This is a genomic window from Photobacterium sagamiensis, assembly GCF_050337085.1.
Lineage (GTDB): Bacteria > Pseudomonadota > Gammaproteobacteria > Enterobacterales > Vibrionaceae > Photobacterium > Photobacterium sagamiensis.
Genome location: NZ_JAKJSP010000018.1, coordinates 1 through 57,671 on the forward strand (window position 1 = coordinate 1; position 57,671 = coordinate 57,671).

The following is a 57,671-nucleotide window of genomic DNA, read 5'->3' on the forward strand; positions in this document are numbered from 1 at the left end:
GTTATGCGGTAGTTATGCGGTATTAGCTATCGTTTCCAATAGTTATCCCCCACATCAAGGCATATTCCCAGGCATTACTCACCCGTCCGCCGCTCGTCAGCAAAGAAGCAAGCTTCTTCCTGTTACCGCTCGACTTGCATGTGTTAGGCCTGCCGCCAGCGTTCAATCTGAGCCATGATCAAACTCTTCAATTAAAGTTTTGTTGCATCTTTCGATACGGCTCAATGATTTTTACTGATTTTCTTGTTTCGTTACTTCTAAAAGAAGTAATGAAGCATAAATTGACTGTGTCATCTTGCGATGATTAAGGTCACTCAGTTCATTGATAAATCTTTCGACGAATCATTTCACGAGTGCCCACACAGATTGCATGGTCAAATTGTTAAAGAACATACTGACTGGTTACCGGCTTAAGTTGCCGTGCTCCGTGTCAGTGAGGCGGCATTATAGAGACTTCGATCACATTGGCAATAGGTATTTAGAATTAAATTCAAATAAATCACCCGACCGAACAAACAACAAACAATAAGAGTCGATACGCTTAAAAAAAGCACACCATACTTGTTTTTATAAGTTCGCCAGCTCATTAATACGTATGACTAAGTCAATCACAACCTTGCTCTGACTGTGATTGTGCCAATTCCAGCTCCCGCATTCGAAATTTTTGCAATTTACCCGTCACTGTCATCGGGAACGTATCAACAAAGCGAATGTATTTGGGGATCTTGAAGTGAGTAATTTGCCCTTGGCAATATTCTCGAATGTCATTTTCAGTAACCGTTTCACCGGCATGCAACTGGATCCAGGCCACCAGCTCTTCACCATAATACTCATCAGCAATACCAAAGACCGCAACCTGCTGGATCTTAGGGTGAGAAAATAAAAACTCTTCGATTTCTCTGGGGTAGATGTTTTCACCGCCGCGGATGATCATCTCTTTTATTCGTCCGGTAATTTTCACATAGCCTTCATTATCCATTGTTCCCAGATCGCCGGAATGTAACCAACCATGCTCGTCTATCGCTTCCTTGGTGCCTTTCGTATTGCCATAGTAACCTTGCATCAAGTGATAACCTCGGAAACAAATTTCACCAATCTCACCTAACGGCACGGTTTCTCCACTTTGAATACTCACCACCTTCACTTCCTGATGGGCTAAATTTTTACCGACCGTTTCTGTCCGGCGCTCAAGGCTGTCATCCCGTGTGGTTAAATGGGTAAGTGGCGAGGCTTCGGTTTCACCATAGCCAATCAGTATTTCACGACAATGCATATCTTCCATTACCCGCACCATGAGAGGCGGCGGACAGGGTGCTCCGGCCATGATCCCGGTACGCAAGCTACTCATATCATAGCGGTGAAAGTCAGCGTGTTCTAATTCGGCAATAAACATGGTCGGCACCCCATGTACCGCCGTGCATTTTTCACTATCAATAGCATGCAATACTGCAGTGGGATCAAAGTGCTCAGATGGAATAACAATACAAGCACCAACCGAAAAACATAACAGATTAGCCAGTACCATGCCGAAGCAATGATAAAAAGGCACCGGAACACATAACTTGTCCTGTTCGCTAAAGTGCATGGCTTTCGCGGAAAAATACGCATTATTGAGAATGTTATGATGGCTCAATATCACGGCTTTCGGAAAGCCGGTGGTACCCGAGGTATATTGAATATTGATCGGGTCATCACGGTCCAGACTTTCAGTAATGCTGTCAATGTCATTATCCGACATCATTTGACCACCAGCCAAAACCTCCGGCCAGATTTTAAACCCGGCTGCTGGACGCTCGCTCTGTTGCGGGTTCTCGGGATCAAATACAATCACCGCACGCAGGAACGGAAATGCCTTGCAATTTAGCTGAGGCGATGGTGTTTTCAGCTCAGGAATAAGCTCCAGCAACATTGAGAGGTAATCACTATCACGAAAGGCAGGGATCACAAACAACCCCTGCACTTCAGAGCATTGCAACGCGTAAGCCAATTCCTTTTTTCGGTAAGCCGGGTTGATGTTGACTAAGACCATACCAAGACGTGCCGTCGCCATTTGCAACAGTAACCACTCAAGATTATCAGTAGACCAGACACCAATCCGATCGCCTTTGTGAAAACCAGAACCTAACAGTCCTTTAGCCAGTAAATCTATTTCAGCGGATAATGCTTTATACGTTAATCGCTGATTTTGGGCTAATGAGACAACCGCTTCCCTTTGTGGGTATTGCCGGGCAACATTAATAAAATGCTCAGGAATGGTATTACCGAGCAACGATTGGTTACCACCACGATGAAAATAACTCTTTGGTGCCATTTCCATAATGCTTACCTCATGTCAGCAAACGAAGGCTCAAAGAAAATGAGGGGCCGTCGAAAACAGGGAATAGCGACGATAAGACATCGCTTTGTTTAACCGTTTTTTGGCTAATGCTACGGCGGCATCGCGAGGCAGCATGGATTGCTCATTGACCCGCTTGAGCACCTGCTCGGTATTGCGTCGCACTTTTTCTTCGATTGCCTGAAAGGCTGCCGCCTGAGTTGCGCCACGGTATTCCATCGCCGCACAGATCACCCCGCCCGCATTGGCGATAAAATCAGGAATACATAGCACACCATGCTGATGGAGATATTTCTCAGCCTCTAGCGTGCAGGGAATATTGGCACCCTGCACCATGACCTTGGTGTTCATATGCTGAACATTACCCTCATGGATCACATCCGGCCTGGCTGCCGGGATCCACACATCACATTCAATACCAACCAGATTTTCACCCGTGATTTGGGTCGCGTCATCGTACTCAGTAACAGATTTGCCTTCGGTTTTCAGGGTTAACAGTTGCCCTACATCCAGGCCATTTTGATTACAGATTGCGCCACGGGAATCAGACACCCCCACCAACAACGCCCCCTTATCAACGAGGAACCGACTTACATGCTTACCCACCGCGCCAAAACCCTGCACGACAAACCGCGATCCTTTCACCTTAAACCCGCATTCTTTCGCCACAACATCAACAACTTGAGTTAATCCCCAGCCAGTCGCCCCCAACTTGTCGAGAGGGATCCCCCCGAATACATGGGGCAGCCCTACCACCCGGCCAACTTCATCCCGGATCCAGGCCATGCACTCTTCATCCACTCCCATATCCGGCGCGAAAATATAGGTCTCTTCATTACGCAGGCCTTGGGCAAAAGCACGAATCAATGCCTCTTTATCTTGTTTATTCATTTTAGGATCAGCGCAGATTACGGCTTTACCGCCCCCATGGGGCAGTCCCGCTGCGGCATTTTTAAATGTCATAGCCCGGGCAAGCCTGACACACTCCTCCGTTGTGACATCAGCAGCCATACGAATACCGCCTATTGACGGCCCCATCGCCACATTATCCACCACCAGCACCGCTTTTAAGTTCACAGAGGGTTCATACAAATGAATGATTTTAAATGGCCCGAGTTCATCGGAATATTGAAATATCTCGTCCATATTATATCTTTCGCCAATGACTATTTGTTGTATATAAACCATAGTCACAATTAGCCAAAAAAGGGGGGAATAACTGGAATTCCATGATGTTAAAGTAAAAAGACAGTAAGATTACCGGAACTCGGCACACCACAAGACATGCGTATGTTGGGTGGTGATTTTACACGAACAGGACAGTTCAAGATTTACTTGAATTGCTTTGCGCACAGATTCTGCACGTGAAAGTTCAGGAAATTGACGGGTTCGAAAAAATGAAGAGGCTTAAACTCGCTTTTCACTGATTGATGACAAGAAGAAAAGCGAACCTAAGTTTTTGATCGGTCTAGAAACAACAAAGCCCCAACCGAAGTTGAGGCTTTATCATTTTATCTGGTGCCCGAGGCCGGACTTGAACCGGCACGTCTTGCGACAACGGATTTTGAATCCGTCGTGTATACCAATTTCACCACTCGGGCAGATGCGGCTCATTATACGTATACAAGATTGATGCGCAAGCATTTCTTTCATCCAAACCCTCACCTGCTGCATTTTCAGTCAAGGTGATAGCTTATCGCTCAGACGTGCCACTTTTTCATTGTTCAAGCCGCTACAGTATGTGGTTACACTTGCGACAACGCCATAATAAAGGTCTCGTTAACTCGGTACAGGGGCTACACAAATCTCTCGCCATTGCGGATCCGTAGTTCTGGCTCAAAACGACGATTAACGCTAATGCTTTCTTGTTTTATTTGGCTTTTCAGCACTTCAACGGCGACACGAGCCATATCACTGATAGGGAAGTGCACCGCAGATACAGTAGGATAAAAGCTTGCACACAAGTCGACACTATCAAAGCTAATTAGCGAAATTTGTTTGGGTACTTCGATATTATGATCATGAAGAAACTGTAAAGCTCCCCCCATCATCTCCTCACTACAAGAAAATAATGCGGTCATATCAGGGTGAGCTTGATAAAGTTGTTGTGCCGCAACGTAGCCACTTTCCCGGCCATAGTCGCCTTTAACACTTAGAGTCGGCTCAATGGCAATATCAGCCTCTTTTAGTGCATTAATATAACCTTGGTAGCGTTGCCTGCTATTGGTATGATTGAGAGAACCTGATATACAAGCAATTTTCCTGTGTCCTAGCTTAACCAGATGACTGACAGCCATTCGCCCAGCATGCATATGGTCAAACGTAATACACCGAGATTCCAAACCTTCGACTAAACGATCTAACAGAACAAAAGGTGTCGGTTCCAGAGCCAGTTGTCGCAATTCATCGTCGCTAAGATAACGACTATAAAGAACCGCCCCTTCACAACGAAGATCATGAAATCGACGAATAGCTTCCCGTTCACCATCTGCACAGTGATGCCCCTGGGCGGTAATAAGAAATTTCTTATGCAAATCAAGTTCAGCCTGAACTTGATCCATCATTTCACCAAAAAAACCACCTGTATAGTTAGTGACCAATAAACCTATCATATTGGATGAGGCAGTTGCGAGAGAGCGCGCTATTGCACTGGGACGATAATTCAACTCTGCCATAGCTTGTTCGACTTTTCTTTTAGTATCGGCTCGGAATTTACCTTCACCATTTATTATTCTTGATACCGTCGAACGGTTAACACCAGCTAAAAGAGCAACGTCTTTGATTCTTGCCATAACCTTTGCGTCTTACCTCTGATGATTAATTGAGAGGCATTATGAGCGCCCCGTTAGCCAGCCCTCGACTATAGAGGAAACCAACATCTGCCGAAAGGCATCGACGGCGTAATTTTGAATAAACACCCTATTTATAGCAAGCTGCCAGTTATTCGCAATGGTGAATCAGGTGGGAATTGCGTAACTGACAGCTGCTATTCTGTTATCAGAAGCTAAATTAACGTTTTTAGCCTCTGATAATATGTTAGATGAAAATCCCCATTGAAATAACTAATTTATCTTAGCCAGTATAAATCACTATTAGAGTATGAAATTTTTGAGGCTAGACTTTATTAAAAAGCCATTCAATTCGATAATATAGAGAAACCAGAGACTTCAACACCTTGCTTATCTAATCTTTCATGTAAGCTTCCATCTGTTAATATAGCCAACTCTTTTGCTCTTAACACATTGTAACTGCTAATATCTAATAAAGGCTGATCAATAAAAGCAGGATGACACATGATTTCTAATACATCACAGCGATTTTGATGCTTTTTTATAATCCCCAATAGTTTATCGACACCAATGTCATCACCGTAAAAATCATCACTGAAGATATATCGACAACCGTTCGATGTCATACCATATTCACCACATTCTCTTAATGGTACTTTGTAATAACGAGCTAGCTCTTGTACCACTGGTAATATTTGAGGGTGAGTATGAGCGTGGTGGTGGCTATCAATGTGGCTTAAGCTTAACCCTGAAGCAAGAAAATGCTCAATTTGCGCAGTCACTTCATCAGCGATCTGTTGTTCAACAAAATCTTTTTTCTGACAATAATTTCGTTTTTTGAGAAATTGGCCATTTTCGCTTGTCAAGGAATGGGCTGCAGTGAGCGGCGCACCAGCCGTAAACCGCAAATGCAACCCCACGTTGAGTGAAGGCGTTAAAGAAGCCAGATCAATTGCATGTTTGTCAGCCTCCATACCCACCATGAGAGTTGTTGAACGTACCACCCCTGACTGACTGGCAGCAACGATCCCCAAATTAACGCCGGGAGTCAAACCAAAATCATCCGCATTAAAAATTACATGCATAGCATCACCTAAAATTATAATCGTCGTCGGCTTCCTTGCCGCTCAAGATTTCCTATCAACTGTAATTATTACTTATTGAATTGTGGTAAGTAGTCATGATTAATTCGCAATATGTCATCCAATATTGCTTTGGCTCGTTTAATATCTGGCACCAGGGGATTATTCGCCAACGCCATTAAGCCTTTGTCATAATCACCATGCACTGCAGCCTCAACCGTCAATTGTTCATAGGCTTTGACCTGATGAATCAAACCGCTCACCGCTGGACTTAAATGTCCGACAGCTAAAGGCTTAGCTCCCCAGCTGCCGACAACAGCACTGCATTCGATCACGGCATCATCAGGCAAGGTGGCAATAGTGCCGTTGTTACGTACATTTACAACGTTAATCGTATTAAGATTATTGTAGATGGCGTCAACCAAGTTAAGTGATGCATCTGAGTAATGGGCGCCGCCGCGTTTCTCAAGCTGCTCAGGTTTACGATCAAGGCTGGTATCCTGATATAACTCAAAAAGCTCTCGTTCGGTTTCCATTACTTGTTCCGCTCGCGTCCCCCCACTTTGTGCAGCTTCCTTTTCTTCAGCGAGCATAGCGGTTGTTTGATAAAAATAGCGGTGATATGGGCATGGAATCGCACCTAAGGCTTTAAGAAAAGCAGGATCCCACGGTTCTTCAAAGATATTTTTCATGCTGAAGTTTGCCCCATCACCCACTTTTTTCAGCACTTCCGCAGTAATATCCTTGCCATCAAGCCAAGCGCGATGAGTCCACACCAAATGGTTCAACCCAGCACATTCCAAAGATAAATCATCAGGTGAGCAATTCATCATCTCTGCAATCATCATCTTCATCGAAACGGGCACATTGCAAAGACCAATGGTTTTAACCTTGCTGTATTTTTGCACTGCTTCTGTCACCAGACCGGCAGGATTGGTAAAATTAAGCAGCCAGGCATTTGGAGCCAGCTCTTCAATATCTTTGCAAATATCAAGGATCACAGGGATCGTACGAAGTGCTTTTGCAAAACCACCAGGACCTGTCGTCTCTTGCCCTATCACGTCATACTTGAGTGGTATACGCTCATCATTTGCACGAGCTTGCAATCCGCCGACACGGAACTGAGTCATAACAAAATCAGCATCTTTTATCGCTGCACGGCGATCTAACGAAGCCTTAATGGTAATTTCGGCACCAACCTTTTCAACCATACGCCGCGCCAACGCTTCGATAATATCCAGCTTTTTCTGACCCGGTTCGATATCAACAAAATGAATTTCTTTTACAGGCAAGCGGTCAAGTCTTTTCAATACACCTTCCACCAGTTCGGGAGTGTAGCTACTTCCCCCCCCGATAATGGCCAGTTTTAATGGTGATTTAGTCATAATCCAATCCTTTTTACTTATTTCCTGACATTTGTAATGCAGAGCAATCATTTCTGTTGCGAACTCATGGACACGAATGGACGTCAGCAAGTGCTCTTGCGTATGCGCCAACTGGTGCCATCTGCACCTTACTTTCTCATTATTCAGCTTATTGAAGCTGAATCTGGGTTATCGCGGAACGCAATAACCCACTGATTATTGCTATGCTGTTGCGGGAGCTGGTGCCGCTTCAGATGCTTGTTCTTTGCTCGCCGACTTACCTTCTTCCTCTAATAGCTGCTTCTCAAACATTTTGAAGAAAGGCAGGTAGATGAATAAATCCATCACGAGTAACGCGATAACAAGTAAGACCGGAGACAGGGTCCAACCTGATCCCCAAGAAGCACCAAGAAGGGCTGGAGCCGTCCATGCTGTCTGTGAGACACCCATTCCGACTATGCCCATATGTACTGCGGTATAAGCAACAACTGCATTTAAAACGGGTGCAAAAACAAACGGGATAAACATGGTTGGGTTTAATACGAGAGGGCTACCGAAGATCACGGGTTCATTGATCTGAAAGAAACCAGGAACAAAGCTCATACGGCCAAGACTACGAAGGTGAACCGAACGGCTGAACATCATCAGGATAACTAACGCCAACGTGGCACCTGAACCACCGATAAAGATGTAGAAATCCCAGAAAGGTTGAGTAAAGACATTGGGGATTGGCTCACCCGCGACATACGCGGCTTGGTTGGCACTGATATTAGTTAAGAAAATAGGCGAAAGCAGACCAACGACAATCGCGGCGCCATGGATACCAGCAAACCACAATAGCTGACACACTAGCAGCGCACCAATGATGGCTGGCAATGAATTTGATGCACTGACCAAAGGCCTGAACATCTCCAACACCAAATCTGGGATCAGCATGTCATATTGAGCTTGTACAAAGAGACTCAAAGGGAAAAGGGTCAAGAAGACGACAATCACAGGGATCAGCAATTCAAAAGAACGGGCAATCGCCGGTGGCACTTGCTCAGGCAGCCTGATGGTAACATTGTACTTTTTCAATATACGGATCAATTCAACAGAAAAGAACGCACTGATAACGGCTGTAAAAATACCCGTGCCAGACATGTGACCCATTGATAACGTGTCGTTTGTCGCAGGTGCCGATGCAACTAAAAAGGACATTAGCGATAGTGAGGCACTGGTAATTCCATCCATTTTATAAGCACGTGCCAGGCTGTATCCAATCCCCATTGACACAAAGACGGCCATTATTCCCATCGTCATTTGAAAGGGCATCATAATGTTGTCAAAGTTTGCCGCCGCAAAATCAAGCCAAGCACGACCGAAAGAATTTTGCGTATCTGCATCAAAAGGTGGAAAGGCAAAAACCAAGGCAAAACTACCAACAATAATAAATGGCATCGCAACAATAAAACCATCACGCATTGCACGAACATGTTTTTGATTACCAACTTTAACTGCGAGCGGTGCAATATGCCTTTCAACAGTATTAATTATTGCATCATAGAGCTTCATAGAACTAATCCTTTTGTTTATGATAAAACATCACACTCCACACCCATGATGTAGAGATATACAATATTATTTATCGCAAATGTTAACCAAACAGATACAGGTTAATTAATGTTTAACTCAATATAAAATAAGAGATAAGGCTTATTCCAATACTTCACTTCCTTTCATCGTGCCGAACGCAAGAAGAGAAATAGCAACGACCTGCTTACCATATAAACTGGCTACTTTCGGTCATTCAGCTAACTAAGAACAAACCCAATGGTCTAAAAAACAGAGATTAAAGCCTTGTCTTGCATCTTCAAACGCATTTAGGGCTAGCGCTTCAATCTTACAATCCATACCTCTTTCTACCACTACAACTTCCTTATCAACATACTGGTTGACATCCTGACACTGCAGCACAATAAAACCTTCTTTGTTTCACTATCCTGCTTTTATTTGATCACTATATATAACGATATAAAAATTGTAACCAAACAAAGCCAAAACAAAAAGCGCAACCGGTTGCATTTCACGTGAACAAGCTCTCACTTTAATAAACAAAAAACTACAAAACAGTTTCATTGCTTCTTTTGGAAGAGATGTGGTAAATAAGAATTAAAACTTTTGCCTGCTTTTATAAGGCGAATAGAACAACAAAGCATCTCTAACCGTTTTCACCTTAATGTCATAGCGCACATTATTGACCTGGTAATATGCTGTGCTTGCATGATTTCTTTGCGACTAACACCAACACAAACCAAACATTCACGTTAAAACAAATAATGTTAAACTGCTCACTGGTGTCGATTTTTTGCAGATCCCGCAGATACATACCCAAGTGACCTCAAGATGCAGGATTCAGAGTGAGCTCAGCGAGTTCAATTCAAGGAAAATGAGCATAGGAATGGTTGTCCCTTTCAAGCTCATTTGACGCAGAAGTGGGCACGCTGAGTCACTCCCAGAGGGCGAGTTTTATTGACTGCTATGCTGCGTTGCTGATTTTTGACGTAGAACAACTATGTCATCAAATCAGCGCCTTACCTAGAAGCCAATAAATTCTCGCTGAAACGAGCATCTTGAGGTCACTTGGGTATAATATCGGCGAACAAATACAGTCGCCATAGACCTTTTCATTGATCGGGCAGGCAAACTTACTTGGTGTAAAGATGAGAAAGAAAAAACAACAGGACGTTAAACTGGCGAAACAATACCCAGGCTTATTTCGCCGTCTAGGGGCTTGGGTTTACGACTCTCTGGTGGTAGCCGCTGTACTTATGCTCGCAGGGGGTGCCGCAATGGCCATTATGGCCGCCTTACTCCATTTCGGTATTCTTGAACTTGGTGATCATGAAGATGTCAGCGCCTACCTGAGCACACACCCTGTGGCCGGGATCATTTATCCCGCTTATCTCGCTGCCGTAATGATTGGATTCTATGCTTACTTCTGGTGTAAAGGTGGACAAACACTCGGTATGCGTGCCTGGAAGTTGCGCATCCAAAATGCAGATGGTTCAAATATTCGTTTGACTCAAGCTTTCATCCGTATGGGAACGTCTGCCTTTGGGTTAGGAAATCTATTAGCCCCGTTTCACAGTAAAAAACAATCCTTCCAGGACTTAATGGCTGAGTGTGAAATGATTGTCACCGCCGTAAAATAATCGTGAGAGTGTGGAACAGGTATAAAAAGAAGAAGGAGCCATATGGCTCCTTCTTCTTTTTTTATAACTTACGCCGCAGCAAATAAAACGTAATCACCAGGAAGACCATACTTGGCCCCAAAGCACCAATAACAGGGTGTAAGCGATACACCAGACTCATCGGGCCAAATACTTCATTCGAAATATAGAACGCAAAACCAAAAATGACCCCAGACAGGACGCGTGCGCCCATTGTCACGGAACGCAGCGGTCCGAAGACAAATGACAGAGCTAACAGCATCATGACCGCAATCGAGACTGGCTGCAGCATCTTGCGCCAGAAGGCCAGCTCATAACGAGAGGCATCTTGCTTTGACTCTTTCAGGTACGATACATATTCATAGACACCTGAGAGTGATAGCTCCTCAGGTTTTACCGTGACGACAGCTAATTTTTCAGGTGTTAATGAGGTTTTCCAGGCTAAGGTGTCATATTCCGTGTTGGTCTGCTTAACATCTGAAATAGCAGTAACCGTCACATCAGCAAGCTGCCAGCCTTGCTGTTCATCATAGGATGCTGACTTTGAAAACACCATTTGGTTAAGCTGATCTTGTTCATCAAACTGCCAGATATTAACAGCGACTAGATGACTCTTCTCATGGACACGGCCGATATAAATGAAGTCATTATCATCTTTTGCCCAAACGCCACGCTGAACTGACAGCATATTTCCCCCAGACGTCCACAAAGCACGAAGTTCGCGCGCTGCTTTTTGTGCTTCAGGAGCCCCCCACTGGCCTAGCGCCATCACGATAAGCATCAGAGGAACCGCGGTTTTTAGTGCTGACAAACCGATATCAAGTTTAGAGAAGCCTGCCGCCTGCATAACGACCAGCTCAGAGCTGGATGCCAGTGTGCCTAAGCCGATCAATGCCCCCAGCAATACCGCCATCGGAAAGAACATTTCGATATCACGAGGAACACTCAGCAATACATACATGAGCGCTTTCCATAAGTCGTAGGTTCCATCGCCCACTTTACGAAGCTGCTCAACATATTTGATGATGGCGGATAACCCAACCAGCGTAGATAACGTTAAGGCGGTCGTCGCAATAATCGTTCGGCCAATGTACCAGTCTAAAATCTTAAACATTAGCCGCGTCTCCGTAATTTATCTCTCAGCACCCTCAATGGCATGGTATCCCAGGCATTTAAGGCTATTGCAACTAACAACATCACGCCATTGATTGCCCACAAACCGATCGATGAAGGCAACCCGCCATCTTCCACGGATGATTTAGCGGCGCTAATTGCCAGGAAGTACGCCAAGTATATTAATACCGCAGGAAACAGCTTGGCGAACCGTCCCTGGCGCGGATTAACGGCCGACAGCGGCACAACGACCATAGTTAAAAGAGGAATACATAAGAATAATGAGACACGCCATTGAAACTCCGCTTTCGCTGCCAGTTCCGGGTTTTTCATTAGCTCTAGAGTCGGTAATGCATCCCAGTCACGAGTTTTTTCGCGAACAGCACGCTGGCCGATTAACGCTTGATACTCATCAAATTCAGTGATGGAATAATCAAGCCGGGTCGGGAATCCTTCATAACGGGTGCCATCTTTCAGATCCAGAACCTGGCGACCATCGTTCAGCTCACTGACATAACCACGATCGGCCACCATGACACTTGGACGTAATGTATCGCGAGCAATCGGCTGTGCCACAAATACCTTATGCAACTTAGAACCACTGTCAGTGATGTCATTAACAAAGACGACCCCCCTGCCATTGGGGGCGGCCTGAAACTGACCTTTCACTAACAACTCCAGGCCAGAGTCCGCTTCCACAGCCTCCATGACCCGTGTTTCCTGCTCGGCACTCCAGGGGGCAAGCCACAAGGAGTTAAAAGCGGCAACAGAGCCCGTAAGCACCGCTAACAACAGCGCGGCCTGGATCAGAAACTTATTGCCAATCCCCGTTGCGTTCATGACAGTGATTTCACTTTCGCCATACAAACGGCCAAAAGTCAGCAAAATGCCAATATATAGACTGAGAGGCAGCATCAACAATGTCATTGACGGCATATACAGCCCCATCAATGTCAAAATCAGATCACCAGGAATTGACCCCTCTGTTGCAGAGGCCAGAATACGAATAAATTTTTGACTAATAAATACAAGAAAAAGCACAAAAAGAACTGAAAATTGGCTTTTTAATGTCTCACGTGTCAAATACCGAACAATAATCACGCTTTATATACCCATAGAAAACTTGTTTTTTTACTGGAATCACTATAGTTTTTCGGTAAATCAGTTATTTTTTAATCTTTCGGCTAATTGTTAGCCTGCACTTTAATCCTATACCGATAGAGCGGTCCAGCAAGTAAGTGCGGTATTATCTAACATTTAGCATTAATTGTCTTTAGTAGGATGTAGGAGTACGCATGGAGTTCAGTGTAAAAAGTGGCAGCCCCGAGAAACAGCGAAGTGCCTGTATTGTCGTCGGCGTCTTTGAACCACGTCGCCTCTCTCCAATAGCGGAACAACTTGATAAAATCAGTGATGGCTATATCAGCTCATTACTGCGTCGCGGCGACTTAGAAGGTAAGCCGGGCCAGATGCTGTTACTTCACCATGTACCAAACGTATTATCTGAGCGTGTACTACTGGTAGGGTGTGGTAAAGAGCGTGAACTTGATGAACGCCAATATAAGCAAATCATCAAGAAAACCATCAGTACCCTGAATGAAACAGGTTCAATGGAAGCGGTATGCTTCCTGACCGAGCTACATGTAAAAGGCCGCGATACTTACTGGAAAGTTCGCCAGGCAGTTGAAACAACCAAAGACAGCCTGTACACCTTTGATCAATTTAAGAGCAACAAGCCAGAAACCCGCCGTCCACTGCGCAAGCTGGTCTTTAATGTACCAACTCGCCGCGAACTGTCGTTAGGCGAGCGTGCTATTTCGCACGGTTTAGCTGTCGCTTCGGGTGTGAAAGCAAGTAAAGATCTGGGTAATATGCCGCCAAACGTAGCAAACCCGGCTTACCTCGCTTCACAAGCTCGTCGTCTAGCCGATGATTATGACACTGTATCGACCAAAATCATTGGTGAGCAGGAAATGAAAGAGCTAGGCATGACATCTTACCTGGCGGTTGGTCAGGGCTCGAAAAACGAAGCCATGATGTCAGTGATCAAATATATAGGTAACCCGGATTCAACAGCCAAACCGATTGTGCTGGTGGGTAAAGGCCTGACATTCGATTCCGGTGGTATTTCCATCAAGCCATCCGCTCAGATGGATGAAATGAAGTATGACATGTGTGGTGCGGCATCTGTCTTTGGCGCAATGAAATCACTGGCGAAGCTGAACCTGCCAATCAATGTTGTCGGTATTCTGGCTGGCTGTGAAAATATGCCAGGCGGCAGCGCTTACCGCCCGGGTGACATCATCACCACGATGTCTGGCAAAACGGTAGAGGTACTGAATACCGATGCTGAAGGCCGTTTGGTGCTTTGTGATGCGCTAACTTATGTTGAGCGCTTTGAACCAGAATGCGTTATTGATGTTGCGACCCTGACAGGCGCCTGTGTTGTCGCGCTGGGTAACCACATCAGCGGCTTGCTAGGTAACCACAATCCATTAGCTCATGAGCTGATCAATGCGTCGGAACAAGCCGGTGATCGTGCATGGCGCCTGCCAATGTCCGATGAGTACCAAGAACAACTAACGAGCCCATTTGCTGACATGGCAAACCTGGGTAGCCCTGGTGCAGGTACCATTACTGCAGGCTGCTTCTTGTCTCGTTTCACTAAAAAATATAACTGGGCACACCTGGATATCGCAGGTACAGCGTGGGTTGGCGGTAAAGCCAAAGGTTCAACAGGGCGCCCGGTTCCATTACTGGTCCAATTCCTGTTAAATCGTGCCGGCCTCGAAAACGCCGAATAGGACAGAATACCAACCCGCATTATGATCTGAGTTGGTATAACGGGGCCGGATGGCCCCTTTCTTGTTGAGATAAAACACCATGACTCATGCTACTTTTTATATAATTGATGACAAACACCTCGAAGCTGATAGTGACTACCAGCTTCATTTTGCTTGTCACCAGGCAGCATTGAGTTACCAGCAAGGCAACAAAGTTTATCTGCTCGCTGAAAGTCAAAAACAGGCAGAACAGCTTGATGAGTACTTATGGCAACAGGAACCCGATAACTTCGTCCCTCACAATTTAATTGGTGAAGGGCCAAGGGGCGGTTCGCCTGTTGAGATTGGCTGGCCCGGTTTACGTTATAGCGGACGCCGTAGCTTGCTAATAAATTTGGGTCAAGATGCACCAAATTTTGCCGTAACCTTCCCACAAGTGATAGACTTCGTCCCTTGCGATGAAAAGCTCAAGCAGTTGGCTCGCGAACGCTATAAGGCATACCGCCTTGCTGGCATTCAATTGCAGACCGCCGCTGCCCCTGAGACGCCCTAATTCCCACATCGATCCTTCTAAGAGCGCTATGGAAAAGACATACAACCCACAATCAATTGAACAAGCGCTATATCAGCGCTGGGAAGAGGCTGGTTACTTCAAGCCTCACGGTGATACATCTAAAGATGCTTACAGCATCATGATCCCACCGCCAAACGTCACTGGTAGTTTGCACATGGGCCACGCGTTCCAGGATACCATTATGGATACCCTGATCCGCTGTGAGCGCATGAAAGGCAAAAACACCCTATGGCAAGTCGGTACTGACCACGCAGGTATCGCAACCCAGATGGTTGTGGAGCGTAAAATTGCTGCCGAAGAAGGCAAGACTAAGCACGACTACGGCCGTGATGCGTTCATCGATAAGATCTGGGAGTGGAAAGCTGAATCTGGTGGCACCATCACCAAGCAGCTTCGCCGCCTGGGTGCATCTGTCGACTGGGATCGTGAACGATTCACAATGGATGACGGCCTGTCTAACGCGACTCAAGAAGCCTTCGTTCGTTTATACGAAGACGATCTTATCTACCGTGGTAAGCGCCTGGTTAACTGGGATCCTAAGCTACACACGGCGATCTCCGATCTGGAAGTTGAAAACAAAGATAAAAAAGGCTTCATGTGGCACTTCCGCTACCCGCTGGCGGATGGCGTAAAAACAGCGGATGGCAAAGATTACATCGTTGTCGCCACCACGCGCCCGGAAACCATGCTGGGTGATACCGGTGTGGCCGTAAACCCTGAAGATCCACGTTACAAAGATCTGATTGGTAAAGAGATCCTGCTTCCTGTCATTGACCGTCGTATCCCTATCGTGGGCGATGAACATGCTGACATGGAAAAAGGCACCGGTTGTGTGAAGATCACCCCAGCCCATGACTTTAACGATTACGAGGTTGGCAAACGTCATAGCCTGCCAATGATCAACATCCTGACCTTCAATGCTGACATCCGTGACAGCGCTGAAGTCTTCACCACCAACGGTGAAGCAAGTGATGTATACAGCACTGATCTACCAGAAAAATACCATGGCATGGAACGCTTTGCGGCACGTAAAGCGATCGTGGCAGAATTTGATGAGCTTGGTCTTCTAGAAGAAGTTAAAGATCACGACCTGACTGTCCCTTACGGTGACCGTGGCGGCGTGGTTATTGAACCAATGCTGACTGACCAATGGTACGTACGAACTGCACCACTGGCAGAGCCTGCTGTGAAAGCGGTTGAAAATGGCGAAATTCAATTCGTACCTAAGCAATACGAAAATATGTACTTTGCTTGGATGCGCGATGTTCAAGACTGGTGTATTTCACGTCAGCTTTGGTGGGGACACCGTATCCCGGCTTGGTATGACAACGAAGGTAAAGTGTATGTGGGCCGTACTGAAGAAGAAGTACGTGCAAACAACAACCTTGCACCGGTTGTTGTTCTTCGCCAAGACAATGACGTACTGGATACCTGGTTCTCTTCTGCACTGTGGACGTTCGGTACCCAGGGCTGGCCTGAAGATACTGAAGCACTGAAAACATTCCACCCATCAGAAGTATTAGTATCGGGCTTCGATATTATCTTCTTCTGGGTTGCCCGTATGATCATGATGACCATGCACTTCGTGAAAGACGAAGACGGCAAACCGCAGGTTCCATTCAAAACCGTTTACATGACAGGCCTTATCCGTGATGAAAACGGCGACAAGATGTCGAAATCTAAAGGTAACGTACTTGATCCAATCGATATGATTGACGGTATTGGCCTTGAAGAGCTGGTTGAAAAGCGCTGTGGCAACATGATGCAGCCAAAACTGGCCGCGAAGATTGAAAAGCAAACTCGTAAAACTTTCGAGAACGGTATCGAACCATATGGTACTGATGCCCTGCGCTTTACCCTTGCAGCAATGGCATCAACAGGCCGTGATATCAACTGGGATATGAAGCGCCTGGAAGGTTACCGTAACTTCTGTAACAAGCTATGGAACGCAAGCCGTTACGTACTGATGAATACCGAAGATCAAGACTGCGGTATGGCTGAAGGTGCTGAGCTTGAGTACTCTCTGGCTGACAAGTGGATCGAGTCTCAGTTTGAATTAACAGCAAAAGACTTCAATGCCCATATCGAAAACTACCGTTTAGATATGGCAGCGAATACACTGTACGAATTCATCTGGAACCAATTCTGTGACTGGTACCTGGAACTGACTAAACCGGTTCTTTGGAAAGGCTCTGAAGCGCAGCAACGTGCGACTCGCCATACCCTTATCACGGTTCTGGAGAAGACTCTGCGTCTTGCTCACCCAGTGCTTCCGTACATCACTGAATCTATCTGGCAGAGCGTGAAACCGCTGGTAGACGGTGTTGAAGGCGAAACCATTATGACTCAGGCTTTGCCTCAGTTTGATGAAACGAACGTCAACGAAGCCGCGATTGCTGACATCGAGTGGGTGAAAGCCTTTATCACCAGCATCCGTAACCTACGTGCCGAGTACGACATTGCGCCAAGCAAAGGCCTGGATGTGATGCTGAAAGTCGCTGACGACAAAGATGCCGCACGCATTGCCGCAAATGAAACCGTATTAGCTTCTCTGGCGAAACTAGACAGCATCAAAGTATTGTCTGACGATGAACAGACTCCTGCTTGTGCAACGTCATTAGTTGGTAAATCTACTCTGATGATCCCAATGGCGGGTCTGATCGACAAAGATGAAGAGCTAGCGCGTCTAGATAAAGAATCGGCAAGGATTCAAGGCGAAATCAAGCGCATCGAAGGCAAACTAGGTAATGCCGGTTTTGTTGCGAAAGCACCAGAAGCCGTTGTTGCCAAAGAGCGCGAGAAGCTTGACGGCTACAAAGAAACGCTGGTTAAGCTGGAAGAGCAGAAAGCGACTATCGCTGCGCTGTAAGTACCAGTAGTAACGAGTTTCTAGTTTCTAGAATCGAGTACATCAGAGGGCTGACAAGAAATTGTCAGCCCTTTTTTTATTTTTAGGGCAAACTTCAAAAGCCACTCCCTCATGTCAAGCTTTTGCTTTTCCTAGTTTCTAGTTACGCGTTTCTAGGAACTCGCAACGAGATCTCCATAGAACCTCAGGACCATAGGTCCGCCCTTCCCGCTCTTCCTAGCCACTCGCATCTAGGAACTCGAAACTCGCCCCTCACTTACTAGCCAACAAAACTAACCATTGACTTTGTTGCGAACCACAATTAAATTTAGTTGCACACCACAACAAAGAAGAAGTCACAATGCAACCACAGCAACTGCGTCAACTTTCTCGCCAGCTCGTACGTCAGCTTGGTTTATTCAATAGCCATTGTGGCAGCATGAAGCTGACACCCGTTCAAGCACATACCTTGATTGAGTTAGAACAAGCGCCCTGCACTGTGAATCAAATGGCTGAAAGATTAAAAGTCGATAAATCAAATGCCAGCCGCACCTTAGCGATACTGCTCAATTTAGATTTAGTCACCACCACACCAAACCCTGATGATAAACGAAGCCAATTATCTCAACTCACTGAAAGTGGCAGAGAAACACTCACAGCGCTTCACACCCAGTTAAACTCTCATGTACAGACCATTCTTGATCAGATGGACGTTGATGAGGTTGCTCAACTTAAACAGAGCCTTACCCGTTACACCAAAGCAATTCATGCCGTCGAGAAACAATACGATCACCACATTCGCCCTATCCAACCTCTTGATAACGCATCGGTTGCAGCCGTCGTTCGACGCGTTTCAGCGGAGTATGGGCTTACTGCCGACAAAGGCTATGGTGTTGCAGATCCAACATTAGACAGCATGAATGATGCCTATAAAGCGGCTAACTGCCAATATTGGGTGATCGAAAAAAATAACCGTATTTTAGGGGGCGGTGGTATCAGCCCTCTAGCAGGATCAGATAACTTGTGTGAGTTGCAAAAAATGTATTTCTTAACCGAATTACGCGGTAAAGGGTTAGCACGGGCCCTTGCAGTTAAAGCGCTGAAATTTGCAAGGCTACAAGGCTATAAAGGCTGCTACCTTGAAACAACGGCCAATCTTATCGAAGCAATTGCTTTGTACGAATCATTGGGGTTTGTGCATATTCCACACGCCATGGGCAATACAGGCCATGATGCCTGCGAAGTGCGCATGCTAAAGAGTTTTTAGCATGCGTATTAGGGGCTGTTTTATGCCTGATAACTTTGGTAAAGATGATAGATGGTTAAACCCGCCACCAGCTCATCGTAGGTTGCCGGCCCCAGGTATTTCACCTGCTTTTGATGTTCCGGTACCAAGGTAAAGCTGGAATCTTCAAATCGGCCATCACCAGCATATTCCAGGTGGACAAAAAATGCGGGCTTGCTACAAGTGATCATGACAAACAGCTGGCCGTGGATCTCAGCCACTTCATAGCGTAGCTCCGGTTCGGCCAGCTCACACTGTTTCGGCCTTAGCGGCAAGTAAGTATTTTCAATCACTTCCTGACCACATGTCAGATGGACATGGAAAAATCCATCAGCTTCATGCCCCTCAAGATCTTCCGTCAGCCACTGCCAGGTAACGACGTTTTCATCAGGCTCTAGATAGGTATTCACCGGCTCCCGATAGAGGATTTCGCCCTGCCAGCTTTGCCATATCACTTCCCCTTTCAGTTCAGCACTCTTGCGGCTGTCATTAATCAGGTGAAGGTCGATCCCCTCATCATTCGGGACAAAGGTCGCCAGCTGAGGCGCAAAGAAACGTCTGGCATGATAATGAAGCTGTTTCCAGCGACCACTGTATTCCAGCGATGACCACGAGCTGACTGGCCAGCAATCATTGAGCTGCCAGTATAAGATCCCTCTATTCACCGGCTTTTGTGCCCGCCAGAATTCACTGGCCGTTTTTATCGCCAGTGCCTGCTGTACCTGGCTTAAATACAACATATTGGCAAAGCCGATCGGAAAACGGAAATAACGGGTAAACATCTCAGTAATGATCGAGTTACCGCGGCTATTCTTTTGATGCGATTCAAAACTAGGGGAGGTGATGTTCCAGTCTTTTTCTGGCACAAATGTCCGCACTGACGGCAATGATGGCCACGATTGAAAACCAAACTCGGAGCAGAAACGGGGTTTAACCTTCCGATAGGCGTCCAGATCTTTACCGGAATGCCACACATCCCAGTAATGCATATCACCGCGGTGGTCATCATGCCAGGCATCACCGAAGTCAAGTTCGCCATTACACGGAGAGCTTGCCCAGAAACGGCGATCAGGATCTTCAATGTTCACCACCTCAGCCAGTGCCCGGTTCAAGCGATCATAATTGACCACATATTTTTCACGGTTCTGACGTGATTCCGGGTACCAGCCAATCGCACCGATCACTTCATTATCACCACACCACAATGCCAATGACGGATGATCTTTCAATCGCCTTACCTGCCACTGTACTTCTTCTTTTACTTCAGCAATAAAATCAGGGGTGGCAGGGTAAAGTGCACACGCAAACATCAGATCTTGCCAGACCAGCAACCCAAGTTCGTCACAGAGTTGATAGAAGATATCTTTTTCATACATGCCACCGCCCCAGACGCGGAGCATATTCATATTAGCGGCAACGGCATCTTCAAGTAACTGGCGGTAACGTTGATTGTTCATTCGGCTTGGCAGAGCATCCATCGGGATCCAGTTAGCCCCTTTGGCACTGATCGGCACATCATTGACCTTAAACACCATGCCCTGCCCGATGTCATCGTCATCGGTACACAACTCTAATTTACGCAACCCGATTTTTTTATGGATTTGATGGCCATCGGCTAATACTTCCAGCTCATATAAACGCTGCTTGCCATAGCCTGCCGGCCACCAGCGTTTAGGACGATCAATCCGAAACAGCACTGTCGCCTGCTTCGCTTTACGATCTAAGGTTAAGTGATAAGTTTGCTCATCGAAGGTAACGGAGGCTGAAGCCAGCCCTGAGTTTGCCACGGCTTCATAGTGCAGGGTAACCTCAACCTCACAACGCCACTCCTGCCACTTTTGCCTGGTACTGACGTGGCTGATCCGTACATGCTGGATTGGTTGCAGTTCAATATCACCATATACGCCCATCACCGACAGACAAATCCCCCAGTCCCAGCCTGTATGGCACTGGGTTTTACGGATCGTATTCATATGCGGGATTTGGTTATTTCCTTCCGCCCACGGCACAGGAAACGGTAATTTTTCGGCTCGTGACTGAGCCGCCAGATCGGCCCGATGCAACACAATTTCAATTCGGTTAGCACCCACACGCAAATAAGACAAAATATCGACTTTATGGCGCATGAACATGTTGCTGAAATCGGCAATGGTATGGCCATTGATCCGGATTTCGGCAACGGTATCAAGGTTATCCAGCACCAAGTCCATTGCATTGCAGGCTAGCTCATCAGCCGTCAGTTCAAAGCTTCGGCAGACAATCCAGTCACACTGGCTAACCCATTGCACTTTCGCTTCATTAACTGCCCAGTAAGGATCGGAGATAATTCCAGCGTTAAGCAGGGCTGAATGCACATCACCGGGCAAGGAAACAGGTATATCAGAAATTGAAGAACGCTGTACACAGGTCAGTAACCACTGACCATTGAGTGAGATCGCCATCGCTAGCTCCAGGAATTAATACCAATATCATTAAGTAATTACGGCGATATATTAAGGCGGAAAAAAGCTGCTGTAGCGGCTAAGCGCAAGATATTACGCAATAAAATGTTTCAATTGTATCTCTGTGATCGAATTAAAACTTTTCTCTATTCTTTATTGGCAAAAACAAAAAAAGCCGGCCTCTGCCGACTTTTTTAAATTACCGATTAGGCTTATTCTTCTTCAGGCTCATCTTCGTCATCTTCATCATCTTCGCCAGATTCGAAGTAAGTACCCCAGCCGTCGTAATCAATGCTGTGCTTTTCTGCCAATGCAATCAGCTTTTCAGCCTGCTCATCAATTAACTCGGCGTTAAGTGCTGATTCCATAACGGCATCAAAACACACAACTTTACCGCCACCATCTTCAGGGGCCAGCTCCAGCTCTTCTGCTTCCAGCACTTCAAAACCCATTTTGAATGCTTCTACCGCGGCGCCTTCCAGCTCAGCAAAAGTGTCTGCTGAGAAGTGGTGCTCAATGGTATAAAGAGCTTCAGACTCGCTGCCATCTTCCAGCAAAGCTGCAATAATATCGCGGGTTTCTTCCTTTTGCTCTTCAATCAGTTCTGCATAAGACATGGGGTAACTCCACCTATGGAATAAATTTTCACGCAAATATCGCATGGTTTGGCTGTAATTACCATATGTTAGTCTCATGGCCAGAGAAAATTGACCTTTATCAAAGTTGAGTGTGATTTTCACTGCTGAACAACAACACACTCACTCATAAACTGAGTGAATAATATTCCCGCGTATGCAGTTTCACCGTATTTCCCAGGTGCGGGTTTTACAGCAATAAACGCATAAGCACGCGGTTTAGACACTTTCTAATTGGTGATAAGCCAAGTTATCCTCAAGGGTTAGTCATTCATGCTAATTATTACTAATGCATAATACCGATTACTTTTCAGCACCCCATAAAAACATATTCACCCAGTTATTGGCGAAAAATACCCTCAAGGCCGAAATCCAGTGATTCTTTAGGGGGATGACGGCCCTGAAAAGTGTGAACAACGCCAAGGTTATGTAGCCACTAGCAGTCTAAAATCGTGGCGTAAAACAACAACAGACTCGGCAGCAATGACTACTGAGCAAGAGATAAAAAATTAAGAGAGATACGATCATGAATACATTCTATGCCGAATCGAAGGCAGAGCAGCTACGCTGCATCACCGAGCCCATAGGGTACAACAAACCCTAACCACCTTTACATCCAAGAACACTTTTACTGAGCCCATGGCTTAGCAAACCCTTTTACGCCAAATTCCAAACCTGGCGTGCTGGATCACACCTGAATGCAGAAATTAAGCATAGGGTGCAAGGAGACAATTATGACGACTCAAACGGTAACCAAGGAAGCAAAAGGTGGCTTTTTTGCCAACTTCAAATTCCCTTCCGCCTACACCATTTTATTTGCTCTCATCGCCGTCGTGGCGTTACTTACCTGGATAGTTCCCGCCGGTCAATACGACCGGGTGATGAATGAAGAGCTAGGTAGAGAAGTACCTGTTACGGGAACTTATCAATCCGTCGAAAACAACCCTCAGGGCGTAGTCGACATTCTGCTGGCACCGATTGACGGCTTCTATGATCATAACTCGTATGAAGCAGCAGCCATCGACGTATCACTATTCATCCTAGTGATTGGTGGTTTCCTCGGTTTAGTTACCAAGACAGGGGCAATCGATGCCGGTATCGAGCGCGTTACGGCTCGCCTGCAAGGTCGCGAAGAGTTAATGATCCCGATCCTGATGGCACTGTTTGCCGCAGGCGGTACTATCTATGGTATGGCAGAGGAATCGCTACCTTTCTACACCTTGCTTGTTCCGGTGATGCTGGCAGCACGCTTTGATCCGGTTGTCGCCGCGGCAACTATTCTACTGGGTGCTGGTATCGGCACGCTTGGCTCAACCATCAACCCATTTGCAACGGTTATTGCGGCTAACGCGGCAGGTATTCCATTCACTGACGGGATCTTACTGCGTGTTGGTATGCTGGCTATCGGTTGGTTGATCTGTGTCGGTTACGTGATGCGTTATGCAAAAATGGTCCGTGCTGACAAGACCAAATCCATCGTTTATGACAAGTACGAAGAAAACCAGTCACACTTCCTGGGTAACCGCTCAGGTGAAATGCTGGAATTCACTACGACTCGTAAAATCATCCTGGCTATTTTCGCCGCTTCTTTTGGCATCATGATCTACGGTGTTGCGATTGCAGGATGGTGGATGGCTGAAATCTCAGGCATGTTCCTGGCATCGGCTATCATCATCGGCTTAATTGCACGAATGAGTGAGGAAGAGCTAACATCCAGCTTCATCGACGGTGCCCGCGACCTATTAGGTGTGGCACTGATCATCGGTATTGCTCGTGGTATCGTGGTTATCATGGACCGCGGTATGATCACCGATTCCATCCTCTTCGCTGCCGAACAAGCTGTCACCGGTCTGTCATCAATCGTATTCATCAACGTGATGTACTGGCTTGAAATTGTGCTGTCATTCCTGGTTCCTTCATCTTCAGGTTTAGCGGTACTGACTATGCCAATTATGGCACCGCTAGCTGACTTTGCAGGTGTTGGACGCGACTTGGTTGTCACTGCATACCAGTCTGCTTCAGGTATCGTAAACCTAGTGACCCCAACCTCAGCAGTCGTTATGGGTGGCCTCGCTATCGCACGCGTTCCTTATGTACGCTGGGTGAAATGGGTAGCGCCACTACTTGGTATTCTGACTGTACTGATCATGGCAATGCTAAGTGTGGGTGCAATGATCTAACCTTCGGCTAGATTTCCCCCTCTAACAAAACCGCCGGCAGGCGGTTTTGTTATTTCTTAACTCCCTGTATTTCCAAAATAGATCGCTAAACTCTCCTTTCTCCTAGCCTGCCCTCAGCCAGATCAGTTCTCTATTTTATCCCGAACCACTGTTTACCTTTTTTTGTACGCCACCCTATCCCCAAACCACCTCAAGATGCAGAGTTCAGCGATAATTCATTGGCTTTTAGTCAAGGCTGCCATTTGAGTGAATAATGATTCTATCTTGAGGTGGTTTGGGGATATCAGTAGTCAGTATTTACCTCTGGTTGTCGTTCTGCTCGAATTTATGCTTTTCTAAAGCCGCGCAAAACTAATTTCAATTTCATGGTAATGACAATCTTCTTCATTGCACAATTAAAATAATTGTTAACTCCTTCATTGTTTTCATGTCAATGTTATTTAAGCCATTACCAAAAACAACTTAACAATATAAAACCCAAACCACGAAAATATTAATAACACCTAAAAAACTCATGTATTAAAAGTACAAAACCAATCAAATAAAAAATAAAAAGAAAAAGTTTCGTTACTATTCCATTAACAACTACTGTTTATTTAGATAGACAACCAGTTAAATTGCATAAGATTGATTTTAGCGTAAATGAACAACCTGAATATTTTTGAATAAAATTTCAACAAACAAACAAGATCCCTTTAAAATCAGCAGCTTAATAACACCAAAATAACTTTAAAGGTAATGGGTATACATAAAAACCCATTCGTGAAAATCACCTACGAATGCATGAATAATGTTAATAAAACCGACGCTTTAGGTTGTCACATTAATAAGTAAAGTGTGACAAAGATCTTAGACTACAATTAGCTTAAGAGTAGAATTAACCCCAGAAACGAAGCGAAGAATTAAATAAATACTTTGATATCTTCGGGACAAAATAAATAAAGCTAACGATATTACGTTGGCATAAAAATAGAGAGATACGATCATGAGTAAGTTCTATGTAGGTTCTGAAGTAGGTCAATTACGCCGCGTTCTTATCCACCGTCCAGAGCGTGCGCTAACTCACCTAACACCTTCTAACTGCCACGAGTTATTATTTGATGATGTATTAGCAGTTGAACGTGCTGGCGAAGAACATGATGTATTCGCAAATACACTTCGCGAGCAAGGTGTAGAAGTATTCCTACTACACGATATGTTAGCTGACACTCTTACTGTAAAAGAAGCAAAAGAATGGTTGCTAACGTCACAAGTTTCTGACTACCGTTTAGGTTCAGCTTTCGCAAATGATGTACGTTGCTTCCTAGCTGACCTTCCAAACCAAGAACTCGCTTCAATCCTACTTGGCGGTCTAAGCTATGCTGAGCTACCTGTTCAGTCATCTTCAATGATGCAGGGTATACACGAGTCAACAGATTTCGTTATCGAACCATTACCAAACCACCTGTTTACCCGTGATACCTCTTGCTGGGTTTACGGCGGTGTCTCTATCAACCCAATGGCTAAAGCTGCTCGTCAGCGTGAAACAAACCACCTACGTGCAATCTACCGTTGGCACCCAATCTTCGCTGGCGAAGACTTCATCAAGTACTTTGGTGATGAAGAGAAGAGCTATGACAACTCGACTATCGAAGGCGGCGACGTACTGGTTATCGGTAAGGGCGCGGTACTTATCGGTATGTCTGAGCGTACAACCCCACAAGGTGTTGAGCAGCTGGCATCTAGCCTATTCAAACACGGTGAAGCGAAGCAAGTTATTGCTATGCAGCTTCCTAAGCACCGCTCTTGCATGCACTTAGATACTGTAATGACACACATGCGTGAAGATACTTTCTCTGTTTACCCAGAAGTTGTACGTAAAGACGTTCAATGCTGGAGCCTAACAGGTGATGAGTCTGGCGCAGTAAATGTTAAAGAAGAAGGTTACTTCGTTACTGCAATCGAAAAAGCACTGGGTGTAGGTCAATTGAACCTTATCACTACTGGTGGTGACAGCTTCGAAGCAGAACGTGAGCAGTGGAACGATGCGAACAACGTTCTGACTGTGAAACCTGGTGTTGTAATTGGTTACGAACGTAACACTTACACCAACGAGAAATACGACAAAGCAGGCATCACAGTTCTACCTATCCCAGGTGACGAACTAGGCCGTGGTCGTGGTGGTGCTCGCTGCATGAGCTGCCCAATCGAACGTGATGGTATCTAAGTCTAACGACTAATACCTGACACCACACAATATGGCCGGTATCAATAAATATCGGCCAATAAGAAATAAAACCAAGAGAGACGATCCCCATGACCAAGCAAACTGTTGTTGTTGCACTTGGTGGTAATGCCCTACTACGTCGCGGCGAGCCATTAGAAGCAGATATCCAGCGTCAGAACATTGCTACGGCAGCAAAATCTATCGCAGAAATTGCAAAAGAATATAACGTAGTGTTGGTACACGGTAATGGCCCACAAGTTGGCTTACTGGCACTGCAAGGTTTGGAATACAAAAAAGTAAGTCCATACCCACTTGATGTACTGGGTTCACAAACCCAAGGCATGATCGGTTACATCTTAATGCAAGAACTGAAAAACCTTCTGCCAGAGCAGAATGTATCTTGCATGCTTACGCAAATGAGTGTTGATCCAAACGATCCAGCATTTGCTGACCCAACWAAGCCTATCGGCCCTGTTTACAATGAAGCAGAAGCACGCGAATTGGCAGAGAAATACCACTGGACAGTAAAACCAGATGGTGAGTACTTCCGTCGTGTCGTACCAAGCCCACAACCAACTGGCATTATTGAAGATGACGCTATCACAGCCTTAATTAACCAACAGCACTTAGTGATCTGTACAGGCGGCGGCGGTATCCCGGTGAAGAAAGAAAACGGTAAATTAGTTGGCGTAGAAGCGGTAATTGACAAAGACATGTCAGCAGCTTTCTTAGCAAAACAGCTTAATGCCGACGCACTGTTAATCCTTACCGATGCAGATGCAGTGTTCCTCGATTGGGGTAAACCAACGCAGAAAGCACTGCGTAACACGACCCCAGGCGAATTAGCGCAATACGCTTTTGATGCGGGCTCTATGGGTCCAAAAATTGATGCCTCTTGCGAGTTCATCAACCAAGGCGGCAAATTAGTTGGTATTGGCTCACTGGAAGCGGGTATACGCATCCTTAAAGGTGAAGCTGGCACAAATATTATCGCGGAATAACAGAATAGTTATTCACAARGACCCGATAATACGATAAACAATACATAATACAGGCCGACACCTCGCATCGTCATAACAGAGACAGCGCGTCGGCCAGTGATACCGATTCTTAAGAGGAAAACATCATGGCTTTTAACCTTCGCAACCGTAACTTCCTAAAATTACTAGACTTCACTCCACGTGAAATTCAGCACATGCTAGAACTAGCAGCTGAGTTGAAAAAAGCGAAGTACAACGGTTACGAGCAGCCTCGCCTAACGGGTAAGAACATTGCGCTTATCTTTGAAAAAGCGTCAACTCGTACTCGTTGTGCATTTGAAGTTGCTGCATATGACCAAGGCGCTAACGTAACTTACTTGGGCCCAKCTGGTTCTCAAATCGGTTACAAAGAGTCAATGAAAGATACTGCACGCGTTCTTGGCCGTATGTACGATGGCATTGAATACCGTGGCTTCGGTCAAGAAATCGTTGAAGATCTTGGCGCTTACGCTGGTGTTCCAGTATGGAATGGCCTRACTGACGAGTTCCACCCAACTCAAATTCTTGCTGACTTCCTAACTATGCAAGAGCACGGCCGTGGCAAGCAACTGCATGAAATGACTTTCGCTTACCTAGGTGATGCACGCAACAACATGGGTAACTCTCTAATGGTTGGTGCTGCGAAAATGGGTATGGACATCCGYCTRGTTGCTCCTAAAGCATTTTGGCCWGAAGAAGAGCTAGTTGCTCAATGTCGCGCTATCGCTGAAGAAACTGGCGCGAAAATCACAGTAACTGAAGACGTTCAAGAAGGCGTTCAAGGTTGTGATTTCCTATACACTGACGTATGGGTATCAATGGGTGAAGCGAAAGAAGCATGGGCTGAGCGTATCAACCTAATGATGCCTTACCAAGTAAACATGGAAATGCTAAAAGCAACTGGCAACCCACATGTTAAATTCATGCACTGCCTACCTGCATTCCACGGTGAAGACACTGTTGTTGGTAAAGAGCTTGCTCAAGAATACCCAGAACTAAAAGACGGCGTTGAAGTAACAAACGAAGTGATTGAGTCTAAGCACTCTGTCGTATTCGATGAAGCTGAAAACCGTCTGCACACTATCAAAGCAATCATGGTAGCAACATTAGGTCAGTAATCGACTCTCTTGAGTTTTAAAGATTCGACGTAGAAACCCTTTAAGCTCTTATAATTAATGCCATCCTCCGGGGTGGCATTTGCATTTCTACCGATTAGCACCAAACAAATAAAAACCAAAAAAACTTATTTTTCAGCAAGTTATTACCACCACAGCGACAAGAGCACCCCCACCCTAACTGCATAAAATCCCACAAAATGAATAGTTCACGCAAACGCTTGCGCTCACAGGAAATGGGCGTATAATCCTTCGCAATTTGTCAAAACAGAGATAAAAAATGAACCAGGCAGTTAAGCACAACTTGACTCACTATCGTCGAAAATCGGCGGTGGTTTTATTTTTCTGTTTTTTCAATTTTTTTAAAAAGAGCCTCCTTTTTTAAGGGGGCTTTTTTTTGTCTGCTTTTTGCGTGAGAGCCGACAACTTTAAACGTTTATCTGGCAGACATTACATTCAATGAATACATTGAATGAAAGCGCACCAGAAAAGGTTTAAAAACATTTCTATCAGTTATCTATTATAGGGAAGAGAAGCCATGGCGAACTCGTTGTTTCAAAAACACATCATCTCCATTCCGGAATTAAACCGAAGTGAACTTGAACTTATTGTTGAAACTGCTGGAAAGTTAAAAGCAGAGCCAAATCCAGAACTACTTAAAAATAAAGTCGTGGCGAGCTGTTTCTTTGAGCCATCAACACGTACTCGCCTTTCTTTCGAAACAGCAGTACAACGCCTGGGCGGCACTGTTATTGGGTTTGATAACGGCGGTAACACATCCCTGGCGAAGAAAGGGGAAACACTGGCTGACTCAGTGCAGGTGATTTCTTCTTACGTTGATGCTTTTGTCATGCGTCACCCGCAAGAAGGCGCCGCACGTCTGGCCTCCGAATTCTCTAACGGTGTCCCGATTGTCAACGGCGGCGACGGTGCAAACCAACACCCAACTCAAACGCTGTTAGATCTGTTCTCTATCTTCGAAACTCAAGGGCGATTAGATAACCTGAATGTCGCTTTCGTGGGAGATCTGAAGTATGGCCGTACAGTACATTCACTGACCCAAGCGCTATCGAAGTTTAGCAACATCAACTTCTTCTTTGTTGCACCTGAAATCTTGGCAATGCCTGATTACATTTGCGAAGAATTAGACCAAGCCGGCATCAACTACAGCCTTCATGCCACTATGGAAGAGGTGCTCCCTCAGCTGGATGTCCTGTACATGACTCGCGTTCAGAAAGAACGTTTTGACGAATCAGAGTACGCGCACATGAAGGCCGCTTACATCCTGACGGCACCCATGCTGGCTGAAGCTCGTGACAACCTGAAGGTATTGCACCCATTGCCTCGTGTAGATGAAATTACCGTCGACGTAGATAAAACCAAGCACGCTTACTACTTCCAGCAAGCAGAAAACGGTGTTTACGCGCGTGAAGCACTACTGGCACTTGTACTGAACGAACAACTTTAAGCAGGAGATGACAGCAATGACTAAGGAAACTCAACAGGTTGAAGCAATTAAAAATGGTTCTGTTATCGATCATATTCCCGCAAATGTGGGTATCAAAGTGCTTAAACTGTTCCAGATGCACAAAACCAACCAGCGTGTGACTGTCGGGCTTAACCTGCCATCTTCAGCATTGGGTGCTAAAGATCTGATCAAGATTGAAAACATCTTCATCAGTGAAGATCAGGCTAACCAGCTTGCCTTGTATGCGCCTAACGCAACCGTCAATCAAATTGAAGATTATGAGGTTGTTAAAAAGCTGACGCTGTCGCTACCAGAGAAAATCAATGCGATTTTCAAATGCCCGAATAGCAACTGCATTACGCATAATGAGCCAGTTGACAGTAGTTTTACTGTTACCGCTAAGAAAGAGGATGTACAGCTGAAGTGTAAATACTGCGAGAAAGTCTTCTCACGTGAAATCGTCACTGAGCGAAACTAAGACCCGTAACGTCGTACTGCACATATGCCTTAACACCGGGTTTTACCGCGTTAATAATAAGAAAGCCTGCTCAGTAATGAGCAGGCTTTCTTTTCTCATACCTAAGACACTCTTTATCCGAAAGCTACTTCTACCTTTAAATTATCACTTCTAAAAATACCTGATTCAGCCCCTATCACAACGAACGCTGAACCAAGTCTTTTCAAAGGACTGTGGCATGAAGTTATTTATTCGCTTTCCCATCTCTTTGTCTTGGTGCGGTCTTTTCTCCTGGTATAAATGGGCCTGCAATACACTAACCGCACGCATGCTGGCTACCGTATGCATTGCCGCTACCGTTACCGGATGTATCATGAGCAATGGCCAGATCAGCCAGACGCCATCGAATAATGCCAATCAATTAGTGGTCATTGGGGTGCCCTTATTGCTGGGCGGGTTTGGCTCATCTGTACCCGTCAACAATCGCTACCACATTACCGCCAAGCACGTTGCCCGCTTGTCATGGGATCTCGATGTTATTCACCACCCGTATTGTGATCTGTCCTTAATACGCACCTCTTCCAGGCATGTGCCTCGCTGGGGGCTAATCTTTCCCGATCAGAAGGTCACCCACGAAGGCCACTCTTTACTGGGTAGCAGCATCAAAGGAGAGGGGAAATACCTGCAGGATATCATCGATACCAATACCGACTGTCTGTATTCATTAAGCGATGCACCAGTGATGTCAGGAATGAGTGGCGGGCCCATATTCAATGAGGCTGGCGAGATCGTCGGCATTACCGTTGCGATTGTGCATAACCCGGAAGATCTCAGCAACTTGCGTCCTGCCGAGCGTTATAGCCAATTCATTCCTGCCACCTTAATTTTTGACTGGCTCAAACAGCTTGGTATCGATACCTCTTATGCCACCCCTGAGCTGGCTGACGTAAAAGTCTCCCCTTATGTCAGTCAGTTAAACCAGCAAAAAACTTGTTCGCCAGAGCCCCAAGTGGCTCAGGCAATACCGTCTCAGTCCAGTATAAGGCCCGATAAAACCAACAATAAATATCTCACAAATGAAATGGGATATAATCCTTCTTATTGGTAATTTCACCAGGTTATTATTTGGTGACAGGGGTCAAATTACCCCATTTGAGTTACTGTTATTATTCTTATGCAGAATTATGCAACGCTTGCATAATTACTGTGCCATAAAACAATAACGATACGATCTTTATACCCAATAATAAGGAGTTGCCCGTGAATGGATACGATATGCACGGTGCGATAGATGCGGCGGCAGTTCTAGATGAAAGCATCATGACTGCATGTAAACGCCTACTGCAACAGCAAAGCTTTACCACCCAAGATGATATTCGCCACCAGCTCATTGCGCTCGGTTACGACGATGTCAGCCAGTCAACGGTATCTCGCCTGCTCTCTCGCCTTGGGGTTGCGAAGGTTCCTAATGCCTATGGCAAAAAAGTATATTGCCTGACTGTTGAAAATGAACCCGTACAGGTTGGCTCATCCATTGCGTCACAAATTGAATTCATTACCCATAACCAACTGGTTGTCGTGGTAAAAACCCATCCTGGTGGCGCACAGCTAGTCGCCCGCCTTATCGATATCCAGCCCCATGATGAGATTTTAGGGACTGTCGGTGGCAACGATACGGTAATGGTTGCCCCTAAAGATATCAACCGGATTGAAGAGTGCGAGAAGGTCGTCAAGGCACGACTGGGGATACCCTTTTAATCGGGTATCAGCAAGTTCTGGACATCACACTTTTCTCTTTGAAATGTGCCATGACACTGCGGCATCAAAACCTTTGACCTGCAAGGCGTTGCGCTGCAAACTAGGACGCCAGCATTGATGACTGGCATGACTACTCACGTTGTGAATGACTTAGTAAGGATAATCAATGACTCAAGTTCTACATACTGATCAGGCTCCAGCCGCTATCGGCCCTTATGTTCAAGGCGTTGATCTCGGCAACATGGTTTTGACTTCCGGCCAGATCCCAGTGAACCCGGTTACAGGGGAAGTCGCTGAAGCTATCGCAGAACAAGCTCGTCAGTCACTGGACAATGTAAAAGCGGTTGTTGAGTCTTCAGGCCTAAAAGTTGCTGACATCGTTAAAATGACCGTCTTTGTAAAAGATCTCAATGACTTTGCCACCGTAAATGAAGTGTATGGTAAGTTCTTCGATGAGCACAACGCCCCTTACCCGGCACGTTCATGTGTTGAAGTCGCACGTCTGCCTAAAGATGTAAAAATCGAAATCGAAGCCATTGCGGTACGCAAGTAATCCGGTTTCAGGTTCAAAAAAAGCTGCCTCTGGCAGCTTTTTTTATCAGCCTGAACCCATCAATGATGAATAACATGCTTTAGCACCTGCGGAAACCAGGCCGTAAATCGCTGAGGATCCGTCGCTAATGCTTGCTCTAATTCTGTTTGTGACCACCAGCGATAAGCCATCACTTCGTTCAGATTTGGCGCTATCTCTATTGTTTTAATATTGGCGACCAATACATGATCCAGTTCGTGTTCAGTCAGCTGGTTATCCAACTCGGCATGATAAACAAAGCTTGCAATATCATGTAACTGAGTAATACCGGTAATACCCATTTCTTCTTCTAAACGTCGTAACCCAGCTTGCTCTAGTGTTTCACTAAGCCTTGGGTGTGAACAGCACGTATTGGTCCACAAGCCACCACTGTGATATTTACCCAACGCTCGCTGGTGCATTAGAAACTCTCTTCCTTCTGCCGTTTCACGATACAACAAAACAGAAAAAGCCAAATGCAGTGCACCTTCACGATGCGCTTGCATTTTTTCCTGCACGCCTTGCACCTGACCTTGCGGATCGACTAATACAACCAGCTCTTCAATCATTGCTTATCTATCTTCTACACAATATAAAAAATAAAAAGGACATGTGTTTAACATGTCCTTATTTAATAGTGGCACTTTATAGCAATGGTTCAATGCATAGTGCTCGCTAGTTCGTTTTATTTTAACGATGTAAGCTGGTTTTATGCTGAACGCTTTGCCACTTCGGCATTCAATTGGGCAAGTTTATCTTCCATCATAGTACGACATTTATTCGACAGCTCGCGCACGTCTTCTTTCGATAGGCCTTCGGTGGATACTGGCGGCATCACTTCAACGATCACCACGCCATTATCCCAACGGTTCATTTTTACATTTTCTGTCGAGCTACAAACAATCGGCACGACAGGCACACCGGCACCAATCGCGGCATGAAAGGCACCGGTTTTAAATGGCAGCAAACCGCGGCCACGTGAACGGGTACCTTCAGGAAACATCCATACCGAGACCTGAAGTTGCTTGATCTTCTCTACGATCTGACCGATTGTTCCCACAGATCTACTACGGCTCGCACGGTCAATCAAAATATTGCCCGTGATCCAGTAAAGCTGTCCAAACAGCGGCATCCAAATCAAGCTTTTTTTACCTACCGTTACAGTACGGGGCATGATGGCACCAGAGACCGTAAACAGATCATAGGAATTCTGATGGTTAGCAACATAGATGCTGGCTCCTACATCTTCAGCCCCTTCGGCAAAACGAAATTCCAGTTTCATTCCCAAGATGCGTGACATCTTGCAAAAAAGACGGCCAACGGTATAAACGTTTTTCGGGTTGCGCGGGCTTAATAAGCAGTAGCCGCAACCAAAGACAAACATGAATACAGCAAAAATTGCGACAGCTACAACGCGCAATAAAAATATCATGGAGCTCTCCTCAGCGTACAAGCGTTCGCTAGTATACTCAGGCAAAGAGAAATTACATCAATTATGTGTATATATTGAACGTAAACTTCGTCGCTCTCACAATCCTAAAGCGATTATACCAATCGGCAGAAACAACAAACCCTCCGTATAGGAGGGCCTGTAAAATACGCATACTTTCAGAACGATCGCTTATACCAATCGGAACAACTATCCTGAGTAGAATTATTCAGTATCACCTGACGGTTGCGCATTTGATGTCACTTCGAGTCGGGTCACGCGCTGAAGACCACGCGGCAACATCGTACCCCGGCGCCCACGCTCGCCACGGAAGTTATCAAGATCGGTCTGTTTCAAGCCAAGCTTGCGCTTACCGGCATGTAACGTCACTTGGCATCCTTGTGGCAATACGACTAATTGCGACAAGAACTCTTCACGAGATTTAGAGCGAGCCGCTGGAATGTTGATAATTTTATTGCCCTTGCCTTTACCTAACTGGGGTAAATCTTTAATTGCGAACAACAACATTCGCCCTTCATTGGTGATAGCCAAAATTTCATCATTATTTAAATCAAATATTGGCTGGGGTGGCATCACCGCAGAGTTCTCAGGTACCGTTAACAGCGCTTTACCGCTCTTATTTTTCGATACCATATCAGTGCTCTTACAAATGAAGCCGTACCCCGCATCAGAGCCCATTAACCACATCTGCTCATCTTCAGCCATTAACACCTGACGCATATTCGTACCTGGTGTTAAGTTCAGGCGCCCTGTCACAGGCTCCCCCTGGCTCCGCGCAGAAGGCAAGCTGTGAGATTCAAGCGCATAGCTTCGACCATCCGAACCAATCAAAATAGCCGGCAGGTTACTCTTACCACGCGCATGGGCGAGATAATTATCACCGGATTTATAACTCAAGCTGCTTGGATCAACATCATGACCTTTAGCATGACGGATCCAGCCTTTTTCAGACAACACAACCGTAATCGCTTCACTTGGGATCAAGTCACGTTCGGTCAGGGCTTTTGCTTCTGCACGCTCAACGAGTGGCGAACGACGATCATCGCCATACTTCTCGGCATCCGCTTGAATTTCTTTCTTAATCAACGTGCTTAAACGGCGCTCAGAGCCTAATAGCTTCTCTAGATGATCTCGCTCTTTAGCCAGTTCATCTTGCTCGCCACGGATCTTGATCTCTTCCAGTTTTGCTAACTGGCGAAGTTTGATCTCTAAAATGGCATCAGCCTGGATCACACTCAATTCAAAGCGCGACATCAGCTCGGCTTTCGGATCGTCTTCATTGCGGATGATTTCAATCACTTCATCGATATTGAGATAAGCCGCAAGCAGACCTTCAAGAATATGTATACGCGCAGTCACTTTATCCAAACGGTACTGCAAACGGCGACGTACCGTTGAACGGCGGAATACCAGCCATTCATTGATAATTTGCAGCAACCCTTTTACTCGCGGACGGCCATCAAGCCCCAACATATTCAGGTTAACCCGAAAACTCTTTTCCAAATCCGTTGAGGCAAACAGGTGGTTCATCAACTGCTCGCAATCAATACGGTTAGAGCGTGGTACGATAACAATACGGGTTGGATTTTCGTGATCGGATTCATCACGCAGATCTTCAACCATCGGCAGCTTCTTCGCCCGCATCTGGTTGGCAATTTGTTCCAATAACTTGGCACCAGAGACTTGATGTGGCAAAGCCGTAATAACGATATCGCAATTCTCTTTGTGCCATATCGCACGCATCCGAATGCTGCCACGACCGCTTTGGTATATTTTCTTCAGATCATGACTCGGCGTGATGATCTCAGCTTCCGTCGGATAATCCGGACCTTTGACAAATTCCATCACGTCGTCAAGATCCGCTTTCGGATTTTCAAGCAAATGCACCGCAGCACTTGCCACTTCCCGCGCATTATGCGGCGGAATATCCGTTGCCATACCCACCGCAATACCGGTGATCCCGTTCAACAGGATATGCGGCAGACGCGCCGGCAGCATTTTCGGCTCATTCATGGTGCCATCAAAGTTTGGCACCCAGTCAGCGGTTCCCTGGCCTAATTCACTCAGCAGGACTTCAGAGAAACGTGACAAACGAGATTCGGTATAACGCATGGCCGCAAATGATTTAGGATCATCGGGCGCCCCCCAGTTGCCTTGACCATCAACCAGCGGATAACGGTATGAAAATGGCTGAGCCATCAAGACCATGGCTTCATAACACGCTGAATCACCATGCGGGTGGAACTTACCCAATACGTCACCAACAGTACGTGCTGATTTCTTGTATTTTGCCGTTGCCGATAAACCCAGCTCTGACATCGCGTAAATAATACGGCGCTGTACCGGCTTAAGGCCATCACCAATAAAAGGTAAGGCACGATCCATGATTACGTACATGGAGTAATTCAAATAAGCGTCTTCGGTAAACTTCCGTAACGGAAGCTGTTCAACGCCATCCATTGAGACATCAGTCATCGTGGGGTAATCCGTTTAATATTTTTCGTTGTTAATAGCTGTTCGCTCAGGCAAACAGCCATCAAACTCAATCTTGTGCATATTCTGTATATAGCAGATACGTAATTCGTAAATCGCCTAATTGAATTAGACTTCAGCCATATCGCCTTTATCTTGCAACCAGTGACGACGGTCTTCGGCGCGCTTCTTACCGAGTAACATGTCCATCATTTCATTAGTCTGCTGATCATCATCAATGGTCAACTGAACCAGACGGCGTGTGTTGGGATCCATTGTGGTTTCACGTAGCTGCAATGGGTTCATCTCACCCAGTCCTTTGAATCGCTGGACGTTCACTTTGCCACGCTTGCTACTGAGGCGATCCAAGATGCCGTTCTTTTCAGCTTCATCTAGCGCGTAGTAAACTTCTTTGGCTAAATCGATACGATACAATGGGGGCATGGCAATATAGACATGGCCAGCACGAACCAGCGCTTCAAAATGCTTCATGAACAACGCGCATAGAAGCGTTGCGATATGCAGACCATCGGAGTCCGCATCGGCTAAGACACAGATTTTACCGTAACGTAAACCACTTAAATCATCACAATCAGGGTCGATCCCCAATGCCACGGAAATATCGTGAACTTCTTGCGATGCCAGTACCTGATCGGCAGACACTTCCCAGGTATTTAGGATCTTGCCGCGCAATGGCATAATCGCTTGATACATACGATCGCGAGCCTGTTTGGCTGAACCGCCAGCCGAGTCACCTTCGACTAAGAAAAGCTCCGTGCGGTTAAGATCCTGCTGCGAGCAGTCCGCTAACTTACCCGGCAAGGCCGGGCCGGATGCAATTTTTTTACGGACCACTTTCTTACTGGCACGCATTCGGCGATGCGCATTGGCAATACAGACTTCGGCCAGCTGCTCTGCAAGTTGCGGCCGTTCATTCAGCCACAGGCTGAAAGCATCTTTAATGACGCCAGACACAAAAGCCGCACACTGGCGGGACGACAAGCGCTCTTTGGTCTGGCCGGCAAATTGCGGATCCTGCATTTTGACTGATAACACATAGGCACAACGGTCCCAGATATCATCGGCAGTCAGCTTCACCCCTCGCGGCAGCAAGTTGCGGAATTCACAGAACTCGCGCATTGCATCTAATAAGCCCTGACGCAGGCCATTAACGTGGGTACCGCCTTGAACGGTTGGGATCAGGTTAACGTAGCTTTCAGCGATCAGTTCACCACCTTCGGGTAACCACAACAATGCCCAGTCGGCCGCTTCTGTCTGGCCGCGGAAGGCACCGGTAAACGGTTCTTCCGGCAGCAAGGTGTAACCTTTAACCCCTTCGGCCAGGTAATCGTTCAAGCCATCTTCGTAACACCAGCGAATGGTTTCACTGTTCACTTTATCGGTAAAGACGATCTCAAGCCCCGGACAGAGTACCGCCTTCGCCTTAAGAACGCTTTTCAAACGGGTAACCGAAAATTTAGCGCTATCGAAGTATTTAGCATCCGGCCAGAAATGAACACGGGTCCCTTTGGCGCGGCGGCCACAGGTGCCGACCACTTCCAGCTCGGAGACTTTATCGCCATTTTCAAAAGCGATATCGTAAATCTGACCATCACGTTTTACTGACACTTCAACGCGAGTAGACAGGGCGTTAACCACTGAAATACCTACCCCGTGCAAGCCACCAGAAAACTGATAGTTATCACCCGAAAACTTACCGCCGGCATGCAGCTTACATAAGATAAGCTCTACCCCAGACACCCCTTCGACAGGGTGGATATCTACGGGCATACCACGGCCATCATCGATCACTTCCAACGACTGATCAGCATGAAGGATGACTTCTACTTTACGGGCGTGGCCAGCCAGTGCCTCATCGACACTGTTATCAATTACTTCTTGGCCCAGGTGGTTTGGTCGCACCGTATCGGTGTACATCCCGGGACGGCGTTGTACTGGCTCAAGGCCATTCAGAACCTCAATGGCTCCGGCGTTATAGCTTTTCTCTGTCATATCACGGAAGGTTACTAGAAATTTTTGCAACAATAGTCAGTAACCCCAGCCCGGTTGTCAAGCTGAGGTCAACGGTAAGACCCACAATTGTGAGTCGGTTATAGCCTTAATTGCCGGGTTATCCCCTCAATGTCCGGTTATAGCCTTAAATAAGTAGCAGGTTACACCCCTAGGGTCTGATCACAACCCAAGGAATTGAATAACGTCGGCAGGAAAGCGTTCAAAATCAACAAAACTATGGTCACCATCAGGCTCCAGCGTCTGTTTACAGGCGTAATATTTCGTCACAGCCTGACGATAGTCCAGCACTTCATCGCCCATTTGCTGTAATAACCAGAAGAGTTCAGGGTGTGTGACCTGCTGAACATCCATGGCTTTTAAATCGTCCATATGCTGTGGTTCAAGCCAGTATTTCTCATTGGTATAAGGATTAACTTGCTCTCCCAGATACTCAACCAGCAGCTCATAAGGCTTCACTGCAGGGTTCACCAAAACAGCGGGTAATTGATAACGGCTATTCAACCACGTTGATATATACCCGCCCAGCGAACTGCCAACCAGCCCAATTTTGTATTCTTGTTTCAGCTCACTCACTAATTCGTCAATGAACATTGCAGCCTGGGCAGGATAGCACGGCATTTGCGGGATCACGACGCGAATATCAGGACGATGTTGCTGGCAGTAATCTGCCATCACTCTGGCTTTCAGTGACTGAGGTGAACTGTTAAACCCATGGATGTAAAGTAACAAAGGTTTCATTTAATAACCTGCAGCATCAAATTCGGGGGTAAAGCAATTACCTTGTAAACGCGATACCGCAGTATTTAGCTGCCCGTCACGGGTTAATTCCAGGTAACGCCAACCCGGGGTGATTTTATCCAGGGCAAAATCACTGGAATCAGGCAAAAACTGGATACAAGTCGATGGTGTGGCGAGCACCCGCACCCCACGATAAGTACGATCTAATTCCTGATGAATATGGCCACACAGTATCGTGCTGACCTTCGGGTATTTGCCAATCACCTGCCAGAAGGGATCATTATTATGCAGCTGATGCTGATCAAGCCAGGTACTGCCGGCGGCCAATGGATGGTGATGCAATAATACCAGCGCATGGCGATCCGGATAAGCTGCCAGCGCCTGATCCAGCATCGCAAGTTGCGCTTCGCTTAACTCACCGTGAGGAACACCTGGCACCTGGCTATCAAGCAAAATCACTTGCCAGTAATCTCCGGCCAGCACTTGCTCACATGACTTAATTTGCGCCGAAGGCAGCACCGTCTGCATGCTGGGCTGAAAATCATGATTACCAGGTAACCAGAAGCACGGCTGTGGCCAGCGCGCAATACCGCCAGCAAAATGCTGATAAGAAACTTGACTGTGGTCTTGTGAAATATCACCCGTTGCCACAATCGCATCAAACGGGCGTGCAGCCGCGTCTACAGCATTCAATACTGCATGAAAACTATCTTTCGTCACCACGCCCAATAAGCTACCTGCTTCATCAGCAAATAGATGGGTGTCGGTGATCTGGAGTAGAGCCACACTATCCGGGTTTGTTTGTGGCAGCGAATACGTCTGCAAAACGTCAAAAACCTTGTCTATTAAATTCAAATCTAATTAGTTCAGCATACTTCTGTCGCTGTTTAACAAACCGACTGTTTACTGATCCCATTTTTTAGGCAATATGCCAGCCAGTCTCCCAAAAAGCGATTAACCTGATGTTTCTCGTCTTTTTGGCACATCCGTAAATTCGGATAATCATACCTTGGCTTAAGTCTCGAAATCTGTTGGGCGCTACACACTTCTGCCACTCTGGCATCGTGGTACAACCGAACGGTGAGCTGGGGGATTAAGTATTCTGCTACATCACCAGTGTTGTGCTGCCACAAACATATCACCGTCGTATAACGGGTTGACTCAATAATTTTCAGTCTGTATTCATGCTCAAAAACCTGATATGCGCACTCATCTCCTACCGCATCATTTTTTGGCAGTAATGGAAGCAACTTCGCATAGTTGGTTTCATATAATCGCATGAGACCAGCAAGATCAACGGTGTATCTTTTATTCAATCGGTGTCCTTAGACCACTGGATTTGTAATCGAGAATAGTTTAACTGCAACCATTGTAGCGCAATGATCGAAGCCGCATTCTCTATTTTACCTGATTCAACCCACTGGTATGCCTGTTGGCGTGTCACGACATGAACACGAATATCTTCGCCTTCTTCTTCGAGGCCATGAATACCTTGTGCTCCGGTGCTATCAATACAACCGACAAACACATCCAGCACCTCTGAACAACCGCCGGAACTGGAGAGGTAACGGGTGACTTTATCTAAATCTGTCACCTTCAGGCCGGCCTCTTCGACAGCTTCACGACGCACCACGTCCTGGGCGGATTCGTCAGGTTCAATAATGCCAGCCACAATTTCCAGCTGCCAGGGGGCGCAATCCGCCGCCATCGCACCAACTCTGAATTGTTCAACCAGTACCACTTTATCCAGGACGGGATCATAAGGAAGCAAGGCCGCCGCATGTCCGCGTTCAAACATTTCACGCTCCAGCGTCTTACTCCAGCCGCCGGCAAATAACCGGTGACGAAAGCGGTACTTTACCATCCTAAAAAAGCCTTGATATAACATTTCAGTCGACAAAATATCGACATCATCTTTGCTATACACAATACCATCAAGGCCCGCAGGCATCTTGTTACTCATGCAGTGATCTCCATTTAGCCGTATTTTTTCATTCAAAAGGGCCAACAGCAATGATCAAATTCAACTTTTTTGATAAATGTTATGATTTATTTTAAGTCCATATCGCCAACTGGATGGATTACAATCAAGAGATGCTTAAATAAGCAACGTAATATATAGATTACAATTACATATGATTAAACTTTCAGCGAAATAATGCATAAAACTGCGTTGCGATCAGTTTCAAGCAAGGTATCTTAAGGTACACTCATTATTTGCACCCATTTTATTGTCAGGATCAGGAAAGTCATCCATGAAAAAATTGCTTCCGCTCATTATCAGCGTTGCGCTTGGCGCTTTAAGCCAGGCAGCACTGGCTGATGATCTCGCTGATATCTACCAACAAGCAAAACAAAACGACCCTCAGCTATTAAGAGCTGCCGCAGATAAAGATGCAGCCTTTGAAGCAATTAACTCGTCTCGTAGTGCACTACTGCCACAGATTAACTTAACCGCAGGCTATAACGTAGCCCGTATTGATGGTGATCAAGATGGCTTTAACGGTGGCCTGGGCCTGAGTCAGTCTATCTATAACCGTTCCAGCTGGATTAACTTAGACATCGCCGAAAAGGTTGCTCGCCAGAGTGATTCAACTTATGCGGTATCGCAACAAGCTTTGATTCTGCGTGTTGTAAACTCTTACTTTGATGTCCTGAAACGGATGGATGATCTGGAATTTATTCGCGCAGAAAAAGCGGCTGTTGGCCGCCAGCTAGAGCAAACCAAACAACGCTTTGAAGTCGGTTTATCTGCAATCACCGACGTGCATGATGCTCAGGCGCAATACGACAACGTATTAGCCGATGAAATCATCAAAGAAAATGCGCTGACTAACAGCTATGAAGAACTACGTGAAATCACAGGCCAGGAATATAAAGAGATCAACATCCTGGATACCGCACGTTTCTCCACCAGTGCTCCGCAAACCGGTGTTCTGGATCTGCTAAAAGATGCCGAGAACGAAAACCTGACACTGTTAACCGCGCGAATTTCACAAGATATTGCGCGTGATAGCATTTCACTGGCGGAATCCGGCCATCTGCCTACCCTGTCGTTCGATGCTGGCTATGATTACAATGAACTCAATTCATTTAACGATGAAGGGACTGTTACCGCAGGTATTAACCTTAACCTGCCTGTTTATACCGGTGGCAGAACAACCTCTGAAGTGAAACAAGCACAGTTTAACTACATATCGGCCAGCGAAGATCTGGAAGGTTCATACCGCAGCGTCGTAAAAGATGTCCGTGCGTTTTATAACAATATCAATGCATCGATCGGTTCTGTACGAGCTTATCAGCAATCGGTAATTTCTGCCCAGTCCGCACTGGAAGCGACAGAAGCCGGTTTTGATGTCGGTACGCGTACTATTGTTGACGTATTAGACTCAACCCGTCGACTTTACGATGCTAACCGCCAGCTGGCTAATGCGCGTTATGATTACATTTTAAATCAGATACAGCTTAAGCAGGCCGTTGGTTCGCTCAATGAGCAAGACATCATCGATATCAATGTAGGCTTGATAAACAGTAAATAATAATCGGATCGTCGTGGCCATGAATAAGCACGACGTCAGGTAAAATGTAAAAAAGCGCCATTATCTGGCGCTTTTTTTATGACGATATCTTGAAAAGCACTTATCCTCGTCCGCCACGGATCGATTCAATAATCTCGGTGGTAGAACAGCCATCTTCAAAATTCAGCACCCGAACTTCTCCACCAGCGGCAATCACTTCTTTACCGCCAGCAATCTCTTCCGGCTTGTAGTCACCACCTTTTACCAGCAGCGTTGGCAGGATCTCGCTGATTAAACGTTGTGGCGTTTCTTCCGTGAAGGGAACAACCCAGTCAACAGCCCCTAATCCGGCCAATACCGCCATCCGGCGATCTTCCGGATTGACCGGACGACCCGGGCCTTTCAATGCCTGCACCGATGAATCTGAGTTCACGGCAACAATCAGGCGATCGCCCAATTTGGCGGCCTCATTTAAATAAGCCACATGACCGGCATGCAGAATGTCGAAGCAACCATTGGTCATCACGACTTTCTCGCCGCGCCGTTTTGCCGCTTCCACCGCCAATTGCAACTGCTGCTCGGCCACCACACCAAACCCCGTATCCTGGCTGCCATAGATCGCATCAGTTAATTCAATCGTTGAAAGGGTTGAGGTACCCAGCTTCGCCACCACAACACCCGCAGCTGCGTTAGCCAGCTTACATGCATCAGACAACGATTTACCCGCCGCCAGTGATGCCGCTAACACGGAGATCACCGTGTCGCCAGCCCCAGTCACATCATAAACTTCCTGAGCCTGGGTCGGCATATGCAGGGGCTCCTGATCTTTTTGCAGCAACGTCATGCCGTGCTCACTACGCGTTACCAGCAGCGCATCGAGATCGAACCGGTCAATCAAGGCCAGGCCTTTTTCAACTAACTCTTCTTCGCTGCGCACTTTGCCGGCCACGGTTTCAAACTCTGAGAGATTTGGCGTCAGCAGGGTTGCACCGCGGTAACGCTCAAAGTCAGCACCTTTAGGATCAATGAGTACCGGTACCCCCGCTTCATGGGCAAGTTCAATCATTACACGAATATGCTCAAGGGCACCTTTGGCATAAYCCGATAAAATGACCACTTTTGCATGAGGCAGAGATTGCTTCAGTCGCGGTAAAATCTTGTCGGCATCCACATTGTGGAAGCCTTCTTCAAAATCAAGCCGAATTAACTGCTGACCACGGCTCATCACGCGCAATTTGGTGATCGTCGGATATTCAGGTAATGACACAAAGTCACAGCGCACATCCAGCGAAGATAGCTTTTCTGTTAATGCCTTAGCCGCTTCATCAATCCCGGTCAGCCCGACTAAACGCGCATGGCCCCCCAGCGCAGCAATATTCATCGCCACATTAGCCGCTCCACCAGGACGCTCTTCAACCTGCTCAACCTTTACAATCGGCACCGGCGCTTCCGGCGAAATTCGTCCGGTTGGCCCATACCAATAACGATCCAGCATGACATCACCAACAACCAGCACATCAGCTTGATCATAATCAGGAAGAGTCAGTTTCATTTTTATCTCCGGGATAGTGAAAACGGCCAGATATTAACATAAAGGTATACCCACAAACAGATTGCAACTGTTAATCATGATGGCTTTCATCTGATTAATCACTCAGCCGGTGCCGGTGGCTCCAGGTACTGCTGCCAGATCTGCTGGACAACCTCACGCTCTGCGCCAAATTGCTGCTCATCCACGTAGGCAGGTAAGCCCAATAAATTCAGGCGATGAATTTCATCTCGCATGCTGCAATAGGCCTGCTTGAGTGCAGTGGCCTGAGACAGACTCAGGATCTCATATTCAGCCATGGTATCGAAAATACGCACATTATCAGACCAGCGGGTTAACGCCTGCTCTTGGCTGGCATGTTGCAAAACCAGGTACTGAGCAATAAATTCGATATCGGTAATTCCGCCTTTATCTTGCTTCAGACCAAACATGCCGGCTTTCTTACTGCCCATATGCTCACGCATTTTGTGGCGCATCGCCACCACATCACTCTGCAGCTGCTGCGGCTCCCGGCATTGCATCAGGATCTGCCGGCGAACATCAACAAAACCCTGCTGCAAAGGCGCATCACCATACACCATGCGAGCACGCACGATGGCCTGATGCTCCCAGGTCCAGGCTTCTTTGTGCTGATATTCAGCAAAAGCTTCCATGGTGCTGACCAGCAGTCCGGATGCACCTGACGGGCGCAGACGAACATCAACCTCATACAGCACCCCAGATGAAGTACGGGTTGAGAACAGATGAACAATACGTTGTGCCAACCTCAGATAAAACTGACGGCCATCAATCTCTTTCTTTCCCGTGGTGTAAACATCAGCCGGGCAGTCGTGCAAAAATACTAAGTCAAGATCAGAACCATACCCTAGCTCCCAGCCACCGACCTTGCCATAACCAATCACGCCAAAGCCTTTGCCGTCACGATCTGCCAGGTGACTAGGTTCACCATATTTTTCCGCCATTTGCAGCCAGGCCTGATTCACCACAGCGGCAATAATCGCTTCGGACAAATAGGTTAGATGGTCGCTGACTTTCATCAAGGGCAGGGCACCGGCTATATCTGCCGCCGCAATACGCAGCAACTGCGCTTGCTTAAACTGACGAATCGCTTCCATCTGCTGTTCCATGTCTTCTTCAGGGATCCGCGCAAGATACTCTCGCAGCTCCTCCCCGTACTGGTTCAGCGGCGTTGGATTATAGAGATGCTTCGGATCAAGCAACTCATCAAGCAGAATAGGATATTGTGTCAGCTGGTTGGCAACCATCGGGCTGGCGGCGCACAGACGCACCAGCTGGTTTAATGCTGCCGGGTGCTCACTCAGCAATTCGAGATAAGTGGTACGGGTCGCGACACGAACAATCAACTTGATCACTCGCGCTAACACGGGTGCCGCATCCGGACGCAGCACGATCCGCGCCAGTACCTCCGGCATCAGTTTGGCCAGTACTTCCCGACCGCGAGGCCCTAGCGTACGCTTTGCCAGCTCAGCCTTCATTCCCAGCAAAGTACTGGCTTGCCCGGCCTTCTCCGGCGCATTCAGTTCCGCCAGAATATTAAGCACTACTTCTTCATTTTTCGCCATTGCCCACAACTCGTGGAATTGCGTATCCGCAGAACGCTGGGCGTCATCTTCTTCAGTACCAATAATGTGATCGAACACCTGATGTACGGCAGCCATATGCTGTTGAGTTGCGGCTTGCAAGCTTTGCCAGTCCTCATACCCCATTGCACATGCTAAGCGCATCTGATCCAGAGGTTTATCCGGTAAGGTTTGAGTTTGTTTGTCATCAATGGCTTGCAGCAAGTTTTCCAGCTTACGCAAGAAGCAATAGCCCTGTTCTAAATCGCTCACTTGCTCGGCAGGTAATAGTGCTAACTGTTTGATTGCCGATAATGTTTCCAGTAACCCCCGGCTGCGCAGGCTCGGCTCGCGGCCACCGCGTATTAACTGAAAGGTCTGAGCAATAAATTCAACTTCACGGATCCCGCCGGCACCCAGCTTAATGTTGTTGTGCAGGCCACGACGACGGACTTCACTGCTGATCATTGATTTCATCCGGCGTAATGACTGTATGGCACTGAAATCGATATAACGGCGGAAGACAAACGGCCGCAGCATCTGACGTAATTCCTGATACTGAGTAAAGCTTTCGCGCCCCATCACCCGCGCTTTAATCATTGCATAGCGCTCCCAGTCCCGTCCCTGTTCCTGGTAGTAATCTTCCAGCGCGGCATAACTCATCACCAGCGGGCCGCTGTCGCCAAAGGGCCGCAGACGCATATCAACCCGGTAACAGAAACCATCATATGTTTGCTGATCGAGCGCTTTGATCAGTCGCTGCCCAAGACGAGTAAAGAACTGTGAATTGGCGAGGCTGCGTCGCCCGCCCCGGGTCTCACCGTTTTCCGGAAACGTAAAAATCAAATCAATGTCAGATGAAAAATTCAATTCGCCACCGCCCAGCTTCCCCATCCCCAGAATGAGCATCGGCTGAACGTCACCGTCAGCATTGGACGGTGTGCCCCACTCTTTACAGCACTGGGTGTAGAGCCACTGATACGCTTCCATGATCAACGCTTCAGCGAGCAAAGAGAGGTGAGACAGGCTTTGTGCTAATGTGGCTTTCGCAGTGAAATCCCGCCAGCCAATCCATACCATTTCCTGACGACGAAATGCCCGTAACCGGCGCATAAGCCCCGCTTCATCCGTAGCCGTGGCCAGCAACTGCTGCAACTGATGACGGTAGTGTTCACCATGCTCAGCATCATCAACATGTTCAGCCAGCCAAGGTAATAGTTGCCCGTCACGGATAATCGAGCCAGTGATGAAATCACTCAACCCAATAACTTGATGCAACTCGGCTTGACGCTCTGCCGGCCATTGGGAAAGCAGCTCAGGGTGAGCATGTTGAAGTTTCTCCAGCGCTTTGGCTGAAGCGGCAGAAAGTAGATCAGGCTGCTCTTCATGTTGTGTCATAGCGGTTCCTTTGATTATTTCCCTGGCGAGCTGAATGGCTATGTGATACCAATTGCTACGATAGCATACAACAACGCCCACCAGAGGTGGGCGTTGTATCTTTAGTGGCAGGATTTGTTAACCAATCATATATTGCTTAATCAGATCTGGAACGCCTGAATTTTACCTTCCAGTTCATTGGCATGAGTTTGCATGGTATCTGATGTCTCAGAAAGCTCTGTAATGACCACGACTGATGCTTCTACCAGCTCGCGGACATTAGTCAGGTTCTGGTTCATCTCGTCGGCCACCGTCGTTTGCTGCTCGGCAGCAGAGGCGATATGGAAATTCATGTCATTGATGCGTTGTACCTGCTCAACAATTTTATCCAGCTCACCACCCGCACTGGTCACCAGATCGACACCTTCTGCCGCTTCCACCACACTCTGCTCCATCAGCGAAACCGCTTGTTGGGCACTGTTTTGCAGCTGGGAGATCATCTCCTGAATTTCAACGGTCGCTTTCTGGGTACGCTGCGCCAGGTTACGCACTTCATCGGCAACAACAGCAAAGCCACGACCTGCATCACCTGCACGAGCCGCTTCAATCGCCGCATTCAGTGCCAGTAAATTCGTTTGTTCAGAAATGCTCTGAATAGTCACAATCACACTGCCAATCTGCTCTACGCGTTCTTCAACCTGATTCACCGCCCCGGCTGACTGGCTGATATCCTGCGATAACTGATTAATGGTAACAATGGTCTGCGACACAAACTGCTGGCCTTGCGCCGCTTGTGCTGAGGTTCCTTCCGTTGTATTGGAGGCATCACGGGCATGTTCCGCAACAGTCTGTACTGTTGACGTCATCTCGCTCATTGCAGACGCCAGCTGATCAATTTCATTAAACTCTTCTTGGGCTGACTCTTTGGTTTCCACCATGCTGATAGACATCACTTCCGCCAATGCCGACAGCTCCGAAGACGTGTCACGCTGGCTCCCCATCACATCACGTAACTGAATACGGGTTTTCTCCAACTCTCGGGCTAAATCACCGTATTCATCGCGGCAATCCATTTCAATCGGCTGAGACAAGTCACGTGTTGCCAGAGACTTAATACTCTCAGCCAGGTACTGAGTCTGGCGCAGCATAATGCCAGAACCACCCAGTAGAATCACAATGAAAGCTGCAATCATCAAACCCGTTTGCCATGCCACCTGCACCAGAAAATCACGGTAATAGCTCTCAGCCTCAGAAGCCGATTGCGAAGCGACAACTACCCAATTCCAGTCTGGTAATTCAATCGCATATTCAAAGCGATCTTCATTATTCAGCACAATTGGACCCGCACCCGCATGTTGCATCAGGTAGCGAGGCAAATCCACACCCTGATCGGTAATATCGGTCAGCTCACTGATTGTGCGTGCGGTCGGATGGCCTAATACCTTACCGCTGTCACGCTCGACCAGATAAAAATAGGCGCCTTTTTGCCAGCTTTTCGCCTGCGCATTAATCGCCTGCTCAGCCAATTGTTTGCCGTCTTCACCCTGAGCGAGAAAAGTGCCCAGTAATGCGGCATTCGTTTGCGCCAGCTCTTCAGAGCGATCTTGCTGGATCTGCACCACCGACTGGTAGAAGGTATTTGCATCCCACAACTGCTTACCAATAAGCAGTATGGTACTAAAAACCATCAACACAATAAGCTTAGGCACGAGACGAATGTTCGTGAGTCCCTGTTCCCATGGTTTAAACACCATCGTTGCCATTTTTAATCTCCGTATTGTAAGCATGCCAGCCGTTAAAATTTATGTAATTTATAGTGATACAGAAATTTCAGGGCTCAAAATCAGAAGTTTGAACGAATTATTTTATAGCTCAAAACAATTAGGCTATTCTATATCCTTGCTGTGAATTACGAAAATTTAATGATGAAAAAGATCGATGCCGTCAAACATGAATTCAATCCGATAAGCCTGGTGGCTTGAGTACTCTCTTTTATGTCGGAGCAATTGCGACCAGCTTCATATTTATTCCGCAAGCTAAATATCTTTACACTCTTTCGTGGTCATCGACATCTTCATTTATCAGCTGTTCTGGTGAGCTCAATCATTGCGGATCCAAGCAAGCAAGCAGAAAGAGAACGGTGAGAGAAACAGAAACGCCCCATAACCGGGGCGTTTTAATGGATGCAGCTTAAATAGCAGGGGCTGGAAACATTAGGGCCAGTATGGGATCAGTTCGACCCCCATCTGGCGCGTCTGATCCATTGCATGGATCAATGACTCTTCTTTACGACTGAGCCATTTCTCAAGCTGTTTACGGTCATCGTCGTCGTACTGTTCGACCAGTGTTCGAACCGGCTCTAACTGGCGTAAATCTTCGATGCCACGTAACAAGTCTAACCACGGCATTCTGAACGCAGCACGTTTGTCTTCATCATACAGCTCGGCAAAACAAGTCCCGCTCATCAGGTTGCGAAATAATCGCGGCTGCTGGTCGAAATAATCAATCCGATTTAATAATCGCTGAGAAGGAAAAACGTCAAGTAACTCATCCCATGAACGCGATAGCACGCCATCAGCAAAAGGCTTGATACTGCCCGCTAATTTGATACGCGCTTTATCGTCAAGGAAAGGCTGCCAGCCTCGGCTTAAAATCCAACGGCTTAAATCAAGTAATAGACCACAATAACGAGCCGACGTCAGCAGCCGCAAGATATCATCCGTCTCGGGTAACGCTTCAAACCGTGTTTGCAGCTGCTTCTGGAGTGACTTACGCATATTAAGCTTTTTCAGCACCTGGCCTTTCTCTGCTAATAGCTGCGTAATGCTGGCCGCTTCTTCCAGCCAATCCAGCTCACCTTCCAGCCAGTGCAGTTCTTGACGCAACAACGCACTCGCCCGGCGAGGGATCAAGCCACCAAATACCACCAGCGCCTGACGAATTAACCCTAACGCCTGGCTGATTTGGTGCAGCGATTCTTGATCTTGGCACTCAACATAAATCTGTTCATGATAATGCCAGTGGGCCAACGCATGCTCTAAGGTGTTGACGAAAACCGCCTCAACCGACTCCTGGGCGTTGACGGCGACAAAAGGCAACGCTTTCACCTCATCACCGCTATAACCTGCAGCCAGGCGGTAACCACGGGCAGCCTTGCTTAAATTGCCCAGACGCATGCCGCCTTCTGCACATAACTCGCGTGCGAGCGTAAACAACGCATCGGTTTGACCGGATTTAAGTTCTAATTCAACTTCACAGATAGAGTCAGTTTTACCATTCGTACTCACTTCCCCCTGATCAAAAGCCAATTCGATCTGGCTACCATCTGGCATGGCGATCAGCCATTGCTGACGTTCAAAGTCAGTAGAAAACAGAGGGTTGAGCTGTTGCTGCACGTGAGCAACATTAACGCTCTCTGGCCATGCATCGTCAGGATGCAAGAAGAGATCAGGCTCGGTACCATTGGTTTCAGCGTTATATTCAGGACGTTGGTGCAACCCTGCAACCACCCGTCCAGCGGTCTTCAAGGTCTGAACAAAAACATCATCAAACCGACGGATCCGCAGGCCAATATCGTGCTGGCGAAGAATTTGGTCTGGTGTATCAAAGTAGATATTGCCTAAAATTCGGCTACTTTGCTGCAAAATTTTCGCATCGGCAATCACACGTAGAAGCTGATTCGAAAATTCTGGTGAGACGAAAAACTTCAGTTCTATCTCGGTTTCCATAGTTGTCCCTATAAACAGTGGCAAACCAAGGATATTTCCTTATGTGCCCGGGGGCAAGTGAGAAATATCAACAATACCTTGATCAAAAGAGGTTCCCCTCCCCTAACTTATACGTTAACATGCGCGCCTCAATGACCATCGCTCAAGAATTAGCCATTTAAGGCACTCTCTAGGTTGATCGGCTATGCCAGTAAATACAATTATGGGGCTCTTTGCTAAATCCCCAATCAAACCACTGCAACGTCACGTTACTCGCGTAAATGAATGTTGCGATTTGCTCGTTCCGTTCTTCGAGGCATGTCATGCCGGAGACTGGGATAAAGCATCTAACTTACGTGAACAGATCTCGCAGCTTGAAAAAGATGCTGATGTGTTGAAGCGTGAGATCCGTCTGAAACTTCCTCGCGGTCTTTTCATGCCAGTCGATCGTACTGACATGCTGGGGCTTCTAACTCAACAGGATAAACTAGCTAATCTGTCCAAAGATATCGCAGGTCGTGTCTTAGGTCGTCAGCTACAAATCCCTGCCACCATGTATCCTGATTTCGTCGCATACGTCCAACGTTGTCTTGACGCAGCTGACCAAGCTCGTCGAGTGATCAACGAACTGGACGAACTGCTGGAAACGGGTTTCAAAGGCAGAGAAGTAACGCTCGTGGCTGAAATGATTAATCAGCTTGATGTCATCGAAGATGATACTGACAGCATGCAGATTGTGTTGCGTCAACAACTTATGTCCATCGAAGACCAATATAACCCGGTGGATGTAATGTTCCTGTATAAAATTCTCGAGTGGATTGGCGGTATCGCTGATCAGGCACAACGTGTCGGCTCGCGACTGGAAATCATGCTATCGCGTTCATAAACGTCGAGAATTTAACAATAACAAGGTTTTACAATGGAAATCCTGGCTAACTACGGCACCATTCTTATGGTGCTGGCGGGTATCTTTGGTCTTTTGATGGCGTTTGGTATTGGTGCAAATGATGTTGCCAATGCCATGGGTACTTCAGTAGGTTCAAAAGCACTTACCGTTAAACAAGCAATCATCATTGCGATGATCTTCGAATTCGCAGGTGCTTACCTTGCAGGTGGAGAAGTCACTGATACCATCCGCAAAGGTGTTATCGACATGTCATTCTATACTGCCCAACCAGAAGTTCTGGTTTACGGCATGATGTCTGCGCTTCTTGCTGCCGGTACATGGCTACTGCTCGCTTCTTATATGGGCTGGCCAGTATCAACAACACACTCCATCATCGGTGCTATCATCGGTTTTGCCTGCGTGTCTGTCGGTACTGAGGCTGTTGACTGGAATTCAGTACAAGGCATTGTTGGTAGCTGGCTTATCACACCGTTCATTTCGGGCTTTTTTGCCTATGTGATATTTAACAGTGCTCAACGTCTAATCTTTGATACTGATAACCCCTTGATAAATGCTAAGCGTTTTGTACCTATTTATATGTTTATCACTGCGATGGTCATTGCGTTGGTAACAATTAAGAAAGGTCTGAAACACGTTGGTTTACATCTATCAAGTGGTGAAGCTTGGGCTGCATCGATTGCTGTATCTACTGTGATTATGATCTTTGGTTATATATATATCAGTAAAAAATACACAGACGATGGCAGCTCTGTTGATAGCAACGGCTATGCTGGCGTAGAACGTGTATTCAGCCTGTTAATGGTTGTTACAGCGTGTGCGATGGCATTTGCTCATGGCTCTAACGACGTAGCGAATGCGATTGGTCCACTATCAGCGGTTGTATCAACGATTCAGAATATGGGTCAAATTACCGCGAAAAGTGCCATTGCATGGTGGATTCTGCCATTAGGCGGCATCGGTATCGTTATCGGTCTGGCAACAATGGGCCATAAAGTAATGGCAACCGTTGGTACTGGTATTACGGAGCTTACACCGAGCCGAGGCTTTGCTGCTCAGTTAGCAACAGCATCAACGGTAGTATTAGCTTCTGGTACAGGTTTGCCAATCTCGACAACACAAACGTTAGTTGGTGGTGTTATCGGCGTTGCTTTTGCCCGTGGTATTGCAGCATTGAACTTAGGTGTGGTACGTAACATCGTCGCATCTTGGGTTGTAACGCTGCCAGCTGGTGCCCTGCTTGCAGTCATTTTCTTCTATGTAATGCAAGCTATCTTTGGTTAAAAGTGGCTCAGGTTCAAAAGAGGGAGGCTTTGCCTCCCTTTTTCTTGCACCCAAGAGATAATCTTTTTAGTATCTGTGCTCTTAAAGAATACAGGCTCCTCAAGGATCAAATTGTGAAGCATCTAATCAGCATTTTATTATTAGCTTTCGCTGTTGTGGCCGTACCCGTGAAAGCAGAGCAGGTTCGTTATATTTCAGACGACCTGTTCACCTATATGCACCGCGGCCCAGGCACCCAATTCCGTATTATGGGTAGTGTGAATGCCGGCACCAAAGTCACGCTACTGAAAACCGATAAAGAAGCCGGTTTTAGTCAAGTCACGGATGATCGCGGCCGTAGCGGCTGGGTTGATTCAAAGTTCATTTCCCGTCAGGTTGGTCTGAAAGACCGTGTTCCTGCACTGGAAACGGAGCTTAAAAAAGTCAAAACAGCACTTGCAGAAGCGACTAAATCAAGCGATGAGCAAAATGCTGGTCTTAAAAATTCACTGAAATTACGTAATACGCAGATCAGTGAACTGGAAGAGCAGAACATTAATCTCAATGATCAGTTAACGTCATCTCAGGCTGAAATTCGCGAGCTACGCGCGAAGATCGATACTCAGAAAGACGACTTGCTGATGAAGTGGTTTACTTATGGCGGCATGGTCGCTGGCGTAGGTTTATTGCTAGGTCTGGTTCTGCCACACCTGATCCCTCGTCGCCGCAAGCGTAATAACGGTTGGGCATAATCTGATTTTATCGGATTAAGATCCCTGTTATACAAAAATGGCAGCCTGATGGCTGCCATTTTTTATTCTAATGCTTTTGTGACGCGGCTATTCCGACCATTACCACTCAGACAATGCAGGCATCACAATATGGTATGACTCAAAATCAAACACCACCTGACGGGGGTCGATACGGCGTAATATCACCCCAGGTGCCAATTCATCCCCTTCAAAAGCTTCCCGGCCATTCACTTTCACCCAACGGCTATTCGCTGTTGATGAGTAGATATGGGTTTGAAAATCGAGTTTTGGCATTCTATTCTGCACCGAGGCAGGTAAGTCACCAATGGTGATCGCGGCCAGCGCTTTAACGTGATCAGACGTTGTGCTTTCATTCACAGTTTCCGCTTCTTCTTGCTGTGGCTCAGCATCTGTCGCGGCAATCGCTGATTTCAGTTGCTGCGCTAACTCCGGTGACAGCTCCGAAAGGTCAAGATCGTCAAGCTCCCAATTATCTGAACGGGTATTGTTGCTGGCTGTATCAGCGACTATACCGCTACTGCGCCCATTACGCCCGCCATCCGTGACCGCTTCATTCTGATAAGAGCGGCTGTCCTGATCATAAGCATGGCCAGGAGTCACAGCATAAGACATATCACCCACCGCTAACGGTTCGGTGACCAGATCCGGGTAAGGCAGAAATTCAACGCCAGGGATCTTGTCAGCGATGACTGGCACTGCTGCCAGCATGGCATTACGCTCTACCGGGATCACCGCCACAGATACAGGTGTTAGCGCCGGTGACAATGATTGAGTTTGCGTAGCTGGCATCTGCTGGGTATAGGCAATCGCCCCCGCCACTGGCAAGGCGACAATCAGCGCTGGCAGTAACCAGGTCGGTAAACGACGAGGCTGGCGAATGGCTTTGAGCGAGCTGACCATTCCCAGATTAGCCGGCTGATAAGCAGCCCCCGAATGGTGGCTTGTTGTCTGATGGTGAGCAGAATGACTTTGCGCCGAATGACTTTGTTCTGATAGCTCAATTGCATTAAGCAAATTCGACATTAACTTTTCTCCGGTTGCAGCGTAGGGCCCGGCAAGTTCAGCGCGGAATCCAGCACCATCAGGGTCATAGGCCCCGCAATACCATCTGCAGTAAGATCTTGTGAACGCTGGAAGCGACGCAGGTTCTCCAGCACCGATTGATCGAAATAATTCTGATTATTTTGTATATTGCCAAGAAAAACATTGAGCTGCTGATTCATCCACTCAACCCTTGGGCCACGCTGGCCATAACGAATGCTGGCTTTACTCCCCAGAGGCGGGCGCCATAGCAAGGTATAATCCCCTTGCCAGTGCCGTTCAAACCAGCGATGTTCCACCGCGATCCGCTCTCCGCCAAACAACAGCTCTACCGTTTTACTGTTCAAGGCGTAGATCACGGCATAGTAATCCCGCTGCTGGTTGTCGCGCAGCGTTACCATGACAGGGCGGTTGATAATATTAAGTTGTTCTAACCGGGTCTTACCCTGATGACAGGTTAGCTGGATACGCTGGCTGGTTGCACAATTCGCCTGGTTAAGCGCCGTATCATACCCCCAGAGCTGATACAGGGTCTGCATGGCCTGACGCTCATAGCGACTCTGATTGATCGCTTGCTGTAACTTTTCAGCCTGCGTGGCGACGGGTTCAGGTGTGACGATTGGCTGAGGCTGAGATTCAGGCTGTAAGACCTCAGCGGGTGGCGTGATGTGAGCCGATGGCGTTTGCTGAGCAGAAAGCTGCTCACTGCTTGCCAGGGTAAGCGAAGCCGTCTGTTGAAAATGCCAATATAACACTCCAGCAGATAATACGGCCCCCAATGCAATGGCGCCCCCCCAACGTACGATACCCGAGTTTCGCCCGGCATGTTGACGACTGCCACCGTTCTGGTGAGTTGTCGGCAGCTGCCAGCTCAATGTGTCTTCGCACGCTTTGGTTACCATGGCCTTAGTAACCTGATGGCTGGCATGCTGGCATGCCTGCAGCATTGATTTATCACACACCAGGTTGATCAGCCGCGGGATCCCATTGGTCGCTTTGGCTATCTGGCGGATCAGTGCCGGCTCAAACACCGGGTGCAGACAGTTAACAGCATGCAGGCGATAATTGACGTATTCTCCCACTTCATCAGTGGTCAGTGGTAGCAGGTGATAACGGGAAGTAATACGCTGCGCCAGCTGACGCAAGCGATCTTGCTGTAATAACTGCTGTAATTCAGGCTGACCAATCAGCACTACCTTTAACAGCTTACGACTGTCGGTTTCTAAATTAGTCAGCAGACGTAACTGCTCCAGCACGTCAGGCATCAGGTGCTGAGCTTCATCAACCAGCAGCAGGGTTTGCTTCCCCTGGCTGTGGTTTGCTAATAAGTGGTGGTAAATCTTGTCGGTTAATACTTTAAAGCTGGCCTCCTCCGAGTAACTCAAACCCAGCTCATCACAGATCGCCGCCAGCAAATCATGAGCTGATAAGGCGGGATTAAGGATAACTGCAACTTGCGTTTCCTGAGTTAGTCGAGAAACCAATGCCCGCAGTACGGTCGTTTTTCCCGTTCCGACCTCCCCGGTCAACAACGCGAACCCGCCGCCGTCTGACAGACCGGCCAGCATATGAGTTAATGCTTCCCTGTGTCGCTCACTGAGATAGAGAAAGCGAGCGCTGGGCACAATTGAAAATGGCGCTTCAGTTATCCCGAAAAAATCCTTGTACATACCTTATACTCTTGTACCTGATCCACACAGATTAAATTACCTGTGATGACTGCCATTGTATACCTTGATGCCGTATTGAAGCGACCAATGACGCAAAAGGTAGTCATTCAACAGACGTTATAGCTATTCAATCAGCACGATAGGAGTAAAAATTGCAGACATATCTTGTTGGTGGTGCGGTACGCGACGCACTACTGGGATTATCGGTCGAAGATAAAGACTGGGTTGTTGTCGGAACCAGCCCCGAGCAAATGCTGGCGCAGGGGTATAGCCAGGTTGGCAGTGACTTCCCGGTGTTTCTGCACCCCAAAACGAAACAAGAATACGCCCTTGCCCGTACCGAACGAAAATCAGGTCACG

43 protein-coding genes, 1 tRNA gene and 1 rRNA gene (1 of these 45 running past the window's edge) are annotated in these 57,671 nt (G+C 46.9%); 19 read left to right on the plus strand and 26 right to left on the minus strand.

The genetic code is table 11. The features are described 5' to 3' along the window. The 8 genes from L4D76_RS08040 to L4D76_RS08075 form a co-directional block, all read right to left on the minus strand. Positions 1-194, minus strand: a 16S ribosomal RNA gene (locus tag L4D76_RS08040); the annotation flags it as partial. A gap of 410 nt (positions 195-604) precedes the next feature. Then, positions 605-2,317: an AMP-binding protein gene (locus tag L4D76_RS08045; protein ID WP_428440401.1), complete on the minus strand. Its 1,713-nt coding sequence runs from the start codon at positions 2,315-2,317 to the stop codon at positions 605-607. Positions 2,318-2,347: 30 nt separating this feature from the next. Then, complete coding sequence (locus L4D76_RS08050; protein WP_428440402.1) at positions 2,348-3,481, minus strand: Glu/Leu/Phe/Val family dehydrogenase; 1,134 nt, start codon at positions 3,479-3,481, stop codon at positions 2,348-2,350. 370 nt (positions 3,482-3,851) lie between these two features. After that, a tRNA-Leu gene (locus L4D76_RS08055) sits at positions 3,852-3,936 on the minus strand. A gap of 195 nt (positions 3,937-4,131) precedes the next feature. Next, positions 4,132-5,127 (minus strand): LacI family DNA-binding transcriptional regulator, encoded by a 996-nt coding sequence (locus tag L4D76_RS08060; protein WP_428440403.1) that lies wholly within the window; start codon positions 5,125-5,127, stop codon positions 4,132-4,134. A gap of 344 nt (positions 5,128-5,471) precedes the next feature. Beyond that, a complete protein-coding gene (chbG, locus tag L4D76_RS08065; protein ID WP_428440404.1) occupies positions 5,472-6,209 on the minus strand; it encodes a chitin disaccharide deacetylase in 738 nt (245 codons plus the stop codon). A 68-nt stretch (positions 6,210-6,277) separates the two neighbouring features. Continuing rightward, positions 6,278-7,591: a 6-phospho-beta-glucosidase gene (locus L4D76_RS08070; protein WP_428440405.1), complete on the minus strand. Its 1,314-nt coding sequence runs from the start codon at positions 7,589-7,591 to the stop codon at positions 6,278-6,280. 201 nt (positions 7,592-7,792) lie between these two features. Beyond that, positions 7,793-9,124: a PTS sugar transporter subunit IIC gene (locus L4D76_RS08075; RefSeq protein ID WP_428440406.1), complete on the minus strand. Its 1,332-nt coding sequence runs from the start codon at positions 9,122-9,124 to the stop codon at positions 7,793-7,795. Between the two features lie 1,148 nt (positions 9,125-10,272). Between L4D76_RS08075 and L4D76_RS08080 the strand changes: the two genes are divergently transcribed. Beyond that, a complete protein-coding gene (locus L4D76_RS08080; protein WP_428440407.1) occupies positions 10,273-10,764 on the plus strand; it encodes an RDD family protein in 492 nt (163 codons plus the stop codon). A 61-nt stretch (positions 10,765-10,825) separates the two neighbouring features. Here L4D76_RS08080 and lptG read toward each other — a convergent pair whose 3' ends face one another. Together lptG and lptF are read right to left on the minus strand one after the other, a co-directional pair. Beyond that, the gene (gene lptG / locus L4D76_RS08085) at positions 10,826-11,896 is read right to left on the minus strand and encodes an LPS export ABC transporter permease LptG (RefSeq protein ID WP_428440408.1); all 1,071 of its coding nucleotides are present in this window, start codon (positions 11,894-11,896) and stop codon (positions 10,826-10,828) included. Then, positions 11,896-12,996 carry an LPS export ABC transporter permease LptF gene (gene lptF / locus L4D76_RS08090; RefSeq protein WP_428440409.1) on the minus strand — a complete coding sequence of 367 codons (1,101 nt, stop codon included), beginning with the start codon at positions 12,994-12,996 and terminating at the stop codon, positions 11,896-11,898. The genes lptG and lptF overlap by 1 nt, the downstream gene beginning before the upstream one ends. 194 nt (positions 12,997-13,190) lie before the next feature. Here lptF and pepA point away from each other — a divergent pair, with 194 nt between their 5' ends. The 4 genes from pepA (at position 13,191) to L4D76_RS08110 (ending at position 19,367) form a co-directional block, all read left to right on the plus strand. Then, on the plus strand, positions 13,191-14,699 hold the full coding sequence (gene pepA / locus L4D76_RS08095) for a leucyl aminopeptidase (protein WP_428440410.1): 1,509 nt from the start codon (positions 13,191-13,193) through the stop codon (positions 14,697-14,699). A gap of 79 nt (positions 14,700-14,778) precedes the next feature. Beyond that, positions 14,779-15,231 (plus strand): DNA polymerase III subunit chi, encoded by a 453-nt coding sequence (locus L4D76_RS08100; protein WP_428440411.1) that lies wholly within the window; start codon positions 14,779-14,781, stop codon positions 15,229-15,231. Positions 15,232-15,259: 28 nt separating this feature from the next. After that, a complete protein-coding gene (locus L4D76_RS08105; RefSeq protein ID WP_428440412.1) occupies positions 15,260-18,121 on the plus strand; it encodes a valine--tRNA ligase in 2,862 nt (953 codons plus the stop codon). 340 nt (positions 18,122-18,461) lie between these two features. Continuing rightward, a complete protein-coding gene (locus L4D76_RS08110; protein ID WP_428440413.1) occupies positions 18,462-19,367 on the plus strand; it encodes a bifunctional helix-turn-helix transcriptional regulator/GNAT family N-acetyltransferase in 906 nt (301 codons plus the stop codon). Positions 19,368-19,387: 20 nt separating this feature from the next. Here the strand turns inward: L4D76_RS08110 and L4D76_RS08115 are convergent, their stop codons facing one another. Together L4D76_RS08115 and rraB are read right to left on the minus strand one after the other, a co-directional pair. Then, on the minus strand, positions 19,388-21,826 hold the full coding sequence (locus L4D76_RS08115) for a beta-mannosidase (protein ID WP_428440414.1): 2,439 nt from the start codon (positions 21,824-21,826) through the stop codon (positions 19,388-19,390). 212 nt (positions 21,827-22,038) lie between these two features. Beyond that, positions 22,039-22,443 (minus strand): ribonuclease E inhibitor RraB, encoded by a 405-nt coding sequence (gene rraB, locus L4D76_RS08120; protein ID WP_428440415.1) that lies wholly within the window; start codon positions 22,441-22,443, stop codon positions 22,039-22,041. A gap of 752 nt (positions 22,444-23,195) precedes the next feature. Here rraB and L4D76_RS08125 point away from each other — a divergent pair. From L4D76_RS08125 to L4D76_RS08165, 9 genes are all read left to right on the plus strand, one after another. Continuing rightward, entirely contained in the window at positions 23,196-24,641 is a 1,446-nt protein-coding gene (locus tag L4D76_RS08125) for a YfcC family protein (RefSeq protein ID WP_428440416.1), read from the plus strand. 985 nt (positions 24,642-25,626) lie between these two features. Then, complete coding sequence (gene arcA, locus L4D76_RS08130; protein WP_428440417.1) at positions 25,627-26,847, plus strand: arginine deiminase; 1,221 nt, start codon at positions 25,627-25,629, stop codon at positions 26,845-26,847. A gap of 89 nt (positions 26,848-26,936) precedes the next feature. After that, positions 26,937-27,848, plus strand: coding sequence for a carbamate kinase (gene arcC / locus L4D76_RS08135; RefSeq protein ID WP_428440418.1), 912 nt, complete (start codon positions 26,937-26,939; stop codon positions 27,846-27,848). 125 nt (positions 27,849-27,973) lie between these two features. After that, entirely contained in the window at positions 27,974-28,984 is a 1,011-nt protein-coding gene (locus L4D76_RS08140) for an ornithine carbamoyltransferase (protein ID WP_428440419.1), read from the plus strand. A gap of 535 nt (positions 28,985-29,519) precedes the next feature. Then, the gene (gene pyrB, locus L4D76_RS08145; protein ID WP_428440420.1) at positions 29,520-30,449 is read left to right on the plus strand and encodes an aspartate carbamoyltransferase; all 930 of its coding nucleotides are present in this window, start codon (positions 29,520-29,522) and stop codon (positions 30,447-30,449) included. Between the two features lie 16 nt (positions 30,450-30,465). Further along, the gene (gene pyrI / locus L4D76_RS08150) at positions 30,466-30,927 is read left to right on the plus strand and encodes an aspartate carbamoyltransferase regulatory subunit (protein ID WP_428440421.1); all 462 of its coding nucleotides are present in this window, start codon (positions 30,466-30,468) and stop codon (positions 30,925-30,927) included. A 217-nt stretch (positions 30,928-31,144) separates the two neighbouring features. After that, a complete protein-coding gene (locus tag L4D76_RS08155) occupies positions 31,145-32,014 on the plus strand; it encodes a S1 family peptidase (protein WP_428440422.1) in 870 nt (289 codons plus the stop codon). A gap of 167 nt (positions 32,015-32,181) precedes the next feature. Beyond that, a complete protein-coding gene (locus L4D76_RS08160) occupies positions 32,182-32,664 on the plus strand; it encodes an arginine repressor (RefSeq protein WP_428440523.1) in 483 nt (160 codons plus the stop codon). 166 nt (positions 32,665-32,830) lie between these two features. Next, positions 32,831-33,217 carry a RidA family protein gene (locus tag L4D76_RS08165; RefSeq protein WP_318926281.1) on the plus strand — a complete coding sequence of 129 codons (387 nt, stop codon included), beginning with the start codon at positions 32,831-32,833 and terminating at the stop codon, positions 33,215-33,217. A 59-nt stretch (positions 33,218-33,276) separates the two neighbouring features. Here L4D76_RS08165 and idi read toward each other — a convergent pair whose 3' ends face one another. From idi to nudF, 8 genes are all read right to left on the minus strand, one after another. Continuing rightward, positions 33,277-33,804: an isopentenyl-diphosphate Delta-isomerase gene (gene idi / locus L4D76_RS08170; RefSeq protein ID WP_428440423.1), complete on the minus strand. Its 528-nt coding sequence runs from the start codon at positions 33,802-33,804 to the stop codon at positions 33,277-33,279. 140 nt (positions 33,805-33,944) lie between these two features. Next, positions 33,945-34,667, minus strand: a complete 723-nt coding sequence (locus L4D76_RS08175; RefSeq protein WP_428440424.1) for a 1-acylglycerol-3-phosphate O-acyltransferase — start codon at positions 34,665-34,667, stop codon at positions 33,945-33,947. A gap of 222 nt (positions 34,668-34,889) precedes the next feature. Further along, positions 34,890-37,160, minus strand: coding sequence for a DNA topoisomerase IV subunit A (parC, locus tag L4D76_RS08180; protein WP_428440425.1), 2,271 nt, complete (start codon positions 37,158-37,160; stop codon positions 34,890-34,892). 126 nt (positions 37,161-37,286) lie between these two features. Then, entirely contained in the window at positions 37,287-39,170 is a 1,884-nt protein-coding gene (gene parE, locus L4D76_RS08185) for a DNA topoisomerase IV subunit B (RefSeq protein WP_428440524.1), read from the minus strand. 180 nt (positions 39,171-39,350) lie between these two features. Continuing rightward, on the minus strand, positions 39,351-39,929 hold the full coding sequence (gene yqiA / locus L4D76_RS08190; RefSeq protein WP_428440426.1) for an esterase YqiA: 579 nt from the start codon (positions 39,927-39,929) through the stop codon (positions 39,351-39,353). Continuing rightward, positions 39,930-40,754: a 3',5'-cyclic-AMP phosphodiesterase gene (gene cpdA / locus L4D76_RS08195; RefSeq protein ID WP_428440427.1), complete on the minus strand. Its 825-nt coding sequence runs from the start codon at positions 40,752-40,754 to the stop codon at positions 39,930-39,932. Positions 40,755-40,816: 62 nt separating this feature from the next. After that, positions 40,817-41,245, minus strand: a complete 429-nt coding sequence (locus L4D76_RS08200; RefSeq protein WP_428440428.1) for a DUF1249 family protein — start codon at positions 41,243-41,245, stop codon at positions 40,817-40,819. Then, complete coding sequence (gene nudF, locus L4D76_RS08205; protein ID WP_428440429.1) at positions 41,242-41,892, minus strand: ADP-ribose diphosphatase; 651 nt, start codon at positions 41,890-41,892, stop codon at positions 41,242-41,244. Before nudF ends, L4D76_RS08200 begins: the two co-directional genes overlap by 4 nt. A 292-nt stretch (positions 41,893-42,184) precedes the next feature. Between nudF and tolC the strand changes: the two genes are divergently transcribed. After that, positions 42,185-43,468 (plus strand): outer membrane channel protein TolC, encoded by a 1,284-nt coding sequence (gene tolC, locus L4D76_RS08210; RefSeq protein ID WP_428440430.1) that lies wholly within the window; start codon positions 42,185-42,187, stop codon positions 43,466-43,468. A 100-nt stretch (positions 43,469-43,568) separates the two neighbouring features. On the opposite strand, the gene hldE is transcribed toward tolC, so the two are convergent. The 4 genes from hldE to L4D76_RS08230 form a co-directional block, all read right to left on the minus strand. Further along, positions 43,569-44,999 carry a bifunctional D-glycero-beta-D-manno-heptose-7-phosphate kinase/D-glycero-beta-D-manno-heptose 1-phosphate adenylyltransferase HldE gene (gene hldE, locus L4D76_RS08215; RefSeq protein ID WP_428440431.1) on the minus strand — a complete coding sequence of 477 codons (1,431 nt, stop codon included), beginning with the start codon at positions 44,997-44,999 and terminating at the stop codon, positions 43,569-43,571. 98 nt (positions 45,000-45,097) lie between these two features. After that, a complete protein-coding gene (gene glnE, locus L4D76_RS08220; RefSeq protein WP_428440432.1) occupies positions 45,098-47,974 on the minus strand; it encodes a bifunctional [glutamate--ammonia ligase]-adenylyl-L-tyrosine phosphorylase/[glutamate--ammonia-ligase] adenylyltransferase in 2,877 nt (958 codons plus the stop codon). 140 nt (positions 47,975-48,114) lie between these two features. Further along, positions 48,115-49,716 carry a methyl-accepting chemotaxis protein gene (locus tag L4D76_RS08225; protein WP_428440433.1) on the minus strand — a complete coding sequence of 534 codons (1,602 nt, stop codon included), beginning with the start codon at positions 49,714-49,716 and terminating at the stop codon, positions 48,115-48,117. A gap of 450 nt (positions 49,717-50,166) precedes the next feature. Continuing rightward, entirely contained in the window at positions 50,167-51,681 is a 1,515-nt protein-coding gene (locus tag L4D76_RS08230; protein ID WP_428440434.1) for a CYTH and CHAD domain-containing protein, read from the minus strand. A gap of 184 nt (positions 51,682-51,865) precedes the next feature. Here L4D76_RS08230 and L4D76_RS08235 point away from each other — a divergent pair, with 184 nt between their 5' ends. The 3 genes from L4D76_RS08235 to L4D76_RS08245 all read left to right on the plus strand — a co-directional run bounded on the left by L4D76_RS08235 (position 51,866) and on the right by L4D76_RS08245 (position 54,579). Next, the gene (locus tag L4D76_RS08235; protein ID WP_428440435.1) at positions 51,866-52,546 is read left to right on the plus strand and encodes a TIGR00153 family protein; all 681 of its coding nucleotides are present in this window, start codon (positions 51,866-51,868) and stop codon (positions 52,544-52,546) included. Positions 52,547-52,579: 33 nt separating this feature from the next. Beyond that, positions 52,580-53,848 carry an inorganic phosphate transporter gene (locus L4D76_RS08240; protein ID WP_428440436.1) on the plus strand — a complete coding sequence of 423 codons (1,269 nt, stop codon included), beginning with the start codon at positions 52,580-52,582 and terminating at the stop codon, positions 53,846-53,848. Between the two features lie 113 nt (positions 53,849-53,961). Next, complete coding sequence (locus tag L4D76_RS08245) at positions 53,962-54,579, plus strand: TIGR04211 family SH3 domain-containing protein (protein WP_428440437.1); 618 nt, start codon at positions 53,962-53,964, stop codon at positions 54,577-54,579. Between the two features lie 99 nt (positions 54,580-54,678). On the opposite strand, the gene L4D76_RS08250 is transcribed toward L4D76_RS08245, so the two are convergent. Continuing rightward, positions 54,679-55,623 carry a general secretion pathway protein GspB gene (locus L4D76_RS08250; RefSeq protein ID WP_428440438.1) on the minus strand — a complete coding sequence of 315 codons (945 nt, stop codon included), beginning with the start codon at positions 55,621-55,623 and terminating at the stop codon, positions 54,679-54,681. Beyond that, positions 55,623-57,311: an ExeA family protein gene (locus tag L4D76_RS08255; RefSeq protein WP_428440439.1), complete on the minus strand. Its 1,689-nt coding sequence runs from the start codon at positions 57,309-57,311 to the stop codon at positions 55,623-55,625. The genes L4D76_RS08250 and L4D76_RS08255 overlap by 1 nt, the downstream gene beginning before the upstream one ends. Before the next feature lie 152 nt (positions 57,312-57,463). Here L4D76_RS08255 and L4D76_RS08260 point away from each other — a divergent pair, with 152 nt between their 5' ends. Continuing rightward, on the plus strand, positions 57,464-57,671 hold the 5' end (the start) of the coding sequence (locus L4D76_RS08260) for a multifunctional CCA addition/repair protein (protein WP_428440440.1). Its footprint extends 1,028 nt past the window's final position; 208 of the gene's 1,236 nt are visible here — the first part of the coding sequence; the start codon lies at positions 57,464-57,466; the stop codon falls past the right edge of the window.

Excerpts from the sequence above, each read along its gene's own strand:
- L4D76_RS08175 (WP_428440424.1), bottom strand. The coding sequence starts at position 34,667 with ATGATATTTTTATTGCGCGTTGTAGCTGTCGCAATTTTTGCTGTATTC.
- yqiA (WP_428440426.1), bottom strand. The coding sequence starts at position 39,929 with ATGAAACCTTTGTTACTTTACATCCATGGGTTTAACAGTTCACCTCAG.
- idi (WP_428440423.1), bottom strand. The coding sequence starts at position 33,804 with ATGATTGAAGAGCTGGTTGTATTAGTCGATCCGCAAGGTCAGGTGCAA.
- parC (WP_428440425.1), bottom strand. The coding sequence starts at position 37,160 with ATGACTGATGTCTCAATGGATGGCGTTGAACAGCTTCCGTTACGGAAG.
- L4D76_RS08230 (WP_428440434.1), bottom strand. The coding sequence starts at position 51,681 with ATGGAAACCGAGATAGAACTGAAGTTTTTCGTCTCACCAGAATTTTCG.
- L4D76_RS08235 (WP_428440435.1), top strand. The coding sequence starts at position 51,866 with ATGCCAGTAAATACAATTATGGGGCTCTTTGCTAAATCCCCAATCAAA.
- arcA (WP_428440417.1), top strand. The coding sequence starts at position 25,627 with ATGAGTAAGTTCTATGTAGGTTCTGAAGTAGGTCAATTACGCCGCGTT.
- nudF (WP_428440429.1), bottom strand. The coding sequence starts at position 41,892 with ATGAGTAACAAGATGCCTGCGGGCCTTGATGGTATTGTGTATAGCAAA.
- L4D76_RS08240 (WP_428440436.1), top strand. The coding sequence starts at position 52,580 with ATGGAAATCCTGGCTAACTACGGCACCATTCTTATGGTGCTGGCGGGT.
- tolC (WP_428440430.1), top strand. The coding sequence starts at position 42,185 with ATGAAAAAATTGCTTCCGCTCATTATCAGCGTTGCGCTTGGCGCTTTA.
- L4D76_RS08060 (WP_428440403.1), bottom strand. The coding sequence starts at position 5,127 with ATGGCAAGAATCAAAGACGTTGCTCTTTTAGCTGGTGTTAACCGTTCG.
- L4D76_RS08110 (WP_428440413.1), top strand. The coding sequence starts at position 18,462 with ATGCAACCACAGCAACTGCGTCAACTTTCTCGCCAGCTCGTACGTCAG.
- L4D76_RS08105 (WP_428440412.1), top strand. The coding sequence starts at position 15,260 with ATGGAAAAGACATACAACCCACAATCAATTGAACAAGCGCTATATCAG.
- rraB (WP_428440415.1), bottom strand. The coding sequence starts at position 22,443 with ATGTCTTATGCAGAACTGATTGAAGAGCAAAAGGAAGAAACCCGCGAT.
- parE (WP_428440524.1), bottom strand. The coding sequence starts at position 39,170 with ATGACAGAGAAAAGCTATAACGCCGGAGCCATTGAGGTTCTGAATGGC.
- L4D76_RS08125 (WP_428440416.1), top strand. The coding sequence starts at position 23,196 with ATGACGACTCAAACGGTAACCAAGGAAGCAAAAGGTGGCTTTTTTGCC.
- L4D76_RS08225 (WP_428440433.1), bottom strand. The coding sequence starts at position 49,716 with ATGGCAACGATGGTGTTTAAACCATGGGAACAGGGACTCACGAACATT.
- chbG (WP_428440404.1), bottom strand. The coding sequence starts at position 6,209 with ATGCATGTAATTTTTAATGCGGATGATTTTGGTTTGACTCCCGGCGTT.
- pyrB (WP_428440420.1), top strand. The coding sequence starts at position 29,520 with ATGGCGAACTCGTTGTTTCAAAAACACATCATCTCCATTCCGGAATTA.
- L4D76_RS08100 (WP_428440411.1), top strand. The coding sequence starts at position 14,779 with ATGACTCATGCTACTTTTTATATAATTGATGACAAACACCTCGAAGCT.
- lptG (WP_428440408.1), bottom strand. The coding sequence starts at position 11,896 with ATGTTTAAGATTTTAGACTGGTACATTGGCCGAACGATTATTGCGACG.
- pepA (WP_428440410.1), top strand. The coding sequence starts at position 13,191 with ATGGAGTTCAGTGTAAAAAGTGGCAGCCCCGAGAAACAGCGAAGTGCC.
- L4D76_RS08070 (WP_428440405.1), bottom strand. The coding sequence starts at position 7,591 with ATGACTAAATCACCATTAAAACTGGCCATTATCGGGGGGGGAAGTAGC.
- L4D76_RS08165 (WP_318926281.1), top strand. The coding sequence starts at position 32,831 with ATGACTCAAGTTCTACATACTGATCAGGCTCCAGCCGCTATCGGCCCT.
- pyrI (WP_428440421.1), top strand. The coding sequence starts at position 30,466 with ATGACTAAGGAAACTCAACAGGTTGAAGCAATTAAAAATGGTTCTGTT.
- L4D76_RS08115 (WP_428440414.1), bottom strand. The coding sequence starts at position 21,826 with ATGGCGATCTCACTCAATGGTCAGTGGTTACTGACCTGTGTACAGCGT.
- L4D76_RS08080 (WP_428440407.1), top strand. The coding sequence starts at position 10,273 with ATGAGAAAGAAAAAACAACAGGACGTTAAACTGGCGAAACAATACCCA.
- L4D76_RS08250 (WP_428440438.1), bottom strand. The coding sequence starts at position 55,623 with ATGTCGAATTTGCTTAATGCAATTGAGCTATCAGAACAAAGTCATTCG.
- L4D76_RS08075 (WP_428440406.1), bottom strand. The coding sequence starts at position 9,124 with ATGAAGCTCTATGATGCAATAATTAATACTGTTGAAAGGCATATTGCA.
- glnE (WP_428440432.1), bottom strand. The coding sequence starts at position 47,974 with ATGACACAACATGAAGAGCAGCCTGATCTACTTTCTGCCGCTTCAGCC.
- L4D76_RS08255 (WP_428440439.1), bottom strand. The coding sequence starts at position 57,311 with ATGTACAAGGATTTTTTCGGGATAACTGAAGCGCCATTTTCAATTGTG.
- L4D76_RS08160 (WP_428440523.1), top strand. The coding sequence starts at position 32,182 with ATGCACGGTGCGATAGATGCGGCGGCAGTTCTAGATGAAAGCATCATG.
- L4D76_RS08050 (WP_428440402.1), bottom strand. The coding sequence starts at position 3,481 with ATGGACGAGATATTTCAATATTCCGATGAACTCGGGCCATTTAAAATC.
- L4D76_RS08155 (WP_428440422.1), top strand. The coding sequence starts at position 31,145 with ATGAAGTTATTTATTCGCTTTCCCATCTCTTTGTCTTGGTGCGGTCTT.
- L4D76_RS08045 (WP_428440401.1), bottom strand. The coding sequence starts at position 2,317 with ATGGAAATGGCACCAAAGAGTTATTTTCATCGTGGTGGTAACCAATCG.